The following is a 57,306-nucleotide window of genomic DNA, read 5'->3' on the forward strand; positions in this document are numbered from 1 at the left end:
CGAGCTATTTGAGGAATTATCTGGGCTGGCGAAGGATGTTGGAGCGTTATGGGCAGGCAGTGGATATCCCGCATTGCTTGCATGAGGCGCTGGGGCGCCCCATGCAACACGTAATTGGGACATAGCCATAAAAAAGAGGCCATCCCGCCGGGATGGCCCTGAATACCTGAACGTTGGGATAACAATCACACACATATCCTTATGCAGGACAGAGTTGCTTTTGCAGCTTGCGTGCCAGACTCCGCTTTTCCCCTAAAAATTCTCCACGCACCCCACTATTTTTTCTCGCCCATAAAAAAAGCCACCCTAAGGTGGCTGAAAAGATGACGGAACTTTCATAGAGCAAAGCATTCAGCGGGAACAGGTTGCTTCCCGTCACCCAAGGAGGAATACATGAATCGTGCCAACTTGGCAGAATCACCTTCCTCCGACCTGTGCCATGGGCAAACCACGACAGCACAGGCCCATGATGATAGACTCCCGCGGTTTCACATTTATGAAGAGTCGACCCCATGCCCTGGATACAAATTCGAATCAACGCCACCGCCAAGACCGCGGACAAGGTGAGCAACATGCTGCTGGGGCGTGGAGCCCAGGCCGTGACCTTTATGGATGCCCAGGATGTGCCCGTCTACGAGCCCCTGCCCGGTGAGACGCCGCTCTGGGGCGAGACCGAGGTGATGGGGCTGTTCGACGCCGAAACCGATCCGGCGCCCACCATCGCCTTCTTCCAGCAGATCTTCGGCGAAGACGTGGGCTACAAGGTCGAGCAGCTGGAAGACAAGGACTGGGTGCGCGAGTGGATGGATCACTTCCACCCCATGCAGTTCGGCGAACGGCTCTGGATCTGCCCGAGCTGGCGCGATGTGCCCAACCCGGACGCGGTCAACGTCATGCTGGATCCGGGCCTGGCGTTCGGCACCGGCACCCACCCCACCACGGCGCTCTGCCTGCAGTGGCTGGACGGGCTGGATCTGGCCGGCAAGACGGTGGTCGACTTCGGTTGCGGCTCCGGCATCCTCGGCATCGCCGCCCTGAAACTGGGCGCGGCCCGGGTCATCGGCATCGACATCGATCCCCAAGCCATCCAGGCCAGCCATGACAACGCCGAGCGCAACGGCGTCGCCGGCCAGATCGAGCTCTACCTGCCGGCGGATCAGCCTCAAGGAGTGGAGGCGGACGTCGTTGTGGCCAACATCCTGGCCGGCCCGCTGCGGGAGCTGGCGCCGCTCATCGCCGGCCACGGCAAGCCCGGCAGCCTGATGGCCCTGTCCGGCGTGCTGGAGAGCCAGGCCCCCGAGCTGGAGACCATCTATGGTCAGTGGTTCGACATGGACCCGACTGCCGTCAAAGAGGAGTGGTGCCGCCTGTCAGGTCGCAAACACGGCTGATCATCGGCACGGCAGTTGCCGGCACAGCGGTCGTAAACACGACTGGTCATCAGCGCGGCCAAGCGCCATATCGAACAACAAGGGCACCCCAGGGTGCCCTTGTTGTTTCTCACACTGTTTTTCACTCCTTTCCGAACCGTCCCCTATCTCCTTCACCGACATGCCAGCACTGGGCGCAGCTTCACTCTTCTTGCTGCCGTCTGGGGGTAAAATGGCTCTCCCCCCGATGGGCCTGCGAGGGCGCATCCACCAACCACCACGACCATAGAGATCACCATGAGCAACTATCAGAAGATGATCAGCAACCAGCCCTACAACTGCATGGCCCCCGAACTGGATGAGATACGCCGGGAGACGGCCCGCCTCTATCGCCGTTTCAACAAGGCCGATGAGGAGGAAGAACAGCAGATCCTGCTGCAAGCGCTGGTGGGCGAGCTGGCGGAAGGGGCCTTCATCTGCCCGCCGTTCTACTGCACCTATGGTCGCCATGTCAGCCTGGGCACCGGCACCTACGTCAACATGGGGGCGACCTTCCTGGATAACGCGCCGATCCGCATCGGGGCCAACGTCATGATAGGGCCGAACGTGCAGATCTATACCGCCGCCCACGCCCTGGAGGCCGACGCACGCATCCAAGGGGTGGAGACTGCGCTGCCGGTCACCATAGAGGACAGGGTCTGGATAGGGGGCGGCGCCATCCTGCTGCCCGGCGTCACCATAGGGCGGGACGCCATCGTCGGCGCAGGCTCGGTCGTGACCAAGGACGTACCGGCCGGCGCCCGGGTGGTGGGCAATCCGGCCCGCATCCTGCCCGCCAAGGCAACCATGCCAGTGACCTAGATGAACAGGCCAAAAACCGCCCATAAAAATAAAGCCCAATGTCATGAGCCACATTGGACTGTAAAAAGGGGCTGCCGGATGCCAGGGACACAGGTCAAAAAACGCCCATAAAAATAAAGCCCAATGTCATCAAGACGTTGGGCTGTAAAAAGGTGCTACGGAATTGCGACTCTCATCGCAGAATATTAGAAGGGGTCACCTTCTAAACTGGCAAAGGAATAATAACGGGGCGCAAACGTTTTACGTAGCGTAATCGACCAGGATTGAGAACAGCCTCTCACTATTCAAAAAATTCCCCACCAGCCCCTTTCTCCCCCTTGGCAAGTTCGCATTTTTCAGTACAGCCTGATGAGAATATCACCAAAGACAAAAAGCCCTGATAAATCAGGGCTTTTTGTCATAAATCGGGTATTTTAGAAGCGCCGGATAAATTCGTTCAGGGGCAATTCACGCAACTTGCGCGCCTCCAGCATGGGGGTGCCCAGGTAGAGGAAGCCCACCAGCTGATCCTCCTCGGCCAGCCCCAGCCCGGCGTTGATATGCTCGTCGAAGATAAACCAGCCGGAGCGCCAGATGCCGTTGAAGCCCTGGGCCTGGGCCGCCATCTGCATCGCCATCAGGGCGCAACCGGCGGAGAGCTCCTGCTCCAGCTTGGGCACCTTGAAGTGGGCCTGATAGCGGGTCGCCACGGCCACCAGCAGCGGAGCCCGCAGCGGGGCGCCGCGGCTCTTCTCGATGCTCTCCTCGTCTTCGCCACGGGCACGGGCCGCCTCGGCCAGCAAATCCCCAAGGCGCTCCCGTCCCTCCCCCTCAAACAGGATGAACTGCCAGGGTGTCAGGGTGCCGTGATCCGGTGCCCGCAGCCCCGCCTTGAGGATGTTGTCGAGCACCTCACCGCTGGGGGCCGGGGTGGTCAGGCGACCACAGGAGTGACGGTTCAGTAACAGGTTGAGGGCATCCATGGGCGACTCCGTGTGTCAGGCAAGAAAGCGGGGCTATGATGGCGCTACCCTAGCACAGCCAGGGGACGTCGCAAAGGCACCCCGAGAGGGCCGGTTAGAAAGAATAAACCCCTGACTGGCAGGGGTTTATCACCATATCCGTTGCATTTTTGGTCAAATGACAGCAGCCAGCTCTGCCCCCTGGCGGATGGCCCGCTTCGCGTCCAGCTCGGCGGCCACGTCGGCGCCGCCGATGATGTGCACCGGCTTGCCCGCCGCCTGCAGCCCGGCTTGCAGCTCCCGCAGGGGCTCCTGGCCGGCGCAGATGATCACCTGATCCACCGGCAAACATTGCTGGGTCTCTCCCACCATGATGTGCAGCCCTTCGTCGTCGATGCGCAGGTATTGCACACCGCTGAGCATCTGCACCTTGCGGTTCTTGAGCACGGTGCGGTGGATCCAGCCGGTGGTCTTGCCCAGCCCGTCCCCCACCTTGCTCTCCTTGCGTTGCAGCAGCCAGATCTGGCGCTCGGGGGCGTCTATCTCGGGCTTGATCAGGCCGCCGCGCTCGCCGAGGTGCTTGTCGATGCCCCACTCCTTGAGCCAGTGGTCACGGTGCTGATCGGCATCGCCCTCTACTGTCTTGTCCACCAGATACTCCGCCACGTCGAAACCGATGCCACCGGCACCGATCACCGCCACCTTCTGGCCCACCGGCTTGTGATCCCGCAGCACATCGAGGTAGTTCAACACCTTGGGATGCTCGATGCCCGGAATATTGGGGGTACGCGGGCGGATACCGGTGGCGAGGATCACCTCGTCGAAGCCGCCGCCGAGCAGGCTCTCGGCGCTCTGGCGCTGGCCGAGGTAGAGCTCGACGCCACACTTCTCCAGCCGTCTGGCGAAGTAGCGCAGGGTCTCGTGGAACTCCTCCTTGCCCGGGATCTGCTTGGCGAAGTTGAACTGGCCGCCTATGGTCGGTGCCTGATCGAACAGGCTCACCTGATGGCCGCGCTCGGCGGCGTAGCAGGCGAACGCCAGACCCGCCGGACCCGCCCCCACCACCGCCAGCTTCTTGGGCTGGGGCACCCGACCGAAATTGAGCTCGGTCTCGAAGCAGGCGCGGGGATTGACCAGGCAGGAGGCGCGTTTCTGCTTGAACACGTGATCGAGGCAGGCCTGGTTGCAGGCGATGCAGGTGTTGATCTCGTCCGCCCTGTCCTCGGCCGCCTTGATGACGAACTCGGGGTCGGCCAGGAAGGGCCGCGCCATGGAGACCATATCCGCTTCCCCCTGTGCCAATATGCGCTCGGCCACCTCGGGGGTATTGATGCGGTTGGTGGTGATGAGCGGCACGGTGAGGTGTTTTTTCAGCTCAGCCGTGACCCAGCTGAAGGCGCCGCGCGGCACGCTGGTGGCGATGGTGGGGATGCGCGCCTCGTGCCAGCCGATGCCGGTGTTGATGAGACTGACGCCGGCCAGCTCCAGCGCCTTGCCAAGAGCGATAACCTCCTCCAGAGAGGATCCCTTCTCCACCAGATCCAGCATGGAGAGACGGAAGATGATGATGAAATCGGTGCCGACCCGCTCACGGATGGCGCGCACTATCTCGAGCGGGAAGCGCATCCGATTGTCGGCACTGCCGCCCCAGCCATCGGTGCGCTGGTTGGTGCGCTCGCAGATGAACTGGTTGATGAGATAGCCTTCCGAGCCCATCACCTCGACCCCGTCATAGCCGGCGGCCTTGGCCAGCGCGGCCGTGGTGGCGAAGTCGCGGATGGTGCCGCGGATCTGGCGCTCGCTCATGGCGCGCGGCTTGAACGGGGAGATGGGAGCCTTGAGGGCGCTCGGCGCCAGGCTGAACGGATGATAGGCGTAGCGGCCGGCGTGAAGGATCTGCAGCGCTATCTTGCCCCCCTCCTGATGCACGGCACCAGTCACCTTCTTGTGCTTGGCGACCTGCCAGGGGAAGCTAAGCTGCGAGCCGTGAGGCACCAGACGCCCGCGCAGGTTGGGGGCTATGCCGCCGGTGACGATGAGGCCGACGCCGCCCCGGGCGCGCTCGGCATAGAAGGCGGCCAGCTTGTCGAAGCCCCCCTTCTCCTCTTCGAGACCGGTATGCATGGAGCCCATCAGCACGCGGTTGCGCAACTGGGTGAAACCGAGATCGAGGGGGGCCAGCAGGTTCGGGTAGCGGCTCATGATGCGGCTCCTTGCAAGACAGGGGCGCAGGGGATCGCGAGCACGCTGCGACGCGAGGGGGCACAAGCTGGCTCAAGGGGGATCGGCAACGTCGGGTAGCGGCTCACAGGGCCTCCAGTTAATTTTTTGTTATCAAACTGAGGCTAGAGTAAAGAATCGAAATTTCTTTTTCAAACAAATGTTTGGACATTTTTTCGGCGAACAGCCGTGTTCCGAAGAGAGGGTAGCGGATCGCACTGGCGATCGAACCCAGGCGGAAATGGCAATTGACACTCCATCTGGTTAATAATGGCGTTTCTCTACCCATTAACAGGGCGATAACGCGGCTATGTCTATTTTCAAAGGTCTGGGGTGGCTGTTTCGCAGCCTCTGGCGTCTGCTCAACTTCACCCGGCTGATGCTGGTCAATCTGCTGTTTCTCATCATAGTGCTGGCCATCGTCTTCACCTTCGGCCAGAAAGAGGCGCCAAGCACCCCCATCGAAGGGGCCCTCACCCTCAACCTCTCCGGCGTACTGGTGGAACAGCGCACCCAAACCGACCCGAGCGTGCAACTGCTGCGGCAGGTGGACAGCAGCGACGATCAGCCGAGCGAGATCCTGATGTCCGATCTGCTGTGGGCCATCAAGAGCGCCAAGGATGACGATCGCATCAAGGCGCTGGTGCTCAAGCCCCAGGGGCTGCAAGGCACCAGCCTCTCCAAGCTGCAGGAGGTGGCGGCCGCCATCGACCAGTTCAAGGAGAGCGGCAAGCCGGTCATCGCCATGGCCGACTATTACGCGCAAGGCCCATATCTGCTGGCCGCCCACGCCGATCACGTGCTGCTCAACCAGAGCGGCGCCGTGCTGATCGAGGGGCTCGGCGTCTACCAGACCTACTTCAAGTCGGCGCTGGAGAAGCTCAACGTCACCCCCCACGTGTTCAAGGTCGGCACCTACAAGTCCTTCGTCGAGCCCTATACCCGGGATGAGATGTCGCCGGAGAGCAAGGAGGCGAACCAGCGCTGGCTGGATCAGCTGTGGCAGTCCTATGTGAATGACGTGGCCGAAGAGCGGGAAATCGAGCCCGATGCCGTCGCACCGACCAAGGATCGCTTCCTCGAGCTGCTGCGCAAGGCCGGTGGCAATGCCGCCAGCTACGCCCTCGACAACGGCCTGGTGGACGAGCTGGCCACCCGCGACGAGATGACCCAGGCGGTCATCAAGGAGGTCGGAGAAGACAAGGATAACGGCTGGAAAGGGGTGGGCCTGAAGGAGTATCTGGCCGCCATTCCCGAGCAATATCCCCAGAACGGCAAGGATGAGGTGGGCCTCATCGTCGCCAGTGGTGCCATCATGGACGGCATCCAGCCGGCTGGCACCATAGGCGGTGACAGCCTCGCCGATCTGCTGGCCGAGGCTCGCCGCGACGACCAGGTCAAGGCCCTGGTGCTGCGGGTCGACAGCCCGGGTGGCAGCGCCTTCGCCGCCGAGCAGATCCGCGCCGAGTTGCTGGCCCTGAAACAGGCGGGCAAGCCGGTGGTCATCTCCATGGGCAGCTACGCCGCCTCCGGGGGTTACTGGATCTCCGCCGATGCGGACAAGATCTTCGCCTCCCCCACCACCCTCACCGGCTCCATCGGGGTGTTCGGCATGTTCGCCACCATCGACAAGGCGCTCTCCCAGTACGGGGTCCATACCGATGGGGTCGGCACCACCGACTTCGTCGGTGTCGGCCTGACCCGGGCCCTGCCGGAGCACGTCGGTCAGGCCATTCAGCTCAGCGTGGAAGACACTTATCAGCGCTTCGTCGGTCTGGTGAGCAAGGGCCGCGGCCTGAGCCCGGAAGAGGCGGAGAAAGCCGCCGAAGGCCGGGTCTGGACGGGCCAGGACGCCAAGGCGCTGGGACTGGTTGACGAGTTCGGCAATCTGGACGACGCCCTTCAGGCAGCCGCCGATCTCGCCAACCTCAAGAGCTGGCAGGTCACCCCCATCGAGCAGGAAGAGTCGGCAAGGGACAAGTTCCTGCGCGAGTTGTTCGACAGCAGCGCCCGCGCGCTGGCTCCCCATCTGCAGAGCTGGCTGCCCGCAGGCGTTGGCAAGGCGCTGGTCGAGGTGAACAAGGGGCTGGATCCGCTGATCCGCTTCAACGACCCGCAAGGCACCTACGCCTTCTGCCCGGTCTGCCTCCCTTGACAGGACACTGGAGAATAAAAAAACCGCCATCCGGCGGTTTTTTTATTGGGGCGGCTCCTGGCTCAGGCCAGCAACCCGGCATCAAACCAGTGTTGCAGCTCGGCCAGCACCCGGGTCTCGCGCACCGTCCACTGCGGGCAAGGACCGGCCAGCTGGGTCTTGTTGGTCTGCAGCGCCTCGTCCAGTGCAAACCAGCCGGGGGTAAAGCCGAGCCGTATCTCATAGGGCTGGGGGCGCGGCTCGCTCCAGGCCTCGCCCAGCTGGCAGAGGTAGTAGAAGGAGTGAATGCAGTAGGCGTCGTAGGCCGCCTCCCGGGCGGCGCGAAACTCCCGCGTCTCGCCAAGCAGGGCCCCCACCGCCAGCAGCTCGGCACCGCACTCCTCCCGCAGCTCCCGGGCCAGCGCCTTGCCGTGACACTCCCCCGCCTCTATGCCACCGCCCGGGAACATGAGATCCCCGTTGACGCGGGAATGCACCATCAGCAACTCGTCACCGCGCAGCACCACGGCCCTGACTGTGATGCGCTCGAGCACCCGCCCGTCGCACATCACCTGACCGTGGAGGAGGCGAATATCGAAGGGGTGGGCCCATTGGGTATCTGGCTGAACAGGGATCATCAGGATAGGTATGCCCCGCGCGTGGGTTGAATGATGAGGGTGGTCGCCGTGAAAGCCTGGTCATGGTGCCCGTCGGCCTGGTAACAAGCCTCGCCCGCCATGGCCACCATCAACTAGCAAATCGGCTACATATCCATTACAATGCGCGCTCCATATAAGGCCGCGATCGCAGAATAATATAACGAAATATACAGCCCTACACTGATCTGCTTTCGACGAATTTCTATTTTTCCAGCAATTTGCCCAACAACGTGAAATAAAGGATCTGGTTAATGACCCACGAGCACTACTTGCAGGCGTGGCAGGAGAGCCAGGCGCTCGCCGAAGCCATGCAACCCTTGATAGGCCGCCTCTACCGCCAGCAAGGGATAGAGATCACCCTCTTCGGACGCCCCCTGCAAAACGCCTCCACCATCGACATCCTCAAGGCCCATCGGGTCGTTCGCCGCCATCAGGGCAATGTGCTGCCCATCCAGCAAAGCTTCCCCCTGCTGTGCGCCATAGTCGCGCTGAACCCGACCGCCGCCGAGGTGGATCTCGGCAAGCTGACCGTCGGCTACTGGCAGGCCCATCAGGACGAGGCGGGCATCGAGGACTACCTGAGCGCCAAGCTGGCGCCTGCCCTGAACCAGGGCGCCGTGCCTGCTCCCACCGATGTGGTGCTGTACGGCTTCGGCCGCATCGGCCGCCTGCTGGCGCGCCTGCTGATCGAGCGCACCGGTGCCGCCAACTCCCTGCGCCTGCGTGCCATCGTCGTGCGCGGCGGCCGCGAGGGGGATCTGGAGAAGCGCGCCAGCCTGCTGCGCCGCGACTCGGTGCACGGTCCCTTCAACGGCTCCATCGAGGTGGATGTGGAACGCAGCGCCATCATCGCCAATGGCACCTTCATCCAGGTGATCTATGCAAACAGCCCGGCCGACATCGACTACACCGCCTATGGCATCGACAATGCGCTGATCGTCGATAACACCGGGGTCTGGCGCGACGAGGCGGGTCTCAGTGAGCACCTCAAGGCGCGCGGCGCCGCCCGGGTGCTGCTGACCGCCCCCGGCAAGGGGGAGATGAAGAACGTGGTGTTCGGGGTCAACCACGAGGTGATAGGTCCCGATGACAAGATCATCTCTGCCGCCTCCTGCACCACCAACGCCATCACCCCCGTGCTCAAGGTGATGCAGGACAGGTACGGCATCCGCCACGGTCACGTGGAGACGGTGCACTCCTACACCAACGATCAGAACCTGATCGACAACTATCACAAGGGTGAGCGCCGCGGTCGCAGCGCCGCCCTCAACATGGTGATGACCAGCACAGGCGCCGCCAAGGCGGTGGCCAAGGCGCTGCCCGAGCTCAAGGGCAAGCTGACCGGCAACGCCATCCGGGTGCCAACCCCCAATGTGTCCCTGGCCATCATCAACCTGAGCCTGGAGCAGGCCACCGACCGGGACAGTCTCAACGCCTATCTGCAGCAGATGTCGCTGAGCTCGGCCCTGCATCGCCAGATCGATTTCAGCGCCAGCACCGAGCTGGTCTCCTCCGACATGGTGGGTTCCCGCTTCGCGGGCATAGTGGACTCCCAGGCCACCATCGCCGAGGAAGATCACTGCGTGCTGTACGTGTGGTATGACAACGAATTCGGGTACAGTTGTCAGGTAGTGCGGGTGATGGAGCAGATGGCCGGCGTAGTCCGCCAGGATCTACCGGCATAGTCCGCCAGGATCTGCCCCCCTGATCCCCTCATGGCTCAATTTTCAAGGAGAGGCCGGATGTCATTTCAGCAAGTCATAGGGCAGATGCCCAAGGAAGTGTACGAGCGGCTCAAGACCGCGGTCGAGCTCGGCAAGTGGCCGGACGGCCAGCCCCTCACCGAGGAGCAGAAGGCCACCTCCCTGCAGGCCGTGATGGCCTGGCAGGCGATGCACCTTGCCGATCCCGAGCACATGAACATAGGCCGCGATGGCGAGATCGTGATGAAGAGCAAGAGCGAGCTCAAGCGTCAGTATCGCGACGAGGAAGAGATAGTCCGCATCGAGATCAGCCACTGAACCTTGCTGCGAGCCCAGGCTCGCACGCCATAGCAGAGAGGGGAGCCATGATGGCTCCCCTCTTTTTTCCTCTCCCCCTCATGGTGAGGAGGCCAGAAGCTGTTCACGACCTGTCGCGAGAAGCCGTCAGCAAGGTGAAGAGCAGCGCAGGAACCGGAGTGTATACGCATACATGAGGATTCCGAGCAGCACATGAGCCTTGATCACGGCTTCGCAGTAAGATCGTGGACAGTTTCTCAGGGCGTCAGCTCGCCGCGCAGGGATTGCTGCATCAGCTCGCGGATACGCGGCGCCGGCAAGTCCTGGCTCAGCAGGAAGTGCAGCTTGGTCAGCGCCGCCTCGGCGGTCATGTCGAAGCCCGAGATGACCCCGGCCCGGGAGAGCGCGTTGCCGGTGGCATAGCCCCCCATGTTGACCTTGCCGTGCAGGCACTGGCTCAGGTTGACGATGATGACGCCCCGGGCCGAGGCCTCGGACAAGAGCGCCAGCATGGCCGGGTTCTGCGGCGCATTGCCCACCCCGAAGGAGAGCAGGATCAGCGCCCGCACCGGTTGCTGCAAGATGTTGGCGATCACCTCCGCCGAGATGCCGGGATAGAGGGTCACCACGCCGATGGGCTGGGGGGTGATGTCGTGCAGCACCAGCGGACGCTCGGACGGCACGCCCAGCTCCCCCGCTTCCAGGGAGATGGCGATGCCGGCATTGAGCAGCGGCGGGTAGTTCGGCGAATCGAAGGCATGGAAGCCGTCCGCGTGCACCTTCTTGCTGCGGTTGCCGCGATAGAGCTGATTGTTGAAGAACAGCGTCACCTCGTGGATCGGGTAGTTGGCGGCGATATAGAGCGCATTGAGCAGATTCTGCTGACCGTCCGAGCGCAGCTCGGCGAGCGGGATCTGGGAGCCGGTGATGATGACCGGCTTGTGCAGATCTTCCAGCATGAAGGAGAGCGCCGAGGCGGTGAACGACATGGTGTCGGTGCCGTGCAGGATCACGAAGCCGTCGTATTTCTCGTAGTTGTCACGAATGTCCTCGGCGATGCGCTGCCAGTCCGCCGGGGTCATGTCGGAGGAGTCGATGAGGGGAGCATATTCGTGAATGTGGTAGGACGGCATCTCGGGCCGGTGGAATTCGGGCATCCGCGCCAGGCAATCTTCCATGAAGCCCGCCATCGGCACATAGCCGTGATCGGAACGCTGCATCCCTATGGTACCGCCTGTGTAGGCGATGTAGATCGACTTCTTCACACCCTCTCCTCTCTATGGGCTGGAAACCGGCAAATCATATAGGGATCACCCGATTTCTTCACTTCCTATTCCTCTCCCAGACGGGAAAGCGGCGAGTCGTCACCCGCTGGCAAAGCGGCCGTTTCGCATCATGTCGCTCGCCTCGCTATGAGCCGGCAACGGGCGAATGAGGCAGTGAGCAACCAACCTCGTCATCGCCCATTTGTCGATGGCATCTAAGCCGTCTGGCCATCAAAGTCGACGCCCAAAAAGGAGCGTCGCCGGCAGGTTTTTTAGGGCCGGATCCGGCTTTCTTAAAAAGTGATAAATATCACAACAATGTTAAAAAACAACCATTAATCTGACAAATATGGATGGAGTTGGTATTTTTTGCTACTATCCGGCGGATTTTGATTAAATCACCTCTGGATGCCTGATGGAATCAGGCTCGTATAAACCCCATATCCACATGGGGTGGGGCCTGTCGCCCCTCCTGAAATTGGCGTCTTAGCCACACTGTTTTTCATCCCGGCTGAATCTGTGCGTCTTCATCAGCGAAGACACAGCCAATCAACATGGGAGTACCGAATGATACAACTTGATTCCTACGCCACTCTGGTCGCCGCCACTCTGGTGCTGCTGCTCGGCCGATCCCTGGTCAACCGGATCAACGTACTGCGCACTTTCAGCATCCCCAAACCGGTGGCAGGGGGCCTGCTGGTCGCCCTGGTGCTGGTGCTGCTACGTGCCAGCATGGACGTGGAACTGCGCTTCGATACCGCATTCCAGACGCCGCTGATGCTGGCCTTCTTCGCCTCCATCGGTCTTTCTGCCGATCTGGGCAGCCTCAAACGGGGCGGCAAGGCGGTATTCACCTTCCTGCTGGTGGTGACCGGCCTGCTGCTGATGCAGAACGTGCTGGGGGTGGGTCTGGCCACCCTGCTCGGCCTGGATCCGCTGATGGGACTGCTGGCCGGCTCCATTACCCTCTCCGGCGGCCACGGCACAGGCGCGGCCTGGGGCGCCATCTTCAGTGAAAAGTACGGCCTGCAATCCGCCACCGAACTGGCCATGGCCTGTGCCACCTTCGGTCTGGTGCTGGGTGGCCTGATCGGCGGCCCCGTCGCGCGTCACCTGGTGAAGAAGGTGCAGGTGCCCGGCGCCGAGCACAACCAGGACGAAGCCCCCCAGGGCTTCGAGATGCCGGAGATGGAACGCCCCATCACCACCTACAGCCTGATCGAGACGGTGGCGCTGATCGCCATCTGCCTGAAGGGAGGCGAGCTGCTCTCCCTTTACCTCAAGGGCAGCGTCTTCGAGCTGCCGGCCTTCGTCTGCGTGCTGTTCACCGGCGTCTTGCTGCGCAACATGCTGGCCCTGCTCAAGTGGCACGAGGTGAGCGATCGGGAAGTCTCCTTGCTCGGCAACGTCAGCCTGTCGCTGTTCCTCGCCATGGCCCTGATGAGCCTGAAGCTGTGGGATCTGGCGAGCCTGGCCCTGCCCATCTTCATCCTGCTGGCCGTCCAGACCATAGCGATGGCGCTCTATGCCAGCTTCGTCACCTTCAAGGTCATGGGCAGCAACTACGATGCGGCCGTGCTGGCGGCGGGCCACTGCGGCTTCGGTCTCGGGGCTACCCCGACCGCCATTGCCAACATGCAGGCCATCACCCAGCGCTTCGGCCCGTCCCACATGGCGTTCCTGGTGGTGCCCATGGTCGGTGCCTTCTTCATCGACATCATCAACGCCATGGTGATCAAGCTGTTCCTGGCGATGCCCTTCCTGTAACGCGCCGCGCCAGACCCCATATGACAGAGCCCACCTTTTGGTGGGCTCTTTGCTTGCTGGCTCCCACCGGCACGGCCCCCATGATGCAGCCCACGCCAGCGACAGCCAGGGGGCGCCCGGGGCATTGGCCAGATGGTGGACAACAAAAAACCCCGCACTCTGGTACGGGGCTTTTGCATGAGGCGCCGGGGTGGCGCCGCTTCCTGAGCCTCCCTTACAGGATAAAGGTCGAGACCTGCTGGTTCAGATTGGTGGCACGGCCCTTGAGGCCCTGCGCCTGATCCAGGTCCCGCATGGCGGCGGCGGTGATCTCGTCACTCACATCCTTGATGGCGGTGGTGTTCTGGGTGATCTCGCCGGTCACCTGGGTCTGCTCCTCGGCGGCGGTGGCGATCTGACCCGCCATGTCGGAGATGAGCGAGACCGCCTGGGTGATCTCCTCCAGCGCGGCGGCGGCGGCATCGGCGTCCTTCACGCTGTTGTCCGCCAGCCCCTGGCTGGTCTGCATCAGGCTCACCGCACGGGCCGTGGTCTGCTGCAGCGTCTCTATGGTCGCCTGGATCTCCTGGGTGGAGTCCTGAGTACGACGGGACAGTACCCGCACCTCGTCCGCCACCACCGCGAAGCCACGACCCTGTTCACCGGCACGGGCCGCCTCGATGGCCGCGTTCAGCGCCAGCAGGTTGGTCTGCTCGGCGATGCCCTGGATGGTGGAGAGGATGCCGGAGATGGCCTGGGCATGGCGGCTCAGCTCGCCGATGACGCCGGTGGCCTGACCCACTTCCTCCGCCAGGCTGTTGATGGACTGACGGGTCTGGTTGACCAGCATCTTGCCCTGCTCGCTGCTCTGGGCGGATTGCTGGGCGGCGGCGGCGGTGTTCTCGGCGTTGCCGGCGATCTCCATGGTGGCGCTCGCCATCTCGGTGACCGCGGTGGCGACCATGGTCACCTCCTGTTGCTGGCGCTGCAACTCTTCGACCGCGGCCTGGTTGGTCACCAGACTGCGCTCCGCATCGGCGTTCAGCTCGTTCGCGAGCTGGCGGATGTTGCCGATCAGCTGATGCTGGCTGCCGACGAAGCGGTTGAAGCTGTTGGCCAGCTGACCCACCTCGTCGTTGGCGTCGATCTTGATGCGCTGGGTCAGATCGCCGTTACCGTCGGCGATGCGGGCCAGAGCCTGGGAAACCTTGCCGAGCGGGCCGAGCAGCAGGCTGACCAGCCAAGAGATGGCGAGGATGCTGCCCACCAGCACCAGCAGGGCCAGGCCAAGCTGGGTCATCAGCAGGGAGGAGAGCGGCGCCTCCAGGGTGGCCTTGTCCAGCACCAGCACCAGCTCCCAGTCGGTGTCCGGGATGTCCACCGCCCACAGCAGCTTGTCGCGGCCCTCGTTGTCGAAGTAGGCCGGCACCAGGCTCTGGCTCGCCTTGCTCTGCTCGATCAGGCCGTTGGTCAGATCGTTGTCGATCTCGGTGGCTGGCTTCATCGCCTTGGCCGCGTCCTTGTACGCGATGACGGTGCCATCCTTGTGCATCATGATGGCCATGCCGTCGGCGGGCAGTTTCATCCGGGTGACATCTTCCACCAGGGAGGCGATGGAGAGATCGCCGCCGACCACCCCGCCCTGCGCGGGCTGGGCCAGGGTCACCACCATGATGTTGTAGGCCACGTCCAGATAGGGCTTGGTCACTATCAGGCCGCCCTTGCCCATGGCCTCCTGATACCAGCCGCGGGAGCGGGGATCGTAACCGTCACGGTTGATGGAGGGATCGGAGTCGTTCATCTTGCCACTGCCCTCACCGAAATAGGTGAGCTGGAAGCGGCCGGACACCTGGGCCTGTTGCAGCGCGTTGAGGGGCTCGGGGCTGGCCTTGTTGCCCAGCGCCTGGATCACGTCACGACGGGCGGAGAGCCAGTCGCTGATCCGTTCCGCCTGCTGGCTGCCGAGGCGTTGCACCTGCTCCTGGCTGCCTTGCAGCAGCAGGGACTTCTGACTGCTGTAGCTCTGCCAGGAGAGCAGCAGGATCACCAGCGACAGGGCGATCACCACAGACAACAGTATCTTCTGCTTGAGTGATAGATTGTTCATCGTATGTTCTTCTTTTGGGTCAGGAACAGGATTGCTCGGAAAGTGCGTGGCACTGTGCGTTGTTAACGGCCGGGCGGTGCCAAACTGAAGCGGGGAGTGGGGCAATCGACGATATTTTCCTCGCAAAGGGGAAAATGACGGCAGAAATTGATCACAGTAGGCGACCCGAGCCAGCCAACCCTGTTTATTCCTTCCGCAATTGGCTAGAATATCCCGTTTTTAAATCACATCGACCCCGAGAGTTTTCACGATGTTTGAAGTCAATCCTGTATTAAACAAGCTTAAGGAGCTGTCTGAGAGGACCGAGCTGCTTAGGGGGTACCTTTGACTATGACGCCAAGAAAGAGCGTCTAGAAGAGGTCAATGCCGAGCTGGAACAGCCGGATGTCTGGAATGAGCCAGAGCGCGCACAGGCGCTGGGCAAAGAGCGCGTGTCGCTCGAAAACGTGGTCAGCACCATAGATACCCTGACCCAGGGTGTCGATGATGTGGAGATGCTGGTGAGCCTGGCTGTCGAAGGGGAAGATGAAGAGACCTTCAACGAAGCCGTGGTCGAGGCCGACGGTCTCGAAGCCAAGCTGGTGGATCTCGAATTCCGCCGCATGTTCTCCGGCCAGCACGACGGTTCCGACTGCTACATCGATATCCAGTCAGGTTCCGGCGGCACCGAGGCCCAGGACTGGGCCAACATGGTGCTGCGCATGTACCTGCGCTGGGGCGATGCCCACGGCTACAAGCCGGAGCTGATCGAGCTGTCTGACGGCGACGTGGCCGGCATCAAGTCCGCCACCGTCAAGTTCACCGGCGAGTATGCGTTCGGCTGGCTGCGCACCGAGACCGGCGTGCACCGCCTGGTCCGTAAATCACCGTTTGACTCGGGTGGCCGTCGTCATACCTCGTTCTGCTCGGTGTTCGTCTACCCCGAGATCGACGATGACATCGAGATCGACATCAACCCGGCCGATCTGCGCATCGACGTCTACCGTGCCTCCGGCGCCGGTGGTCAGCACGTCAACCGGACCGAGTCCGCGGTGCGTATCACCCACATCCCGACCGGGGTGGTGGTGCAGTGCCAGAACGACCGTTCCCAGCACAAGAACAAAGATCAGTGTATGAAGCAGCTGAAGGCCAAGCTCTACGAGCTGGAAATTCAGAAGCAGAACGCTGAGAAGCAAGCCCTCGAAGAGACCAAGTCCGATATCGGCTGGGGCAGTCAGATCCGCTCTTACGTGCTCGATGATGCCCGTATCAAGGATCTGCGCACCGGCGTCGAGACCCGTAATACCCAATCGGTACTCGACGGCGACTTGGACAAGTTTATCGAAGCCAGCCTGAAATCAGGCCTGTAAACAGAGCAGCAGGAATCACCATGTCTGAACAAACCACCACTCCGGCAGTCGAGAATCAGCTCGAGCTGAACAACGAAATGCAGGAGCGTCGCTCCAAGCTGGCCGCCCTGCGCGCCCAGGGCAATCCCTTCCCCAACGACTTCCGTCGTGACAGCCTGTCCGGCGATCTGCACGCCGAGTTTGGCGACAAGAGCGCCGACGAGCTGACGGCCTTGGGTAAACGGGTGAAGATTGCCGGTCGTATCATGACCCGCCGGATCATGGGTAAGGCTTCCTTTGCGACCCTGCAGGACATGGCTGGCAAGATCCAGATCTACGTGACCCGTGACGATCTGCCGGAAGGCTTCTACAACGAGCAGTTCAAGAAGTGGGATCTGGGCGACATCGTCGGCGTGGAAGGGACCCTGTTCCGCACCAACACCGGCGAGCTCTCCGTCCACGTCTCCACCATCCGTCTGCTGACCAAGGCGCTGCGTCCGCTGCCCGAGAAGCACAAGGGTCTGACCGATCAGGAAGCGCGCTGCCGCCAGCGTTACCTGGATCTGATCGCCAACGAAGAGTCCCGCAAGACCTTCATGATCCGCACCCAGGTGGTCTCCGGCATCCGCAAGTTCTTCAACGAGAAGCGCTTCATGGAAGTGGAAACTCCCATGATGCAGGTCATCCCGGGTGGTGCCTCCGCGCGTCCGTTCGTCACTCACCACAATGCGCTGGACATCGACATGTACCTGCGTATCGCCCCCGAGCTCTATCTGAAGCGGCTGGTGGTCGGTGGTTTCGAGCGCGTGTACGAGATCAACCGCAACTTCCGTAACGAAGGCATCTCGGTGCGTCACAACCCCGAGTTCACCATGATCGAGTTCTACATGGCCTATGCCGATTACATCGATCTGATGGACCTGACCGAGGAGCTGCTGCGCACCCTGGCCCAGGACATCCTGGGTGACACCAAGATCCATTACGCCAAAGAGGGCGAAGAGGGCCTGACCATCGACTTCGGTCAGCCGTTCCAGCGCCTCACCATGGTCGAGTCCATCCTCAAGTTCAACGCGGATGTGACCCTGGACGATCTGGCCACCCTGGAGAGCGCCAAGGCCGTCGCCAAGCGTCTGCACATCGATCTGATGAAGGGCTGGGAGCTGGGCCACGTGATCACCGCCATCTTCGAAGAGACCGTGGAGCACATGCTGCTGCAACCGACCTTCATTACAGAATATCCGGCTGCCGTTTCCCCACTGGCCCGTCGCAACGACCAGAACCCGGACGTGACCGACCGCTTCGAATTCTTCATCGGTGGCCGCGAGCTGGCCAACGGCTTCTCCGAGCTGAACGATGCGGAAGACCAGGCCAAGCGCTTCCAGGATCAGGTGAACCAGAAAGAAGCCGGTGACGACGAAGCCATGTTCTACGACGCGGACTTCGTGACCGCGCTGGAGCACGGCCTGCCGCCGACTGCCGGTCAGGGCATCGGTATCGACCGTCTGGTGATGCTGTTCACCAACAGCCACACCATCCGCGACGTCATCCTGTTCCCGGCCCTGCGTCCGCAACAGAAATAAGCCCGAGGCGCAGGCCTGGCCTGCCCCTCGATGGCAACGAAACGCCCCGCATCTGCGGGGCGTTTTTTATGGACAAGAGAAACTGCCGGCGAACCGGTACATCCGGCTGGCAGCTTATGGGGCGGGCGGCAGCAGCCACTCCCCCTGCCACAGGGTCAGCGCCTGACCCGACATCCACACCCTATCCCCCTGCAACTCGAGCACCAGCTCCCCGCCCCGCGCGGAGATCTGGCGCGCCCTCAGTTGCGTCTTGCCGAGGCGCTCGGCCCAGAAGGGCACCAGGGCGCAGTGGTTGGATCCGGTGACCGGATCCTCCTCCACCCCGACCCAGGGGGCGAAGTAGCGGGAGACGAAGTCATCGTCCGTGCGGCTGGAGGGCGCCGTCACCATCAGGCCGCGACCGGGCAGCGCGCGCAGGGCGTGGAAATCCGGCTTGAGCGCCCTCACCTCCTCCTCGCTCCCCAGCTCCAGCAGGAACTTGGCGCCGGCCGCCAGGGTTTGCAGCGGCCGGCAACCGAGCGCTGCGGCGTAGGCCGGATCCAGGGTCAAGGGAGCAAGCGAGAGACGGGGGAAATCGAGCCAGATCCAGTCGCCCTCCCGCGCCGCGGTCAAGACGCCGCTGCGAGTCTCGAAGCGCAGTACCTCGTCAACTGCCGCCAGCCCGGCCTCCCAGAGGGCGTGGGCCGCCGCCAGGGTGCCGTGGCCACAGAGATCCACCTCCAGCGCCGGGGTGAACCAGCGCAGTCCATAATGCGCTTTCCCTATCGGCATGAGGAAGGCGGTCTCCGACAGGTTGAACTCGGCCGCCATGGCCTGCAGCTCGGCATCGGACCGCTCGGGCCCCAGCACCACCACGGCCGGGTTGCCACCGAAGGGGCGCTGACTGAAGGCATTGACATGAAACAGTTTGGTCGTCGACATCGGCTTATCCTGTGAGGTGGCATGAGGGATTCATTACGGCTCTTTTATACCACCATGCCCCGGCACCGGGCAGTCTGATGACTTTCTAAATTCATAAATAGCATAAAGAATAAGTTTATATTCTTTGTTGCCATTCATCAGGCCCCTTACCCTGACTAAAAATCAGACCATGGAAGACCTGTGTGATGCAATTGACAGCCCCTTTACCCAACCTGAGCCCGCTCTCCGATGAGCAGCAGCGCCAACTGAACCAGGTCCTCTCGACCCTCAACACCCAGCAACTGGCCTGGGTGAGCGGTTATCTCTACGGCCTCTCCCAGTCCACTGGCCAGGTAGCCGGCCAGCCGGTAGCCACCGCAGGCGCGGCACCCGCCGGTAGCCTGACCATCATCTACGGCTCCCAGACCGGCAACGCCAAGGGCGCGGCGGCCGCTATCCAGAAACAGGCCGAGGCTCAGGGCCTGCCGGTGACCCTGGTCTCCATGGCCGATTACAAACCCAAGCAGCTCAAGAAAGAGAGCCACCTGCTGGTGGTAGTGAGCACTTACGGGGAGGGGGAGCCGCCGGAGAGCGCGGTGGATCTGTTCGAGCAGCTCAAGAAGGGCAAGATAGGCAAGCTGGAGGGGCTCAAGTTCGCCGTGCTGGGGCTGGGCGACAGCTCCTACGAATTCTTCTGCCAGACCGGCAAGGACTTCGACGACTTCCTGGCAAAGGCGGGCGCCGAGCGCCTTCATGAACTCGCCAGCCTGGATGTGGACTACCAGGCGGCCGCCAAGGCCTGGGGCGAGCAGGCGGTCAATGCCGCCGCCACGACCCTCTCTGCCGGCACGGCAACCGCCAGTGTGGCCGGTGCGGTACAAAGTGCCGTCGGTCACAGCCAGTATCACAAGGAGAATCCCTTCCCGGCGCGGTTGTCGGTCAATCAGAAGATCACCGGCCGCGATTCCACCAAGGACATCCGCCATATCGAGATCAACCTTGAGGAATCCGGCATCCAGTATCAACCCGGCGACGCCCTCGGCATCTGGTTCGACAACGATGCCAGTCTGGTGGGCGAGGTGCTGGCTCTGACCGAGCTGCGCGGTGATGAAGTCACCTCCAAGGGCCCCCTGCGCGAAGCCCTGACCCGTCACTTCGAGCTGACCCGACTGCACGGCGGCTTTATCACAGGCCTGGCCGACATCTCTGGCAACGCCGCCCTGAAGGACCTGGCGGGGGACAAGGCCCAGGTCAATGCCCTGGTCGCTGCGGCCCAGGTGGTGGATGTATTGAAACGCTTCCCGGCCAAGCTCAGCGCCGAGCAGCTGGTCAGCCTGCTGCGCCCGTTGACCCCCCGCCTCTACTCCATCGCCTCCGCCCAGAGCGAGGTGGAAGAGGAAGTTCACCTGACCGTGGGGGTGGTGCGCCATCCCCAGGCCGATGGCACCCTGCGCTCGGGCGGCGCCTCCTCCTATCTGGCGGACAGGTTGCCGGAAGAGGCCGAAGTGCGGGTGTTCGTGGAGCACAACGACAACTTCCGCCTGCCGACGAGCCCGGATACCCCCGTCATCATGGTGGGCCCCGGCACCGGCATAGCGCCGTTCCGCGCCTTCCTGCAGGAGCGGGAAACCACAGGGGCAGAGGGCAAGAACTGGCTGTTCTTCGGCAACCCCCACTTCACCCAGGACTTCCTCTATCAGGTGGAGTGGCAGCGCTATGTGAAATCCGGCCTGCTGTCGAAAATTTCCCTGGCCTTCAGCCGGGATCAGGGCCACAAGATCTATGTGCAGGACAGACTGCGCGAGGCGGGCCTCGAGCTCTACCAGTGGCTGGAGGCCGGCGCCCACTTCTACGTCTGTGGCGATGCCAACCACATGGCGAAAGATGTGCAGCAGGCCCTGCTGGAGGTGATTGCCGAACATGGTCACAAGAGCCATGAGGAAGCAGAAGAGTATCTGAGCGAATTGCGTCGTGCCAAACGTTATCAAAGGGATGTCTATTGATGAGCAAGCAAACAATCTCGAAGCAAGAAGCAGGACCGGTTGAAGGGCCATTGTCCGACAACGAGCGCCTCAAGCGTGAAAGCAACTTCCTGCGCGGCACCATAGAGAAGGATCTTCAGGACCCGCTCACCGGCGGCTTCAACGGTGACAACTTCCAGCTGATCCGCTTCCACGGCATGTATCAGCAGGATGACAGAGACATCCGCGCCGAGCGCACCGCCCAGAAGCTGGAGCCGCTGCACAACGTCATGCTGCGGGCTCGCCTGCCCGGCGGCATCATCACCCCGGCCCAGTGGCAGGTGATCGACAAGTTTGCCGAGGAGCACAGCCTGTACGGCAGCATCCGCCTCACCACCCGTCAGACCTTCCAGTTCCACGGTGTCTTGAAGCGCGACATCAAGCTGATGCACCAGACCCTGAACAGCACCGGTATCGATTCCATCGCCACCGCCGGCGACGTGAACCGCAACGTGCTCTGCACCAGCAACCCGGTGGAGTCCGAACTGCACCAGGAGGCCTACGAGTGGGCCAAGAAGATCTCCGAGCACCTGCTGCCCAAGACCCGCGCCTACGTGGAGATCTGGCTGGACGGTGAGAAGCTCGGCGAGGATGAGGAGCCCATCCTGGGATCCAACTACCTGCCGCGCAAGTTCAAGACGACCGTGGTGATCCCGCCCCACAACGACGTGGACATCCACGCCAACGATCTGAACTTCGTGGCCATCAGCGATCACGGCAAGCTGGTGGGCTTCAACGTGCTGGTGGGCGGGGGTCTTGCCATGACCCACGGCGACACCAGCACCTACCCGCGCAAGGCGAGTGACTTCGGTTTCATCCCGCTCTCCCACGTGCTGGAGGTGGCAGCCGCCGTGGTCAGTACCCAGCGCGACTGGGGCAACCGGGTCAGCCGCAAGAACGCCAAGACCAAATACACTCTGGAGCGGGTCGGCGTCGAGGCCTTCAAGGCCGAGGTGGAGAGCCGCGCCGGTATCGCTTTCGAACCGGTGCGTCCCTATGAGTTCACCAGCCGCGGCGATCGTTTCGGTTGGGTCGAGGGGATCGATGGCAAGCACCACCTGACCCTGTTCATCGAGAATGGTCGCCTGCTGGACTTCCCGGGCAAGCCCCTCAAGACCGGCATGCTGGAGATCGCCAAGATCCACCAGGGGGATTTTCGTCTCACCGCCAACCAGAACCTCATCATCGCCGGGGTGCCCGCCGGCGAGAAGGCGCGCATCGAAGCCCTGGCGCGCCAGTATGGTCTGCTGGATGACGGCGTGAGCGAGCAGCGCAAGCAATCCATGGCCTGCGTGGCCCTGCCCACCTGCCCGCTGGCGATGGCAGAAGCCGAGCGCATGCTGCCGGCCTTCGTCACCGACATCGAAGCCTTGCTGGCCAAACACGCCCTGGCCCAGGACGCCATCATCTTCCGGGTCACCGGCTGCCCCAACGGCTGTGGCCGCGCCATGCTGGCGGAGGTGGGGCTGGTGGGCAAGGCCCCCGGTCGCTACAACCTGCACCTGGGTGGCAACCTGGAGGGGACCCGGATCCCGCGCCTCTATCAGGAGAACATCACAGAGCCGCAGATCCTGGCCGAGCTCGACACCTTGATCGGCCGCTGGGCCAAGGAGCGCAACGGGGCCGAGTGCTTCGGTGACTTCGTGATCCGCGCAGGGGTGGTGGCCCCGGTCATCGACTCCGCGAGGGACTTCTATGCAGCCTGAACAGACCGATGGCGGGCTGCCTGAGCTGACCGTCGACGGGCGGCTCGATCTGCAGGCGCTCCTGGCCCTCGGCCGGGAGCAGCAGACCGAGGCGCTGGCCCCTATCAATCAGGCGCTGGAAGCCATGAGCGCCCCGGAGCGGGTGCGCTGGGCGCTGGCTAACCTGCCGGGAGAACACGTGCTGTCGTCCAGCTTTGGTATCCAGGCCGCGCTGATGCTGCACCTGGTGAGCCGCGAGCGGGCCGAGGTGCCCGTGGTGCTGACCGATACCGGTTATCTGTTCCCCGAGACCTATCACTTCATCGACGAGCTGACCGATCGCCTCGCACTGAACCTGCGGGTCTACCGGGCCGAGCACTCCCCCGCCTGGCAGGAGGCGCGCTTCGGCAAGCTGTGGGAGCAGGGAGTGGAGGGGATCACCCGCTACAACCAGCTCAACAAGGTGGAGCCCATGGACAGGGCCCTGCGGGAGCTCGGCGCCCGGACCTGGTTCTCCGGCCTGCGCCGGGAGCAGTCCGGCAGCCGGGGCCAGCTGCCGGTGCTGGCCATCGCCCGCGGCCGCTTCAAGTTCCTGCCGGTCATCGACTGGAGCAACAAGGACGTCTTCTACTACCTCAAGGAGTTCGACCTGCCCTACCACCCCCTGTGGGAGCAGGGCTATCTGTCGGTCGGCGACGTGCACACCACCGCCAAGTGGGAGCCGGGCATGAGCGAGGAGCAGACCCGCTTCTTCGGCCTCAAGCGCGAGTGCGGCCTGCACGAGGAGAGCGGCGAACAAGGCGGCTCCGATCGCTGATCCCGCCCGCCATCGCACGGCCCGAGAATAAGACAACGCCCGGCAACTGCCGGGCGTTTTGTTTGCTGTTTCGTTTGCTGAAGACCAGCGGGCCGAGGTGTACAGAGGGTACCCCTTGCCCGCCGGCTCGGCCTACTGCGCGGCGGCGCGGGCCTGGGTCAGCCAGTCTTCGACCTGGGCCTGGTGCCCCTTGAGCCAGGCATCCGCATGACGCTCCACATCCGCCGGCTTGTTCTGCCCCTTGTTCATCAGGCCGTTCTGGATGTTGATGTCGTTCAGCGGCAGCTTGACGATGCTGAACAGCTTGGCGGCCGCCGGGTTGGCATCGGTGAAGGCCTTGTTGGCGACTATGTGCATGGTGTTGACGGCAAAGCCGTAGTTCTTGCCATTCGGCAAGCGGGTCTGGTCCGCCCCCCTGGCATCGGCCGGCACCTCCAGCCACACCACGTCCCGCCCCGGCACCAGCTCGCTGCTGAGCCAGTAAGGGGTCCAGGTGTAATAGAGCACCGGCTTGCCGCTCTGGTAGCGGGCCAGGGTATCGGCGACCAGGGCCGCGTAGTTGCCCTGCTTGTGGCTGACGGTCGGGGTCAGGCCGAACTCGTCGAGATGCTGGTTGATCGCCCCTTCGCAGCCCCAGCCCGGGTTGCAGCCCACCAGATCGGCCTTGCCGTCGCCGTCGCCGTCAAACAGCGCCGCCAGCTTGGGATCCTTGAGCTGGCCCAGGTTGGTGATGCCGTATTGAGTCGCGGTCTGCTTGTCGATGAGATAACCCTGGGCGGCACCGGCCACATAGGTCCCCTGACGGAAGAACACCTTGTCGCCCCCCGCCTGTTCGTACTTGTCGTCCTGCAGCGGGATCCAGTTAAAGGCCAGGAAGGTGCCATCCCCCTGCGCCACCGAGGCGTAGGCCACGTTGTAATCCACCTCCTGCGCCGGCTGTACCTCATAACCCAGCCGCGTCATCAGCTTGCTGACCAGCAGGCTCTGGAACGCCTCCTCCGGCAAGGAGCTCTGCAGGGGCTGCACCTTGACCCCCTCCCCCGGCAACGCTGTGCTGGCCATAGCGAGGGAACTCAGCAGCAGGGCGCTCAGGGTCAATCCTTTGGTGATCTGTTTCATGCATTTACTCCTTTGTAATCGAGGGATTTGCCGCGGCCGCACAGGCGCAGCAGCAGAGCGACGGGGCCGCGCTGATACCAGCGGCCGACCCGGCTGCGGTCCGGCTGCCCCATCGCCTGGGTCAGTCGGTCGAGGACTATGGCCAGCAGCACTATGCCGAGGCCGCCGATGGAGGCGAGCCCCATGTCGAGGCGGCCTATGCCGCGCAGCACCATCTGCCCCAGACCCCCGACCGCTATCATGGAGGCGATCACCACCATGGAGAGCGCCAGCATCAGGGTCTGGTTGACCCCGGCCATGATGGTGGGCATGGCGAGCGGCAGCTGTACCTTGAACAGCAGCTGGGAGGGGCTGGCACCGAACGAGTGGGCCGCCTCCACCAGATCGGCGGGCACCTGGCGGATGCCCAGCATGGTGAGACGGATCATCGGCGGCAGGGCGAAGATGACGGTCACCACCACCCCGGGCACGTTGCCTATGCCAAACAGCATGACGATGGGGATGAGGTAGACGAAGGCCGGGGTGGTCTGCATGGCATCCAGCAGCGGCCGGGTCCAGGTGGAGAGCCGCTCGCTACGGGCCAGCAAAATGCCGACCGGCAAGCCTATCAACACGCAGAAGAAGAGGGAGGTCAGCACCAGGGACAGGGTCACCATGGCATCGGACCAGGCGCCGATAAGGCCAATCATCACCAGAGAAACGAGGGTGCCGAGCGCCATGCGGCCGCCCACCAGCTGCCAGGCGATCAGGGTCAAGAGCCCCATCATCAGGGTGGAAGGCACCGTCTGCAGCAGCTGGGTCATGGCCCCCAGGGCCAGCTCCACCGGCGCGCGGACCAGCTGGAACAAGGGCCGCAGGTTCTCCACCAGCCAGCCGATGCCCCCTTCTACCCAGGTATCCAGCGGCACCAGGGCCTGCTGGAAGGGATCCAGCCAGTCGACGGCGGCACTGTTATCGACGACTGCGATCTGGTTCTGCCAGTCTGCCGCCTCTGTGGCCGTACTGCCCCAGGGATCCTCGGCAGTGGTGGTGGTCGCAGTGCCCCAGGGATCGGCCTGCGCCTCGTCGGCCCGGGCGGGGCAGCTCGCCAATAACAACAGTGCCAGCAAGCCGGCCAGCAGACGGTGAGGGATCAAATTCATAGCGGGGTACTCCTGTCCAGGGTGTTCAGCAGGTTGGCCTTGGAGATAAGCCCAAGGTAGGTGCCATCCTGCTCGACCACGGGCACCTGACAGGGTGCGGCGGCCACCTGGCTGATGAGTTCGTTGAGGGAGGTGTCGGCCAGGATGGGCTGGATATCGGCCAGCAGCGCCTGCTCCAGGCTCCCCCTGTCACGCACCGCCTGACTCAGCGACTCGACCGAGACGACCCCAATGAAGTGGCGGCTGCGATCCACCACGTAGCCGTACTCCCGCTCCAGCTCCTTGAGCTGGCGCAGGGCGTTGCCCGGCCCGTCGGTGGTGTGTTTCTTGATGAGCGGCGTCTGCTTGCGACTGGCCACATCCCGGGCGCTGAACACGTTGGCGAGATCCACCCCGCGAAAGAAGGCGCGCACATAGTCGTTGGCGGGCTGGTTCAGGATCTCGTCCGGGGTGCCGACCTGCACCACCTGGCCATCCTGCATGATGGCGATGCGATCGCCGATGCGCATCGCCTCGTCCAGATCGTGGGAGATGAAGACGATGGTGCGCTGCTGGCTGGCCTGCAGCTTGAGCAGCTCGTCCTGCATCTCGGTGCGGATCAGCGGATCCAGCGCGGAGAAGGCCTCGTCCATCAGCAGGATGTCGGGGTCGTTGGCCAGCGCCCTGGCCAGGCCGACCCGCTGCTTCATGCCGCCGGAGAGGGCATCGGGGTAGGCGTCAATCCACTGCCCCAGGCCCACCTGATGCAGCGCCTGACGGGCACTCTGCTGGCGCTCCGCCAGCGGCACCCCGGCCAGCTCCAAGCCGAAGGCGGTATTTTCCAGCACGCTCAGGTGGGGCATCAGGGCGAAGGACTGAAACACCATGCTGATCTTCTTGCGCCGCACCTGGCGCAGCTCGCTGTCCGAGATGGCGGCGATGTCCTCACCGTCGATCAGCACCTGACCACGGGTCGGCTCGATGAGGCGGTTGAAGAGCCGCACCAGAGTGGACTTGCCCGAGCCTGACAGGCCCATCACCACAAAGATCTCCCCCTCGTGGATGGCCAGATCGACCCCCTGCACCCCCAGGGTCTGTCCTGTCCTGTGCAGGATGCTGGCGCGGTCGTGGCCTTTTGCCAGCAATTTGAAGGCCTTTTCCGGATGTTCTCCGAAGATTTTATAGAGTGATTTGACTTCGAGTTTGACTGTCATATTGTCCTTTTTTTATGGCCGGCATATTGCTGTTCCTGCTGCCGAACGCGAACCAATTACTTTCAACACTAAGTAATTTCAGGTCTAAACAAAAGAACCATAAGAGTCTCAATAAAATGCAATGTCTATAATGCATTGATTTTAAAGCATTCTTTTTTAGACAAAAAATTCAACAAAACACCGAAAATGACCGCATAAAGGTCAAATTATCGATTTTAAATTCAATTGATTAGCCATATATATGGAAGATTCTGGCGGCAAAAGTGCAGGAAATCACGATCTGGTGAGCCAGGGCATCTGGCGTTTGCACGCTCACAAAAATGATTACACAGCTAACCATTTTAATGCGATAAAAAGAGGGGGATTCGGGAAGGTGCTTGGCGAAGCCAAGGTCGCTGCCACCCGGCCTGGACATTGGCAAAAAAAAGCCCCTCGCAACGGGAGGGGCCTGCTTGGTGCGAGTGGACTAGCGTCGCTGCCAGGTCTCGAAACGGTAGGGGTGCGGGTTCTTCTCGTCCGCCGGGTGCGCCTCGCGCTCTAGGCACAGCCACTCCCCCTCGTCGAAGGCGGGGAAACGGGTGTCCCCCGGGACCGCCAGCTCGATCCGGGTCAGGTAGAGGCGATCCGCCCTCGGCAGCAGCTGGCCATAGAGATGGCCGCCGCCGATCACCATCAGCTCATCCACCGCCTCGCCGCTCGCCAGCAGCGCCAGCGCGGCCTCGACCGAATCGACCACCTCCACCCCCTCGACCCGGTAATCGGGGTTGCGGCTGATCACCAGGTTGCGGCGCCCGGGCAGCGGCCGACCGATGGACTCGAAGGTCTTGCGCCCCATCAGCACCGGCTTGCCGAGCGTGACCCGCTTGAAGTGGGCCAGATCGGCGGGCAGATGCCAGGGCATCTGGTTGTCCAGCCCGATTACGCGATCCTGCGCCATGGCGGCAATCATGGAAATTTGCATGGGTTCAGCCTCTTGCAGCCTGTCTCAGACAATGGGCCGGTTACGGTACACGACCAGGGAGGGGATCGCCAAACCGAAACTGAGCGCCCCCACGATAAACAGCACCTTGAGGCCATTGGTCACCGCATGATGGATAAGCTCGGTCGTCACCCCCGAGATGTTGAGCTCCACCACGGCGATCATGGTCTTGAACGCATAGACACCCGGGATCATGGGGATGATGGAGGCGACGCTGAACACCGGCCGGGGGGCCAGCAGACGCTGCGACCAGTAGACGCAGACAAAGCCGACCGTGGTGGACGCCGCCAGGGTGGCCCACTCGATGGGCATGCCGTAATGGATCAGCAGGGTGCGCAGGCTGTGGGCCAGGGCACCGCCCATGGCGCAATACTTCAGCATGCGCGGCGGCACGTTGAACAGCATGGCGAAACCCACCGCCGGAATGGCCGACCAGAACGCATCCCTAGCCAGCAGCAGGAGCAGATCCATCATGGTGTTTCCCCCAGCCGAACCGGCAACTGCTGGCGGCGGATAAGCGCTGCACCTAGGGGGAATGGCCCTGGCCCGCAGGCCCTTTCATTTCGCCTCATATCGAGTCCCACCACAGCTTCCAGCCCCAGATCCCGGTGACCGACATGGCCAGCACTATACCGATGACGGCGCTGACGGTGAGCAGGGTCGCCGTGCCCCAGCGGGCCAGCCCCAGATTGAAGTAGCCCTTCACCATGTCGGACACGGCGTTGATGAGCGGGAAGCCCGGCACCAGCAACAGCACGCTGGCCGCCATGGTGAGATAGGGTTGGTCTCCCCACTGGAAGTAGGTGGCGCTGGAGGCGATCAGGGTGGCGACAAACCCGGTCACGGCGAAGTTGATGAGCGGGCTGTGATGATGGCGGGCCATCAGCTGGCGCACCCGCATCGCCACCGCAGAGGCGACGAAGGTCACCAGGAAGATGGGCCAGTCGCCGCCGAACAGCAGGCTGAAGGCACCGCAGGAGAGCCCCACCATGGGCACCACCAGCCAGGGGTGATAGTGGAATGGCACTATGCCGTCGAGCCGCTGGCGTACCTCCCGCACCCCGACAAGCTCCTTCTCCGCCAGGATGCAGAGGCGCTGAACCTCGCACACCACCTGCATGTTGATGCCCTGATCCCGCACCCGGCGGGTGGTGGTGACGCAGTTGCCCTGATAGAGGCTGGTCAGCACTATGGCGCTGGCGGAGATCGCCATCTCGACGCTCTCCAGCCCCAGTGCCAACCCGAGCCGGACCGTGGTCTGCTCTATGATGCGCCCCTCGGCCCCATGTTGGGCCAGCAGTTGGCCCACCTTGACGATGATCCGGGTGATCTCTGTCTGTTGTTCCGGTGACAGCACCCTTCTTGGCGTGATACTTCTCATAATCCCTTAGAGTCGTAGCAAAATAAAAGGTATCGGTATATTACCCCAATCATTAATTACCTTCATCTGGAACGGACGCTCGGCCCAATTAAGGCATTAATAAATCAGCCAGCACGGATTATTTGCAGCAAATAAAAAACAAGCCACCACATTGATTAACAACATGATGACTTGCTCTGAAAAAAACGCTGAAAATAGTGAGTAAATATCAATAAATTATTTATCTCTACGATGTTCGGAGAGCCGAACAATATTATTTCCCGACAACATATTGCCGCCCCCAAATGGCGGCTCGTCATTAAGATGATTGAGCTGACTGCGCATGGTGAAGAAGGACTCGTGCATCATGTTGGCGATCCGGATGCAGCTGTCCAGATTGTTCTTGGCCAGCCGACGCTGACAGTCGATGCGAAATTGCAGGCCCCGCAGGCGCCGCTGCCGATCGGGCCCCACCTGCTCGATCAGGGCATCTATCTGCTGGTGCAGCAGCTCATCGAGCCGTTCCGGTTCGGCAAGGGCCCAGTGTTTCAGGGTATCGAAATCAGGCAGCTCCATATGCCCTCCTGGCCAGAGGCCTCATGTGTGACACTTCATGACTACGTTCAGCACATAATTTCACCGTCCGTAATGAAGGTTATATAAGATGGCGGCGGATCTGGTTCAGTCAGTACGCGTCACTGGAGTCCGGTTTTGAAGAAATGGCGGGATACTGCGGGGGAGTTAAAGATTTATTCTTTATGGATCATATGATTATCAACGGAGCATCGACGCTACTTTTTTTATAAATTTTATCGGCCCATATCATGGGCTTTATTCCCAAACCATCGACAAACGCAGGATTGTTTTCGTTCGAACCAGATTATCCTGTACACCTTGGCAAGGCTCGCCGTGGTTTAACATATCTCACTGATTATGTTATTTTATTTGCCACTTTCCCGAGCGATAAAGAGCACAGCATGAGCAAGGCAAGAATCGGCATCGTCACCGTCAGCGATCGCGCCAGTGCAGGCATCTATGAAGACCTGTCCGGCAAGGCCATCATCGACACCCTGAGCACCTACCTGACCTCGGAGTGGGAGCCCGTCTACCGGCTCATCCCGGATGAGCAGGCGCAGATCGAAGCCACCCTGATCCAGCTGGCCGATGAGGAAGGTTGCAGCCTCATCGTCACCACGGGCGGCACAGGCCCCGCCAAACGGGACGTGACGCCGGAAGCCACTGAGGTGGTCTGCGATCGCATGATGCCGGGCTTTGGCGAGCTGATGCGGGCGGAATCCCTCAAGTTCGTGCCCACCGCCATCCTCTCCCGCCAGACCGCTGGCCTGCGGGGCAGCAGCCTCATCGTCAACCTGCCGGGCAAGCCCAAGTCGATCCGCGAGTGCCTGGATGCGGTCTTCCCCGCCATTCCGTACTGCATCGATCTGATGGACGGCCCCTACCTCGAGTGCGACGAGAGCGTCATCAAGCCATTTCGTCCCAAGAAATAAGAAAATGGACGGGATGAACCCGTCCATTTTTTATTGACAACAACTCGCTTTGATCCCGGCCTTGTTCCTCGTGAATGGTCCTCTATTCCGATCCGCTTAATGGCGACCCGGATATCAAAACCCTGCCGGTCGGCTGTCACATCGCCTATTAGTTCCCGACTGAAATAGCTCCTCTTGCCAGCTGATTCTATGGTGCAGACACGAGATCAGGGCCTGGCACGCCGTGCCTAATTACCCCACATCGCCATCAATTGGGATTCCATGGCCTCCTCCTGCTCGTCCGGCAGGCTGGCGAAGAAGTCTAGCCCGGTCTGCTCCTCCACCGCATCCACCGTCACTATGTAATCCGCCAACTTGCTGGATGGAATATTTTGTTGCGGCAAGATGAAGGCGATGGCCTCCTGGTTCGCCACGTCCATCACCACCCGGTAATAAGCGTGGGGCACTGTCACACCGTTACCGATAGACGCGTCGGAGTTGGTGAAGATGGGGCCTGTGATCACATAGACATCCTGATAGGCGACGGCCCACTGGCGGGTCTTCTCCTCCAGGATGCGCCAGGCGCCCTGATTCAGAGCCGGCAGTTGCGGGGTCATGTTGGTCAGCAGGAAGCTCTGCTTCATGGTGGTGGCGCTGGTGCGCATGTCCGCCGCCGGCGCCTGATGACCGCGGTCATAGCCGGAGCCCTTGTAGTCCGCCAGGGTGGCACGGAACTGCACCGGCACCTCCTTGTCTTCGGCGAAGGCATCCTTGCGCGGTACCTGGCCCTGGGCGCTGGCCACCGTCATCCGGTAGGAGACCCAGTCAGAGACCTTGGTGTCATAGTTGTAGCCGGCTGCATAGCCTTCCCGGCACAGCAGCTGGCTGGATTGGCTGGGCACCCCGAGGGTGACGTGGTCCCTGCACTGAAAACCCGCAGCCAGGGTCGGGAACGTGGTGAGAGTGAATCCGATAGCCAGAACTAATTTATTGATATTGTTCATTATTATGCCACTCCTTGTGTTAGGCGGAGTGATTTGACACCAGGTCTGACGAGTTAGGCAATTGCGCGAATAAGGAGCTTTTTGGAAACGTGAAGGAGGCGACAATCTGGCCAAAATCCTGCGGCCAGGTGGGGGATTGTCATCGCGATGTCATTGTGCTGAACATGGCATTTTTTCCATTTAATCAAACAGATGTAGGCATAAAAAGCGGGGCGACTGCCCCGCTCTGCGGCCCCGCCGATCAGCTCTTGACCTGGGGTCTCGGGGTATCGGCCTGGGACGGTGGCAGTATGGGCAGCACTATCTGCGGCTGCTCGCCTGTCAAACTCTTGAGGAAGGCGGTCATGTCTTGTGCCTCCTGCTCGCTCAGGCGCTGCCCCAGCTGGATGTCTGCCATGATCTGCACCGCCTCCTTCAGATCCCAGACGGCCCCGTCGTGGAAGTAGGGAGAGGTCAGCTCGATGTTGCGCAGGGTCGGTACCTTGAACCAGCCGATGAGCTGCTTCTCGCCGGTCACCCCGCCCCGCCCCAGGGCCGGGTTGCTGGTCTCGTAATGCTTGACCAGCCCCATCTTCTGATAGGAGTTGCCGCCGATGGCGACCCCGTTGTGGCAGGCGGTGCAGCCCTTCTCCTTGAACAGCTGATAACCGGTCAGCTGCTGCGCCGTCAGTGCCTTGCCATCCCCCTTCAGCCAGCGATCGAAGGGGGCATTGGGGGTAACCAGCGTCTCCTCGAAGGCGGCAATGGCGTCGGTCACCTCGTCGATGCCAAAGTCCGGTTTGCCGTAGATAGCGTCGAAACGGGCGCGGTACTCGGGCAGGGTGTGCAGGGTCTCCACCGCCAGCTTGTGGGTGAAGGCCATCTCCAGCGGGTTGGCGATGGGGCCGGCCGCCTGCTCCTTCAGATCCTTGGCGCGACCGTCCCAGAACTGCACGAAGTTGAGGCTGGAGTTGAGCACGGTCGGTGAATTGATCGGCCCCTCCTGCCATTTGTGGCCGAGGGAGCTGACCTGATTGTCCACTCCGCCGGTCGCCAGGTTATGGCAGGAGTTGCACGAGATGGCGTTGGACTTGGAGAGCCTCGGCTCGAAGAACAGCATCTTGCCCAGCTCGACTTTTGCCGGCTCGCCCACCTTGACGGCTTCCACCGGTTGTACCGGCTCGCTTGCCCACCCCAGTCCGGGCAAGGATAACGCCAGCAGCAGATAATATTTATTCATTATTCTCTCTCCCTTGAGTCTGCAAATGATCGCAGTCCCAGCCTGACGGAGAAATACCGGGCATTATTTGTCCAGGATCAAGAGGGAAACTCAAAAAACATAATAAAAACAATGACTTTAATTTTCACGGACGGAATGGGGGCGGGGCCTTGCGGGGAAAAAACAACTGAATTCTGATGCGTGAATTATGAACAGACGGGACCAAAACAACAGCCAATTAACTAGATTGGGGCCATTGAATAAAGCGATTATTAAATATTCAATGCCCGCTCCTCATTATTAGCATGTATATAAAATATATCATTCAATAATGTGCAACGGGTTCACCGAATATCGCTATAAATAACGCAAAGAGTTGCGGCGTTATCAATGAAAAAGAGGGCCTGGTGGCCCTCTTTTATCGCTTAGCACGCCCTCACAGGCTGGCGGCGATACGCGCCCCCAGAGCGGCGTTGTTCAGCACCAGCTGAATGTTGGCCGCCAGGGAGTTGCCACCGGTCAGCTCGCACACCCGCGCCAGCAGGAAAGGCGTAGACTCCTTGCCCTTGACGCCCTGCTCTTCGGCTTCCTGCAGCGCCTGCTTGATGGCCGCGTCTATGTCGGCCTTGGGCATGGCAAACTCGGTCGGGATTGGGTTGGTGACCACGGCGCCACCGGCCAGTCCCAGCTCCCACTTGAGGCGCAGCGCCTCGGCAATGGCCGCCGGGGTGTCGAGGCGGTAATCCACCTTGAAGCCGCTCTCGCGGGTGTAGAAGGCGGGCAGCTCCTCGGTCTGGTAGCCGATGACCGGCACGCCCTGAGTCTCCAGATACTCCAGGGTCAGGCCGATATCGAGGATGGACTTGGCGCCGGCGCAGACCACGGCCACCGGGGTCTGGGCGAACTCCTGCAGATCCGCCGAGATGTCGAAGGTCTCCTGGGCGCCGCGATGCACGCCGCCGATGCCGCCGGTGGCGAACACCCGGATCCCGGCCATGGCGGCAATGATCATGGTGGATGCGACCGTGGTCGCCCCCAGCCCCTTGTTCGCCAGCACGAAGGGAATGTCACGTCGGCTGCACTTGGTGGCGGCATGGCCAGCCTTGCCCAGCGCCTCCAGCGCCCCCGCATCCAGACCCACCTTGAGGCGGCCATCCAAGATGGCGATGGTGGCCGGCACGGCGCCGTTGTCGCGCACCACCTGCTCCACCTGGCGCGCCGTCTCCACGTTCTGCGGATAGGGCATGCCGTGGGAGATGATGGTGGACTCCAGGGCAACGACAGGTTTGCCGGCGGCCAGGGCCGCGGCCACTTCTGGTTGGATATCGAGATAAGCGTTCAACATGGGTACTCCTCCAGCATGCGTTCAACGGCGGCCTTGGATAGGCCGGAAAAGACGGTATCGGAACAATTGACGGTGAGGGCGGCGCAGCCGAGCGCGAAACGGGTGGTCTCGGCCACGTCCTTCTCCTGTAACCAGGCATGGGCCAGCCCTGCCATGAAGGCATCGCCACCGCCGGTCACATTGATGACGGGGCTGCCGAGCACGGGAAGATGGCCCTGGCGCTCCCCGTCGCTATAGAAGATCCCCTGCTCCCCCAAGCTCAGGAACAACCGCTGCACCCCGGCGCGGTGGAACCAGGCCGCCGCCATGGTCCAGGTATCGGGACCGGCGATGCGGAAGCCGCACAGCTGCTCGGCCTCGCTGCGATTGGGTTTGAGGGTGTGGATCCGGTGCAACCAGGGGCGGATCTTCTCCACCTTGGCCACCGAGACGGTGTCGACGAAGATGATGTGCTCCCCCTGGCGCTCGAACAGCCAGTCGAGGGTGTGGGTCGCGAGGTTGGTGTCGAGCACCCAGAGGCTGGCCGCCCCGAGGAAGCCGCTGAGCGGGGTGAGCCTGGCCGGGGTGAGTTCGTCGATGATCCCCATGTCGTTGACGGCGCAGCTCATCTCGCCGCTGCCATCGTGCAGGCTGAGGTAACAGGAGGTCGCCTTGCCATCCAACATCAGCACCTGGCGCACATCGACGCCGGCGCGCTGGGTCACGTCCAGCAGGTGATGACCATATTGATCGTTGCCCACCGCGCTCAACAGCCGGGTATCGGTGCCGAGCCGTGCCAGGTTCTCGGCTATGTTGCGCCCCACCCCGCCGGCGGAGGTCCGCACCTGGCCCGGGTTGGAATCACCGATGCGCAGGTTATCGTGGCTGGCGCCGCAGATATCCATGTTGGCACCGCCGATCACCACGGCGTAGGGCCCTTCCCGCAGCACATAGCCCCGTCCCTGCACATAGCCCTGGCGCATCAGGCTGGAGATATGGCTCGCCAGCGCCGAGCGGCTGATCCCGAGGCGATCCGCCAGCTCCTGCTGGGCAATCATGGGATCCTGGCGCAGCAGGGCGAGGATCTCTTGTTCACGCTCCGTCATAGACAAACATCCAGTTGTAAACGTTTGTCTATTATTGTCCAAAAACGTTTTCCCGCCATCGCCACATACAAAAAATGTCGGATCGCGCACAAAAAATCACCGGACATTGCCCGGCAATAAAAATGGTTTTCAGACGATTCCATTCAGCCCAGTAATCCCCGGATCTCGTCATCGCTCGGCATCAGGGGCAGTGGGTCAGGTGATGGCGCTGCTGGCGACTGAGGGCGACCTGCTCGCACGATCGGCTCATGAGCAAGGGTAGCCATGGGCAAACTGTGCTGCGGGGGTATAATGCGGCCACCACAGAGGAGAGCGAGATGAAAGAGTCAGACCACGAATGCCTGCTGCAACACGAAGAAGGGTTGGAACGAAGCGATGACGCCAGCTATTGCGGCATCGGGCTGGTCAATCCCAAGTCCCCGGAGAACGTGGGGGCCGTGATGCGGGCCGCCGGCTGCTACGGGGCGGACGAGGTCTACTACACCGGCAGTCGCTTCGAGCTGGCGCGCCGCTTCGCCACCGACACCAAGCAGATGGTGGAGAAGATCCCCCTGCTCGGGGTGGACGATCTGCTGGCGTTCGTGCCCCCGGGTTGCACCCCTGTGCTGGTGGATCTCATCGAGGGGGCCACCTCGCTGCCGGACTATGTACACCCGGAGCGCGCCTTCTACATCTTCGGCCCCGAGGATGGCACCCTGGATCCCGCCCGCTTCGCGGCGGTGAAGGCGGTGATCTACGTGCCGACCAAGGGGTGCATGAATCTCGCCGCCTCGGTCAACGTGATCCTCTACGATCGGCTGGCCAAGCGGCTGCGAGGCTAATAGGAAGTGATCTACGTGTCCATACCCATGGGATGCATGAATCTCGCCGCCTCGGTCAACGTGATCCTCTACGATCGGCTGGCCAAGCGGCTGCGAGGCTAATAGGAAGTGATCTACGTATCCATACCCAAGGGGTGCATGAATCTCGCCGCCTCGGTCAACGTGATCCTCTACGATCGGCTGGCCAAGCGGCTGCGAGGCTAATAGGGAGTGATCTACGTATCCATACCCAAGGGGTGCATGAATCTCGCCGCCTCGGTCAATGTGATCCTCTACGATCGGCTGGCCAAGCGGCTGCGAGGCTAATAGGAAGTGATCTACGTATCCATACCCAAGAGGTGCATGAATCTCGCCGCCTCGGTCAATGTGATCCTCTACGATCGGCTGGCCAAGCGGCTGCGAGATGGGCGTAGCGAATAATAGATGTGAGACACCAGTGAGGGAGGCAGCCAGGCCACGGGACCTTATTTACCCGCCCGCTTCTCCTGCTGCCTGACGAAGTCGCGATAGTAGTCGTAGAGCTCGTTGCGCCTGTATATCTCGGCCAGGGTGCCGCGCCGCAGCAGCTTGATCATGCCGGGATCCCAGTGCTGGCGCAGCTGCTGCCCGCGCTCGGTGTCGGCGAAGATGGGATAGGTCGGCACCCAGCGCAGGAAGAGGCGGGTCATGTCGGAGGGGATCTCCCCCTTCGGGTAGAGCACCCCGGCCGTCAGGTAGTAGCGGTAGCGCTCCTTCGCCAGCAGTTGCAACGCCATGTCGTGACTGTCTATCTCATACCAGCGCATCGATACCGGTATGAACTTGTCGAAGGCCCAGCCCCGCAGCCAGAGCACGTCCTGATCCCGCAAGCTCTCTTCTCCCTGCCACTCTGACCGCCATTTCTGCAGCATCAGCACAGTCACATCATCGGCCGAGGCCGGATAGTCCGGCTGGTGAACTCCCGCCACCTCCCCCTGATAGACCCCCATCGCCATGTCGCCGCCTTTCTGCGCCACCACCGCCAACGCCCGCTTGTAGGGCACTATATGGGGATGGATGGCATAGCCCTGCGGCTCATAGATGGCGCGCACTATGTCCAGATAGACGCCATGGCCGTCGGCCTGACAGAAGCCGGGCCAGTCATCGCAGTAGACGTGTATCAGGTTGGCCCGGACGGGCCCGGCGAGCAGCAGACAGCACAGCAGGAGAAGCGGTCGAACCATGTACCAGTATTCCTCGGTGGCGGCGCCTTCTGCGAGGGATCGCAGGAGGCCGGCACGTTAAAGCCTTAACACATCATAGGAAGTTCTCGCACCGGCTCACATCTTTTCCCCGTTTTGCGAGCGGGTCGAGGGTATTTGTCGCCTCGATGGGTACCATGGAAGATAAGATTCATTAGTGACCCAATCAGCGAGGAGTCTCATCATGCCATCCATCAAGTCACTACTCTGCCCCGTCGATTTCTCCGAGATGTCCAGGGCCGTACTCGACTATGCCGTCTTCATGGCCAAGAGTCATCAGGCCGAGCTCAAGCTGGTCCACGTGGTGGATCAACTGCACGGTTTCGACAGCTACAAAATCCTCCACATGACCGCCATCGAGATCACCCACGAGATGGAGCGTCAGGCCAAGACCCAGCTCAAGGAGCTGGTCGCCATGCTGCCCATCCCCGCCACCTTCGAGGTGCGCTTCGGGCGCGCCGCCGACGAGATCGTCGTGCAGGCGAAGGAGGACAAGGTGGATCTGGTGGTCATGGGCAGCCACGGCCGCTCCGGCATCAGCCACCTGCTGGTGGGCAGCGTCGCGGAATCCGTGGTGCGCCACGCCCCCTGCCCGGTGCTGGTGGTACGCAAGTAACAGGTGACCCCCGACCGAAACAAGAAGGCCAGCGTTTGCTGGCCTTCTTGTTATTGATTGCCACGGGGCGTTCGCCTCAGAATCTGTTCACGAGCTGTGACGAGAGGTCGTCAGCAAGGTAAAGAGCAGCGCAGGAACCGGAGTTTATAGACATAAATGAGCCCTTGGTTTCACATAAGCGAGCAGCACATGAGCCTTGATCACGGCCTCGCAGTAAGATCGTGGACAGGTTCTCAGCCGTGGGCGTAGATGACGCTGCCCCCCTTGATGAGGTCGATGATGGCCCTCGACTGCTCCCTCGGCAGCGCGGGGCAACCCCAGCTGCGGCCCAGCTTGTCATATTTCTGCAAATGCCTTGGGCTGGCATAGTCAGCCCCGTGCACGACGATGGCGCGCTTGCGGGCATTGCTGTTCTGGCCCGGGCTCAGGCCATCGAGGCGCAGCGAATAGCCGTGCTTGCCCTGATAGGTCTCGGCGGTGCGATAGACCCCGAGGGAGCTCTGTCTGGAGTTGAGCTGATTGGAGAACTGGCGGGCGGCCAACTCTCCCGAATTGCGGCCGTGGCTGACCCAGGTGTGATAGAGCAGCTTGTGGCGCTTGACGTCGATCACGAACAACCGGCGCATGGTCGAGGGTTTGCTGTAGTCGATGATGGTCAGAATGGGTTTTCGCTTGTGTTGCACCCGTTGATAGCCCTGCAGGGCCTTGCGAAACACCTGTTTGTCGAGCTTGCCCGCCAGGCCGAGCTGACGGTAAAGATCCTGATCCCAGCTTGCGTGACTGGCGCCACTGAACCAGAGCGCCCCCAGCAGCAAGGGAAGGCTCAGCCAGAGCCTTCCCAGTCGCACCATCCAGTCTGTGTGCTTCATCCTTGAAGTCGCTCCCGTTTTTGCTGGTAGCCGAGTGTCCAGCATATCGCCACTGCTTGCTGGATAGTTATATGCAAGCCCCTGATAGGCCGCAATAAAAAAGCATAAAAATGCCGACATGAGTCGGCATTTTTGATGATGGCGAAACAGCCTGACTCAGGCACGGCTCAGATAGTCCGCCAGCCCAACCCATTTGTAGCTGGTGAGCTCGGTCAGTCCCATGGGACCGCGGGCGTGCAGCATCTGGGTCGACACCGCCACCTCGGCACCGAGGCCAAACTGGCCACCGTCGGTGAAACGGGTGGAGGCGTTGACATAGACGGCCGCCGAGCCGGCGCCGTTGACGAAACGCTCGGCGTTGGCAAGGTCGTTGGTCAGGATGGCGTCGGAGTGGCCGGCGTTGTGCTCGCGCATGTGGGCAAGCGCCTCGTTCACGTCGGCCACCAGCTTGACTCCCAGGGTCAGCCCCAACCATTCGGTGTCGAAATCTTCCGCACCTGCCTCGCACAGGTTGTCGGCCCCTGCCAGCAGTGGCATGGCGTTGGCGGCCCCCACCAGGGTCACCTTGCGCTCATTCATCAGGGAGACCAGCTGCGGCAGGAAGCGGGCGGCGATCTGCTTGTGGACCAGCAGGGTGTCGAGGGCGTTGCAGGCGGAGGGGCGCTGCACCTTGGCGTTGTCGATGACCGCCAGGGAGCGCGCCAGATCGGCGCTCTCGTCCACGAAGATGTGGCTGATGCCGAAGCCCCCGATGATGACGGGGATGGAGCTGTTCTCCTTGCACATCTTGTGCAGCCCGGCGCCGCCCCGGGGGATGATCATGTCAACATAGCGATCGAGGCGCAGCAGCTCCCCCACCAACGCCCGGTCCGGGTTGTCGATGTATTGCACCGCCTCGGCCGGCAGGCCGGAGGCGGCCAGCGCGCTCTGGATCACCCGTACCAGCTCCAGATTGGAGTGGAAGGTCTCGCGTCCGCCGCGCAAGATGCTGGCGTTGCCGGTCTTGAGGCAGAGGCTGGCGATGTCGATGGTGACGTTGGGGCGCGCCTCGTAGATGACGCCTATGACCCCGATGGGCACCCGGCGACGGGAGAGGCGCAGGCCGTTCTCCAGCACCCGGTTGTCGATCTCGGCACCGACCGGATCGTCGAGCACTATCACCTTGCGCACGTCCGCCACTATGCCGGCCAGCCGCTCGGGGTTGAGCAGCAGCCGATCCAGCATGGCCTCAGCCAGGCCAGCCTCGCGGCCCGCCGCGATGTCTTTCTCGTTGGCGGCCAGGATCTGCTCGCCGCGCGCCTCCAGCTCGTCGGCGATGGCGGCCAGCGCCCGGTTCTTCTGCGCCGTACTCATGCCGGTAAGCTGATAGGCCGCCTCACGGGCCGCCTGCCCCATTTTCTCCAGACTCATAAGTTGATCCTTATTGGACACCGCCTTATAGCAGCACCATATCATCTCTGTGGATGGCCCATGATCCCATAGCCGTAGGACCTATCGGAGCCGGCTGCTTTACAGCAGCACCATGTCGTCTCTGTGAATGGCTACGGCGCCGTAACCGTAACCCAGTACCTGCTCTATCTGATCCGAATGTACACCGCGCAAGCGATCCAGCTCGTTGTGATCGTAGCGGCAGATGCCGCGCGCCAGCTCGCAGCCCTTGGGATCCAGGATGCGCACCACGTCGCCGCGCACGAAGTCGCCCTTGACCGCGACGATGCCCTTGGGCAACAGGCTGGAACCTTTATCCTGCATGGCGGCGACGGCGCCCTGATCCACCTGGACCTCACCATGGGGGGGTGGGCCTGCCAGGATCCAGCTCTTGCGCCCTTCCAGCGGCGAGGCCAGCGCCGGGAACAGGGTCCCGACCCGCTCTCCCGCGGCGAGGCGGCCGATCACCTCGGGGATCTGGCCGGTGGCAATCACCACGTTGACCCCGGCCCGGCGCGCCACGTCGGCCGCCTGCAGCTTGGTCGCCATGCCGCCGGTGCCGAGCCCGCTGACGCTGTCACCGGCCAGGGAGCGCAGGCTGTCGTCTATGGTCTGCACCTCTTCGATCAGCTGGGCATCCGGGTTGCTGCGGGGATCGGCGGTAAAGAGCCCCTTCTGATCGGTGAGCAGGATCAGCAAGTCGGCATCGGCCAGGATGGCGGCGCGGGCGGAGAGGTTGTCGTTGTCACCCACCTTGATCTCGGCGGTGGCCACCGCATCGTTCTCGTTGATGACGGGGATGATGCGATGATCGAGCAGGGTACGCAGGGTGTCGCGGGCATTGAGGTAGCGCTCGCGGTCTTCCAGATCGGCGCGGGTCAGCAACATCTGACCGATGTGCAGCCCGTAGAGGTTGAACAAATCCTGCCACACCCGGATGAGCTGGGTCTGGCCGACCGCTGCCAGCATCTGCTTGTTCGGCAGGGTCGGCGCCAGCGGGGGATGGCCCAGATGTTCACGCCCGGCGGCGATGGCCCCCGAGGTCACCAGTACGACACGATGGCCGAGACGGTGCAAGGCGGCGCACTGCCTGACCAGCTCCACCATGTGGGCACGGTTGAGCCGGGCAGAGCCCCCGGTGAGCACGCTGGTGCCCAGTTTGACGACTATGGTTCTGTTTTCCATGGGAACAACGAGGTTAAAAAAGTAAGGAATCCCTTTATACCCACGGCCTTCTTGCCCTGCAAGGCAATTAAGCCTCGCAACTGTTGCTCGCAAGGAAGGCGGTCCTGCGCGTCCATGACACGCAGGACCGGTACGGGTTAAGCGGCGGTCACGCTCAGCTCGGCGGTCACCTGATCGGCGGGGGAGAGCTTGCACTCCAGCGCGGTGAGTTTGTCGCTGATGAGCTTGTAGAAGTGGTTCAGGGTCCGCTCGACTTCGACCTGATGCTTCTTGGGCAGCGGCTTGTTGATCCACTCCCCCTCGGCGTTGTAGAAGCCCGTCTGATAGTGATAGCTGAAGTGGTGATCGTCCTGCTCCAGCACCAGCCACCAGCCCCAGAACTCCCGTTTGTCCGGCGCCGGTTTGGCGCTGATGCACACGGAGAGGCAGTCGAAACGGTAGCGCCCCTCCTCGCACAGATCTTCGCGCAAATAGGGGCCGATCGCAGCGAATTGCCGCAGCAGTCGCTTGTAGGTCACTCTCTCTGACATGCTAACCTCCCTGTTGAACAAGCCATAGCATCACAAGGTGATGTTACATTTTTAGTGTTATATCAAGTGCATAAATGCTTTTTGAGCCAATCTACCGTCTCTTTCAGCGCCTCGTCGTACACCTCCAGCAGAGGCTGTTTGTCAAACACCACCGCCTTGCCGTTGCGGCTGGCGGAGGCCAATGCCCGGACATCCTGCTCGGGGCAAATAAAATCTCGCTTGTGCCCGATACTCAATATCGGCACAGAGGTACGGCTCCCCAGCAAGCCTTGGGTCTTGAGGGAGAAGACCTGGCACTTGGCGCGCATCAGATCCCACTGGGCCGCATCGGCCCCCAGCCGGTTCGCCAGGCCATCGCGCATCATGCGCGGGCAACGGGCAAACATCTCCTGATTGGTAAACACCTGATTGACGCCGGCGCCGATGCAGACCACGGTCCGCAGCTTGAACGGCTCGATGAAGGCGAGCCGCGCCGCCACGTTGCCGGCCAGGCGGAATCCCACCATGGCGATGCGCTGATGATCGACCCAGGCTACCTCGGAGAGATAGTGCAGGACCGCCTGATGCAGCCGGCTGGTGTCCTGCACCAGCGGCCAGTGCTCGGCGTAGCCGATGCCCGGCATGTCCAGCGACAGCATGCCGATGCCGTGGGGTTCGAGACACTTGAAATAGAAGTTGAGAAAATCGACCTGCAACGAATCGATGCCACCGCTGACGATGACCAGGGGCACCGGCTTGTCGGTGGTGGGCAGGTGCAGATAACCCTGGATGGTCTTGCCCCGGAACGGCACCTGCAGCTCCTTGAGCGGCACCTTGAACAGCCGGCCCGCCTCGCGGTACGCCATGTTGCCAAGCAACTGGGCCTGATCCGCCAGCTCGTCATTCTTCAGATGGGGATAGCTGGCGATGGAGTAGTAACGCACCGACTTGAGCAGGTTTTTCAGCGCACCGGCCGAGTCGCCTTGCGCGACCTGCTCGCGGCCCTGATTGAAATAGCGGCCGCCCAGCTGGCTCCATTCATAGACCCAGTTGCCTGGCACATAGCCCTTGATGGTATCCAGGTAGCGCTCGTGTGTGCGTTCCCCCTGCCCCATGGCGATGCGGGCCAGGATCTGCTCTACCTCGACCGGATCGGCCCCTTGCCAGGCCCAGGTCGGCCTGCGCAGCAAGCGGTACCAGTGGGGGGACAAAGCACCGTCGATGAAGCTCTCGGTCAGGCTGCTGTCATGCTCATCCACCGGACTGGAGTTGGATATTTCGGAGGTCTCCAATACCTTTTTGATCCGGGTAAACAGCTTTTCCGTCAGGTTGGTATCGTCGTTTGGTTCCAAGATGGTGACTCTTCTGTCTCAAGCGATGGTCCATCTTAACCACTTTTCACGCCGGGCAGCCACATGAGAAAAAAGAAAGGGCCCCAAACAGGGGCCCCTTGAAACCATGTTCATCCTGGCGGCAACGGATATGACCCATGCCCGGCTCAGAAGGCCCGCGCCGTGCCCCTGCAGCGCTATTACTCTTCGTCGCAGATCGGGTTGGCAAATTCCAGCGCCATGTCCCAGGGCTGTTCAATCCAGGTGTCCTGCGGGATGGCCACTTCGAAATCATCCAACAGCTCCTGACCCATGGGCTTGGCAAAGATGGCGATGAACTTGGCCTTGGGATAGAGCTCACGGATCGCCTTGGCGGTAGTACCGGTATCCACCAGATCTTCCACGACCAGCCAGCCTTCCCCATCACCGGCGGTGGTCGCCGCTTTGACGACCACCAGCTCGCGCTGGCTGTTGTGGTCATAGCTGGAGATGCAGAGGGTTTCGACATTGCGAATGCCAAGTTCACGAGCCATCAGCGCGGCAGGCACCAGACCGCCACGGCTGACCGCGATGATCCCTTTCCACTGGCTGACCGGCAGCTGACGACGGGCCAGGCGGCGCGCTTCACGTTGCAGGTTGTCCCACGATACGTAGAATTTCTTTGGCATAATATCGATCTCGAAGAGTTATATAAAACAATCACTTAAAAATCAGCACGAACCAAAAATGGGTCGGCGTCTGTCAATTCTGGCCCCCTGCTCGCCAAATTTGGCTTGCACTTCGGCCGCCTCGGGAGGAGACCCTCGGCAGCAAACGCTGGTGCAATGATGAAGCAGGATGGGCATCGCCGGCGGTCATGTCGATCGGAAGCAAGATCGCAGACCGGCTGTTGGGGCGGCATAATAGCATCGTTTGTACAGAAAATGCCTGACAAACGTATGCGAAAGCGGGAAAAATCAGTTTCATCCATAGCAGTCGAGCCATCTGGCACACCTTATTTTCCCACCCGGGCGACGGATGCCACCGGATAAAAAAATAGCAGGGGGAGGATGAAGACCTCGCACACCTGCTTATTTACGTTGCCTGTCAGCCGGGCTGACTGACCGTCTTAGCGACGGCTGGCGTAGGGGTTCGGGTAGCTGAAGCCCTGGGTATAGAGAGACTGGGCAAACCAATAGGTTGAATTGCTGCCTGACATAATAAAACTCCTGATTGCTTAACAAGTTACGTACCTTTATGCGGGCTCAGATCCTTGAACAAACACTCGGTTCCGTGGAGGCGCACTTGCTTTGCTTCGGTTCCCTGGAGGCATTCATTGTCATCCTGACAAGTGGTGTGACCCACGGCGGCTAATTTACCATCCGGCTCCGAAAAAACAATATTTTTGTGATGCATGTCACACATTATCTTTGTGCTGGCCCGGGTCTATGCGGTAGCTATCTGTACCGTTTTTGCTCTCTTTATCAGCATAAGCAGACCGCAATTTGCACTGCTCGCTCACATTTTTGTGTTTTTGGCTGTATTATCGTTAGCCTCTTCCTCGGCCCCCTGGGCCCGGTCCATTCCCGTGCTGGTAAGGAGTCCCAACGTGGCACAGCTTAGCTCTCTCTCCCCCCAACTGATTTGGCAATTCTTCGAACAGATCTGCTCCATTCCCCACCCCTCCAAGCACGAAGCCCAGCTGAGTGCCTGGATAGTGCAGTGGGCTCAGGGAGAAGGTCTGGCGGTCAAGCAGGACGCCGTGGGCAACATCATCATCAAGAAGCCGGCCACACCGGGGATGGAAAATCGCAAGGCCGTGGTGCTGCAGGCTCACATCGACATGGTGCCCCAGGCCAATGCCGATACCCAGCATGACTTCACCAAGGATCCCATCGATGCCTACATCGACGGCGACTGGGTCACCGCCCGTGGCACCACCCTGGGCGCCGACAACGGCATGGGCATGGCCGGCTGTCTGGCCGTGCTGGCCGACAAGACCATCAAGCACGGTCCGCTGGAAGTGCTGCTGACCACGGACGAAGAGACCGGCATGACCGGCGCCTTCGGCCTGGAAGCGGGCTGGCTGGAGGGCGAGATCCTGCTCAACACCGACTCCGAAGAAGATGGCGAGGTCTACATGGGCTGCGCCGGCGGGGTGGATGCCAATATTCGCTTCCCGCTCGAGCTGGTTGCCGCCACCGAGGGTGAAGGCTTCGAGCTGCAGGTGAAGGGGCTGCGTGGCGGTCACTCCGGGGTCGACATCCACCGCGGTCGTGGCAACGCCAACAAGCTGCTGGTGCGCCTGCTCAAGGCCGCCGAGCCGCTGGGGGTTCGCCTGGCTGAAATTCATGGCGGCACCCTGCGCAATGCCATCCCCCGCGAGGCGCGCGCCAAGCTGCTGGTGCCCGCGGCCAGCGTCAACGAATTCAAGGCCCTGGTCGACCGCTATGCCGGCATCTACCAGAGCGAGCTGGCGGCCACCGAAGCAAACCTGACCGTGCTGCTCAATGCCCAGGACAAACCGGCCAAGCTGATGAGCGAAGCCCTGCAGGCGCGCCTGCTTGACTCCCTGATGGCCTGCCCGAACGGCGTCATCCGCATGAGCGACGCCATCCCCGGCGTGACCGAGACCTCCACCAACCTGGGTGTCATCAAGACGCTGGATGGCGAAGTCTATGTGCAGTGCCTGATCCGCTCCCTGATCGACTCCGGTCGCGAGAGCGTCGAGCAGATGACCCGCTCCCTGTTCAACCTGGCCGGCGCCAGCTGCGAATTCACCGGCGCCTACCCGGGCTGGGCACCGAACGTGGACTCGCCCGTGATGGCGCTGGTACGCAACAGCTACCAGACCCTGTTTGGCGAGATGCCGAACGTCATGGTGATCCACGCCGGCCTCGAGTGCGGTCTGTTCAAGAACGCCTACCCGGATTGGGACATGGTCTCCTTCGGCCCGACCATCCGCGGTGCCCACTCGCCGGACGAGAAGGTACACATCCCGGCGGTCGAGCGCTTCTGGCAGCTGCTGGTTCACGTGCTGGAACAGATCCCGGCCAAATAAGCCCGGCCTGACCGTCAGCATCCATGCCCCGCCAAAGTGCGGGGCATTTTATTGCGCCCTCCCCTCGAACCTGCCCCCTGGCCCTGCTCCCTTTATCCCCTTCCAGCGCGATGCATTCCGCCATCAGCCGGACAGCCATGCGCTGGCACCTGGCATTGCTTTTTCTGAAAACGTATCCATAAGAAACTCTTTATTTGAAAACCCTTTCCATGATTTATGTAAATTTACAACACAAAAAGTTGATCCAGCTCACAAAAGACCATAGGATAAAACCGTGACCCAGGTCACAGATAACAATCAGTAACAGAGCGATGAGGTGAGACTATGTTTGAGAACCTGGCAGTACTGTTCCACCTTAAGGGTGCAACCAGCAAGAAAGGCGTGGTAGAGAAAGACACTTATGCGCCTGCAACCCGTCACTACTACTTCCGCTATGGTGCCTGAACTTTTTTGGCTGAAAGTGAAACGTAGTAAAATTACACAAATAACGATCCACACAGCAGCCATCCCCTCAGAGGGGTGCTGTCCTGCCCAGGCCAGATGTTCCACGGCCGAACCTGAACTCCAACCATGAAGATGGGGCCCACAGGCCCCATTTTTTTATTGCTCGTTTTTCCATGACCCATCCCCGATGCCCCTGGCATGACAGGTAGCAACTAGCCTGACTGCACCCGCCTTATCTCGTCTCGCCTTTGGCATCCACCGGCAAGGGGAAGTGGCAGGCCACCTGATGGGCGGGCCCGCAAGTCTCCAGCAAAGGCGAGCGGTTATGACACAGGTCGGTAGCATAGGGGCAGCGCTGGTGAAAATGGCAGCCGCTGGGAGGCGCAATGGGGGACGGCACGTCCCCGCCGAGCGGGATACGCTGGCGGCGCCTGCGCGGATCCGGCACCGGAATGGCCGAGATCAGCGCCTGGGTATAGGGATGGCGCGGGTTGTGGTAGAGCTGCTGTGCCTCCGCCAGCTCGATGATCCTGCCTAAATACATCACAGCTATCCTGTCCGAGATGTGCTTCACCACCGACAGATCGTGGGCGATGAACAGGATGGCGAGGTTCATCTCCCGCTGCAGGCTGAGCAGCAGGTTGAGGATCTGGGACTGCACCGACACGTCCAGCGCCGAGACGGCCTCGTCGCACACCAGCAGCTTGGGCTTGAGCGCGATGGCCCTGGCAATGCCGATGCGCTGACGCTGACCACCGGAGAACTCGTGGGGATAGCGATCCAGCGCCGTGTGCGGCAGCCCCACCTTGTCCAGCAGCTCGCTCACCCACTGCCGCCGCAGCGCCGGGCTGCCCTTGCCGTGGATGATGAAGGGCTCCTCCAGGATCTGGCCGACCGTGTGACGGCCGTTGAGGGATTCCGCGGGATCCTGGAACACGATCTGCATCTCCTGGCGCAGGGAACGCATCTCGCGGGGGGAGAGATGGGTGATGTCGCGCCCCTCGAAGCTGATCTGCCCCGCCGTCGGCTCAAACAGCTTGAGCAGGGATCGCCCCAGGGTGGATTTGCCACAACCGGACTCCCCCACCAGCCCCAGCGTCTCCCCTTGCTTCAGCTCGAAGCTGATGCCGTCTACCGCATAGACGGTGTAGCGCTTGCGCAGGAAGCCACCCCCCATCCGAAAATGCTGCTTGAGATCCCGTACCGACAACAATGTGGTCATAGGCTCAGCTCCTTCCAGTGATGACAGGCCACATGGTGGTGTTCGGCCAGCTGTTCGCTCATGGGCACAGTCCCCACGCAGAGCTCGGTGGCGTGGGGGCAACGGTTCGCGAAGCGGCAACCCGCCGGCATCTCGCCGAAGGCGGGCACCTGACCCCTGATGGTCTTGAGCGGGCTCTTGGGTACGTCGTCGAGACGCGGGATCGAACTCATCAGGCCCTGGGTATAGGGATGGCGCGGATGGTCGAACAGCTCGAAGATGTCGGCCCGCTCCACCGCCCGGCCCGCATACATCACCACCACCTCGTCGCACAGCTCCGCCACCACCCCGAGATCATGGGTGATGAAGATGATGGCCATGCCGGTCTGGGCCTGCAACGCCTTCATCAGCGCCAGGATCTGGGCCTGGATGGTCACATCCAGCGCCGTGGTCGGCTCGTCGCAGATCAGCAAGTCCGGCTCACAGGCGAGCGCCATGGCGATCATCACCCGCTGACGCATGCCGCCAGAGAGGTTGTGGGGATAGGCATCGAAGCGCCGCACCGGCTCCGGGATCCCCACCTTCTGCAACATGGCGATGGCGGCGTCCTTGCGCTCGCGCTTGCCATAGTCGGGTCTGTGCAGGCTGAACACTTCCATCAGCTGGGCCCCCACCGTCTGCACCGGATTCAGGGCCGTCATCGGCTCCTGGAAGATCATGGAGATGCGGTTGCCACGCACCCTGTACATCTGATCCGCCGGCAGCGACAGCAGCTCCTCCCCCTGAAAACGGATGGAGCCCGCCACCACCTGGCCATGAGGTCTTGGCAGCAGCCCCATGATGGCGAGCGCGGTGACGCTCTTGCCACAGCCGGACTCGCCGACCAGGCCGAGGGTCTGCCCCGGCGCCACGGCGAAGCTGACGCCGTCCAGCACCCGGATCTTGCCGTCATCGGCGGCGAACTCCACCTCGAGATCCCGCACCTCGAGGATGGGGGCCTTGTTCTGGCCACCCTCGACGGTCAACACCACCCCATTCTCCCGACCACCCTGGATGGGAACCCCGCTATTGGTCATGATCTTCGCCCCCTCGGTGCCGTGCATAGGTCTTGTCGAGCAGGTTGATGGGCGCCAGCGCCTCGCCCGCTTCCTTGGCCTTCTGGGTCTCTTCCTTCAACTTGGGGTCGAGCCAGAGCAGGCCGCCGCTGCTGTGGGGGTAGCCATCCATGGGCCAGTAGAGCAGATCCGGGGTATTTCGGGTGGCGGGCACCTCCGGCAGCCTCACGTAGCGCCAGCTGCTGGCCCGCACATAGTTGAGCTGCACGCCGGGCACGAAGATGGCGAGATCATAGATACGCTGCTGGATCTGGCGGGAGAGCGCGGCCCGCTTGGCGGTGTCGAACTCGACGTCATAGGCGTCGATCAGGGTGTCTAGCTGCTGGTCAGCCACGTTGAACAGGTTGTTGGTCTGGGGCTTGTTGGCGTTATCCGAGTGGAACGACTCCCAGTACTGCGGATAGAGGCCGCCCCCACCCCAGCCGAGCCAGGCTGCCTCGTGCTTCTTCTCCAGCATCACCTTGAAGCCAGTGGCGCCATCCACCAGGTTGAGCTCCAGATCCAGGCCCGCCTTCTTGGCCTCTTCTTTCAGCAGCGTCAGCCGCTTGGAGTGCTCCTGGGTGGTGTAGGTGACGGCCAGGGTGAGCCGCTCCCCTTGGTCGTTTTGCAAGATGCCGTCCGGCCCCGACTTGCCGTAGCCCCCCTTGGCAAAATATTCCCGCGCCTTGGTCACGTCATAGGCCCGCTCGGGCAGCACCATGTCGGTAAAGTCGCCAAAACCCGAGCCGAAGGTGGCGGCTCTGTCGTAGTCCCCCCGCAACACGGTGGCGATCATCTTGTCGAGGTTCATGGCGTGCTGGATGCCGAGCCGCAGGTTGAGATCCGCCAGCTTGGGGTTGCTGACGTTGAGGTGCAGCCCCTGCCCCCCTTGCTTGGTGTCGGTCATGGCCATCACCTTCTGCACATAGCCCTTCTTGTATTCCGGGGTCACGGCTTTTTCATGCCACCAGTTCGGCAGGAGCATCTCGAAGCTGTCCAGCTCCCCCTTCAGGAAGTGGCGAAACGCGATGTTGTGATCCCGGATGACCTGCACCCTGATGGTATCGACGTTGAACCTGTGCTGGTTGTAGCGATCCCCCTGGGCCCACCAGTTCTGCTGCTTGCTGAAGGTGATGGACTTGCCCTTCTTCACCTCCGTCATCACATAGGGACCCGTGGTGGGCACCAGGGCCCAGTTGTACTGCTTCACCCAGTCGGGCGTGAGCTTGTAGTAGTGCCTGGGCTGGGGCCAGAGCTCTGTGGTGTTGAGCAGGTCCAGCCTGGCCTTGCGATGGCCCAACTTGACCAGGAGGGTATGCTCATCAATCTTCTCCACCGCCACTATCTCGATGCTGTAGTAGTTGTTGTACCAGGGGGCCCGGATCTCTTTTGAGCGCATCATCTCGTAGCCAAAGGTGTAGTCATCGGCGGTGACCGGCTTGCCGTCCGACCATCTGGCGCGGGGATCCAGCTTGAAGTAGACGGTCTGGCTGTCCGGCGCGATGCTCCAGTGGGTCGCGAGCGAGGGGATGGGGTTGCCGGTGTTGGGGTGAAAGCTGATGAGCCTCAGCTGGTTGTCCTGAATGAAGGAGCGAAACGAGCCGTTGGAATCGGGCCCCACGGTGCGAAAGGTCAGCGGGAAGCTGTCGATGAAGAGATTGAGGGTGCCACCGGGGATCGCCTGTGGTGAGGCAAACACAGGGTCTGTGTCGTTGGTCTCCCACTTGAGATCCGCGGGCAGAGCGACGGCCCAGGCCATGGCCCCCTGCACCAGCAGCAGGGCCGCCCCTATCCATTTGATCTTGTTGTTCATCTTTGACCTCCTGGTCATCAATTCCTGCGCTTATCCCTGCACTCAGGAACGCCATAAATAAGGACAATATTCGCTCGGTGCGCCCATGGCGCCGACCGCCCTCCCGTCACTGGTAGCGGGTGAACTGGCGCGGATCGAACGCCTCGCGGATCGCCTCGCCGATGAAGGAGACCATGATCAGCACCAGGCTCACCGCCACCACCACTGAGCTCACTATCCAGATGGCATCCAGGTTGTTGATGCCCTGGGAGAGCAGCTCCCCCCAGCTCGGGGTGGGCGGCGCCAGGCCGAAGCCCAGGTAATCCAGCGCCGTCAGGGTGGAGATGTTGCCCACCACGGCGAAGGGCGCCAGGGTAACGATCATCATCAGGGTGTTCGGCAAGATGTGGTGGAAGATGATGCGGCGGGTGCTCGCCCCCTGGGCCCGCGCCGCCATCACATAGTCCCGCGCCCGCTCCTTGTAGGTGAGGGTGCGCATGTACCAGGTGATCCCCATCCAGCCGAACAGCACGTTGATGCCGACGAAGAGGCCGAAGTTCGGCTTGGTGAGGGACACCAGGATCATGATGACGTAGAGGAAGGGCACCTGGGACCAGATCTCGATAAAGCGCTGCAAGATGAGGTCGAAGCGCCCGCCGAGGAAGCCCATCATGCAACCGAGGCTGACACCGATGACGTAGCTCGCCACCAGGGTGATGAAGGCGAAGCCGATGGCGATGCGAAAGCCGTACACCAGCCGCGCCAGCACGTCACGACCGCTGGTGTCGGTGCCGAGGAAGTGGCGATCGGCCAGGCTCGGGGCATAGGGCGGATAGACATCCTGCTTGAAGTCCTGCTCGTAGGGATTCCAGGGCACCGGCGGCAGCAGCACCCAGTCGCCCTTGCCCTCCTGGGCAAACTTGGCCTGCAACTGGCGATAGTTGGTCTCGTATTCGTAGTCCAGCCCGAAGTGCTGGCCCGGGATCACGTCGCCGTAGGTAGGGAAGTAGAGCTCCCCCTGATAGCTCAGCGCCAGTGCCCGGCTGTTGACCAGCAGCTCCGCCAGCAGGGAGAGGATCACCAGCAGCGAGAAGAGGATGAAGGAGTAGTAGCCGCGCTTGATGGACTTGAAGCGCTTGAGCTTTTTCAGGGTGACCGGATTTAGCTGAAAAGTCATGTTCAGTCTCCAAACCTGACACGGGGATCCACCGAGACTGCAGCGCAGATATCGGCGACGACACTGAGCGCTATCGGCATAACGAACGACATCGGCTTCATGTTCAGTCTCCAAATCTGACGCGAGGATCCACCAGCGCAACGCAGATATCGGAGACGATGTTGCCCACCAGCATCAGCATGGAGGTGATGGCCAGGATCCCCATGACGGTGGGGTAATCCCGCTCAACGATGGCCTCGTAGCCAAGCAGGCCTATGCCGTCGATGTTGAAGATGGTCTCGATGAGAAAAGACCCGCCGAAGAAGACGGTGAGCACGGACCCTAAATGGCTGGCGATGGGGATCAGGCTGTTGCGCATGGCGTGATGGGTGACCGCCTTGCGAAACGGCAGCCCCTTGGCCACGGCGGTGCGCACGTAATCCGCCGACAGGTTCTCCATCAGGCTGTTCTTCATGGTCATGGTGAGGATGGCGAAGTCGCCGATGGCGTAGGCGATCAGCGGTAGCAGGGCGTGGCTGAACAACACGCGGATCTGTTCCCAGGCCCCTTGCGTCGAATCGAATTCGTCCCCCGGGAAGCCCCCCATGGGCAGCCACTCCAGGTGGAAGGCAAACACCGTGATGAGGAAGATCCCCACCACGTAGGCGGGCAGCGCATAGGCCATGTAGATGAGCATGGAGCTTAAGGAGTCGAAGCGGCTGTTATGCCTGAGCGCCTTGGCCACCCCGAGGGGGATGGAGACGGCGTAGCTCAGCAGGAAGGTCGCCAGCCCGAAGAAGGCCGTGACCGGCAGCCTGTCCTTGATGAGGCCCCACACCGGCTCGTAGTAGCGGGTCGACTCCCCCAGATCCAGCACCGCCAGCTTCTGCAGCCACTCCCAGTAGGCGATCAGCATGGGCTTGTCCAGACCGTAGAAGGCCTTGAGCTCCTCGATCTGCTCGTCGGAGAGCGCCTGGGCCCCCTTGCTGCCACTGGAGCGCCCGGTCTCGTTCTGGGAGACCTGCGCCTGCAGCATCATGCGCTCCACCGGGCCGCCCGGCACGAAACGGGTGATGCTGAAGACGAGCAGGGTGATTCCGAGAAAGGTCGGGATGATGAGCAGCATCCGACGCAGAAAATACGACAGCATGGGGAAACCTCGTCCTTGTTGCGCTTGCATGGCCGCGTCATTCCGCGCAGCGGCCTCTCCTTGCCGGCATGGGTCCTTGAATTGGCGGCAACACCAACCCCGTGCCTGTTACCGCTACTTTAGAACGAACATCTTGAATAGCCACACCTTTTTGAAGCGCTTACCGCGAAGCTTGAGAGTCTCCGTGCCGATCTGATGACCATCGGGCCCGGGTGCCTTGAAAAGGCCACGCCATCGAGCGGGGCTGCACCAGCCACATCTCATAAAAAATCCGGAGCCTGAGCTCCGGATTGGTCGTCTCTACATGGCATCAGAAAGATGCCGCTTCGCCACATCAGTAGTTGCATACCAGCTTCCAGCTGCCGTCACCCGCCTTGGGTTCGCTGCTGGTCCACCAGTTTGCCTGCCAGACGGCCTTGCCATTGGTCATACGATCGTTGCCGTTGGCGTGATCCCCGCGCGGCCAAGCCGGGTAGGCATTGTACTCCGCCGGATTGACGCTCTGGCTGCTGCAGCTCGTGCCACCGGTGCCGCCATCACCGCTGCCCAGCACCGCCTCGGCCAAGGCCGGGAAGTCGGACTTCAGGCCTATGGTCTGGCTGCCGCTGACGAGGCGTATGCCGCTCGGCACCCCCGCCGCCGGCAGGTAGTAGGTCATGGCCACTTCGACGTCAGAGCCCGGTGTCCAGGCCTTCCAGGTCGGCAGCGTCATGGCCACCTTGTGGAAGTCCTTCTCGCTCGCGATGCCGTCGGAGTTCTGGTTGCCGCCGCTCTCCACCACCTTGAGCCCCATGCCGCTCTGATCCGTGATGGTGTCAGAGGTGGAAGTGGGCATCAGGAACTCGATGCGGGTGCCGCCCGGTATGGTCTGGGTCGACTTGTTGATGAGCTTGAGGGTCGGGTTGATCGGGTAGTTGGAATCCCCCTCCTTGAAGCCCGAGAGGCTGACGCCAATGTCGAGCTGAGCGGCCGGGACCGGCAGATCGTTCTGCTTCAGGCTGGCCTTGCTCGCCTTGCTGAACTTGTCGTAGGCCAGGCTGGTGAGGGTGCTGCCCATGACATATTCGTTCTTGGCAGCGTCGAAGTCGTAGTCCCCCGCCATCTCCCAGAACATGACGCCCCCCAGGCCGCGCTTGACGATGTAGTCCAGCTTCTTGCCCATGGACTCTTCATCTTCGGTGGAGAGGAACACCTTCTTCTCTTCGTTCCACAGCCAGGGCGCCTGCGCCTTGTCGTCGTAGTAACGCACGTACTTGCCCTGGATCACGTCCGCCGGGTTGTTGGGATCCAGACCCCAGGCGGTGCCATAGCTCGGCAGTGTGGTGATGCCGAGGCTGGCCGCGTGCTCCAGGTTCTTGGCATGCCACATGGGCACGGCGCCGGCGCCGACCTCGTTGCCGTTCTTGTCCAGATCGTGCCAGATGTTGTCGATGCCGACAGCGCCGTTGCCGCAGGGGATGGTGCTGCCCCCCGTGCCCGGCTGGCAATTGCTCTGGCTCGGCAGGGCCGCCTTGCCGTTGAGACCATGGGTACCGCCGGTGACCCCTTGCCAGCCACGGGTGTAGTAAGGCACCCCTATGTTGATCTTGCCGGCCGCCAGGGCGCCACGGAAGTAGTGGGCCGACCAGGCCGCGTTCAGATAGCCGATGGCGCCGTACTGGGCCTGACTGTAGACGCCCCACTGGGCCAGTTCGGGATCTGCCTTGTTGTCGAACAGCGCGGCGTTGTGGGCCACGAAGTTGTTCCAGGCGCCGTGGAAGTCATAGGTCATCAGGTTGACGTAATCCAGATACCGGGTGACCTGGAAGTTCTCCATGCCGCGCAGCAGATAGGCCGACGCCGGCGAAGCGATGGTCAGCATGTACTTGCGGCCATCCTCGGTGCCGGCGCTGTCCAGCCGCGTACGCAGGGTCTTCATCAGCACCTCGTAGTTGGCAAACAGCTTGGCCCGGCACTGGTTGGAGAGCGGGAAGTCGTTGGGGTTGCCCGCATCCTTCATGGAGGTGGGGTACTCATAGTCCACGTCCACCCCGTCGAAGCCGTAGTGGCGGATGAAGCCCACCGCCGAGTCGGCGAAGGCGTTGATGCCGGCGGTGTTCACCGAGCAGTCACCCTTGGTGGTGGCGGTGTAGAAGCCACGGGTATCGGCCCAGCCCCCCACGGAGATCAGCGTCTTCACGTCCGGATACTGCTTCTTGTACTTCGACAGCAGGTTGAAATGACCCTGGTAGGCGAACTCGGGATCCATCTCGGCGCCCGGAATGCCCTGCCAGGTCATCTTGGTGGCGGCATCGTCCACCTTGATCAGGTGGCTCTGCTCGTCCACCCCGGCGAACGCATAGTTGATGTGGGTGATCTTGTCCCAGGGAATGTCGCTGACCAGGTAGGCGGGCAGGCCGTTCTTGCCGGTGCGCCAGGAGGTGAAGTAGCCGATGACGCGGCGGGCATGGTCATCCCCCATACACTCGCTGCCATCGGCGCGGTAGACCTGGCGCACGTCGCAGGAGAGGTTGCCACCGGTAGGCGGCAGCGCAGCCTCTTCCACCTGCACATCTACCTGGCTCGATTCACCGACCAGATTGGCCTTGTCGGTGGCCACCAGCTTGAGGCCGGTGAGGCCCTTGTTCTGCGGCGTCCAGCTCAGTTGCCAGGGGGCGCTGCTGTCTTCACCCACCTTCTGGCCATTCACAAAGAGCTCTACCTTGGCCACGTCGTTGTTGGCGTCAGTCACATTTGCCGTCACGGTGGCGGCGCGGCCCAGGGTCAGCTTGGCGCCAGCGGCCGGGCTGCTGATGCTCACCTTGGGCGCCTCTGGCGCCACCACGGCGCTGACATTGAAGCTGACGCTGGCCTCGCTCAAGACCTTGCCATCCTTGTCCAGCCCACGGGACTTGAGCTGATGGGGACCGACGCCGCTCGCCACCCAGCTGGCCGACCAGGGGGCCGCGCTGCTCAGCGCCACCTGGGTGCCATCGATCAGATACTCGACCTTGACCAGGCCGCTGCTGTTGCCACTCAGGCTCACCGCCAGGGCCACCGGGGTGCCTTCGTTGAAAGCGCTACCAACGGCGGGCGAGCTGATGGCGAGCCCAAGGGCCGGCGCGGTGCCACCGTCGCTGAAGGGTTTCCAGGCATCGGCCCAGACGGCGCCAACGCCGGGGGCATAGTGGTAGGGCGAGGCGCCGCACCAACCGGAGTAGGGGAATTCTTTGCATTCGTAGAGGTTGCCGACGTTGCTGACGACATCGCCAGCCTTGTAAGCAGTGCCAGCCTGATAGACGGGATAAGCGGCGTGCGCCCAGGCGGGCATGGCCGCGAGGGCAACCAGCATGGCAAGCCTGCTGGGCCTGAAGGTCTGTTGCATTGTTTTATCTTCCTTGTTTTGTCTTGGCTTTTAAGACCGGGCAAAGCGCAATAGCAACAGGGGAGAAGGGTCGACGACAGGCCATGGACGGGCCACATACCCTCATGTCACCCGGGGAAACCCCGCTATCTGGCCCGAAGGGGCAGATCGGAGGCTTTGCGTCCCGGCATCGCTGCCGGTTTGCCCTTTACCTGGGTTCCGTGAGGAACAGGGCGAGTATAGGAAGCAAGTTGCAGATGCTCAATCTTTGTTCTCGAAGAGAAATATGTAAACGCCAGCGGGATCACAGTATTTCCACTTTCACCAAGTGACACATTTGTCAGTTATTTCAACTTGTTAGCCAGATCAAATAAATGAAATCGGCCTCTTTTGTCTCCCAGTAATGTGCGTTGGCTCACTGGTATGAACTGCCAGAAATGTGACAATGCGCGCCCTTGGTCAACGAGCCAAGGCTATGGAAACACTGGCAAAAATAAAAAAGGAATACCCATGAAAGGAACACCTACCCTGCTGTCGCTGGCCGTGGGGCTCGCCCTTGCG

At 61.8% G+C, this 57,306-nt stretch carries 50 protein-coding genes, 1 pseudogene and 1 riboswitch (1 of these 52 only partly in view); of the genes and pseudogenes, 21 read left to right on the plus strand and 30 right to left on the minus strand.

Annotated elements, in window-relative coordinates; translation table 11 throughout:
* The 3 genes and pseudogenes from MM194_RS15950 to MM194_RS15960 all read left to right on the plus strand — a co-directional run.
* Positions 1-125 (plus strand): annotated as a pseudogene (locus tag MM194_RS15950) (IS1595 family transposase); the annotation flags it as partial.
* A 387-nt stretch (positions 126-512) separates the two neighbouring features.
* Positions 513-1,391 (plus strand): 50S ribosomal protein L11 methyltransferase, encoded by an 879-nt coding sequence (prmA, locus tag MM194_RS15955; RefSeq protein WP_033132409.1) that lies wholly within the window; start codon positions 513-515, stop codon positions 1,389-1,391.
* Between the two features lie 276 nt (positions 1,392-1,667).
* Positions 1,668-2,231: a sugar O-acetyltransferase gene (locus MM194_RS15960; RefSeq protein WP_241344102.1), complete on the plus strand. Its 564-nt coding sequence runs from the start codon at positions 1,668-1,670 to the stop codon at positions 2,229-2,231.
* Positions 2,232-2,644: 413 nt separating this feature from the next.
* Here MM194_RS15960 and MM194_RS15965 read toward each other — a convergent pair whose 3' ends face one another.
* Both MM194_RS15965 and MM194_RS15970 read right to left on the minus strand, forming a co-directional pair.
* Positions 2,645-3,193, minus strand: coding sequence for an NAD(P)H nitroreductase (locus tag MM194_RS15965; RefSeq protein WP_241344103.1), 549 nt, complete (start codon positions 3,191-3,193; stop codon positions 2,645-2,647).
* Positions 3,194-3,346: 153 nt separating this feature from the next.
* On the minus strand, positions 3,347-5,374 hold the full coding sequence (locus MM194_RS15970) for an NADPH-dependent 2,4-dienoyl-CoA reductase (RefSeq protein WP_241344104.1): 2,028 nt from the start codon (positions 5,372-5,374) through the stop codon (positions 3,347-3,349).
* A gap of 328 nt (positions 5,375-5,702) precedes the next feature.
* Between MM194_RS15970 and sppA the strand changes: the two genes are divergently transcribed.
* The gene (gene sppA, locus MM194_RS15975) at positions 5,703-7,547 is read left to right on the plus strand and encodes a signal peptide peptidase SppA (RefSeq protein ID WP_241344105.1); all 1,845 of its coding nucleotides are present in this window, start codon (positions 5,703-5,705) and stop codon (positions 7,545-7,547) included.
* A gap of 62 nt (positions 7,548-7,609) precedes the next feature.
* Here sppA and MM194_RS15980 read toward each other — a convergent pair whose 3' ends face one another.
* Positions 7,610-8,164, minus strand: coding sequence for an NUDIX domain-containing protein (locus MM194_RS15980; protein WP_033132414.1), 555 nt, complete (start codon positions 8,162-8,164; stop codon positions 7,610-7,612).
* A gap of 272 nt (positions 8,165-8,436) precedes the next feature.
* On the opposite strand from MM194_RS15980, the gene MM194_RS15985 reads away from it, so the two are divergent.
* A complete protein-coding gene (locus MM194_RS15985) occupies positions 8,437-9,870 on the plus strand; it encodes a glyceraldehyde-3-phosphate dehydrogenase (RefSeq protein WP_241344106.1) in 1,434 nt (477 codons plus the stop codon).
* Between the two features lie 57 nt (positions 9,871-9,927).
* Positions 9,928-10,206, plus strand: a complete 279-nt coding sequence (locus tag MM194_RS15990; RefSeq protein WP_218329586.1) for a DUF1315 family protein — start codon at positions 9,928-9,930, stop codon at positions 10,204-10,206.
* 236 nt (positions 10,207-10,442) lie between these two features.
* Here the strand turns inward: MM194_RS15990 and ansA are convergent, their stop codons facing one another.
* A complete protein-coding gene (gene ansA, locus MM194_RS15995) occupies positions 10,443-11,450 on the minus strand; it encodes an asparaginase (RefSeq protein WP_241344107.1) in 1,008 nt (335 codons plus the stop codon).
* A gap of 567 nt (positions 11,451-12,017) precedes the next feature.
* Here ansA and gltS point away from each other — a divergent pair.
* Positions 12,018-13,217 carry a sodium/glutamate symporter gene (gene gltS / locus MM194_RS16000; RefSeq protein WP_241344108.1) on the plus strand — a complete coding sequence of 400 codons (1,200 nt, stop codon included), beginning with the start codon at positions 12,018-12,020 and terminating at the stop codon, positions 13,215-13,217.
* Positions 13,218-13,431: 214 nt separating this feature from the next.
* Here gltS and MM194_RS16005 read toward each other — a convergent pair whose 3' ends face one another.
* Positions 13,432-15,303 carry a methyl-accepting chemotaxis protein gene (locus MM194_RS16005; RefSeq protein WP_241344109.1) on the minus strand — a complete coding sequence of 624 codons (1,872 nt, stop codon included), beginning with the start codon at positions 15,301-15,303 and terminating at the stop codon, positions 13,432-13,434.
* Between the two features lie 250 nt (positions 15,304-15,553).
* Here MM194_RS16005 and prfB point away from each other — a divergent pair.
* Both prfB and lysS read left to right on the plus strand, forming a co-directional pair.
* A protein-coding gene (gene prfB / locus MM194_RS16010; RefSeq protein ID WP_152599390.1) for a peptide chain release factor 2 occupies positions 15,554-16,652 on the plus strand; the annotation gives its coding sequence in 2 pieces (ribosomal slippage) (positions 15,554-15,628 and positions 15,630-16,652; 1,098 coding nt in all).
* A 20-nt stretch (positions 16,653-16,672) separates the two neighbouring features.
* A complete protein-coding gene (gene lysS / locus MM194_RS16015; RefSeq protein ID WP_241344110.1) occupies positions 16,673-18,211 on the plus strand; it encodes a lysine--tRNA ligase in 1,539 nt (512 codons plus the stop codon).
* A gap of 114 nt (positions 18,212-18,325) precedes the next feature.
* Here the strand turns inward: lysS and MM194_RS16020 are convergent, their stop codons facing one another.
* A complete protein-coding gene (locus tag MM194_RS16020; RefSeq protein ID WP_241344111.1) occupies positions 18,326-19,132 on the minus strand; it encodes a PhzF family phenazine biosynthesis protein in 807 nt (268 codons plus the stop codon).
* Positions 19,133-19,317: 185 nt separating this feature from the next.
* Here MM194_RS16020 and MM194_RS16025 point away from each other — a divergent pair, with 185 nt between their 5' ends.
* From MM194_RS16025 to MM194_RS16035, 3 genes are read left to right on the plus strand one after another with little or no spacing between them, the layout of a single operon-like run.
* Positions 19,318-21,114, plus strand: a complete 1,797-nt coding sequence (locus MM194_RS16025; protein WP_241344138.1) for an assimilatory sulfite reductase (NADPH) flavoprotein subunit — start codon at positions 19,318-19,320, stop codon at positions 21,112-21,114.
* Positions 21,114-22,838, plus strand: coding sequence for an assimilatory sulfite reductase (NADPH) hemoprotein subunit (cysI, locus tag MM194_RS16030; RefSeq protein WP_241344112.1), 1,725 nt, complete (start codon positions 21,114-21,116; stop codon positions 22,836-22,838). The genes MM194_RS16025 and cysI overlap by 1 nt, the downstream gene beginning before the upstream one ends.
* Positions 22,828-23,634, plus strand: coding sequence for a phosphoadenylyl-sulfate reductase (locus tag MM194_RS16035; RefSeq protein ID WP_241344113.1), 807 nt, complete (start codon positions 22,828-22,830; stop codon positions 23,632-23,634). The genes cysI and MM194_RS16035 overlap by 11 nt, the downstream gene beginning before the upstream one ends.
* Positions 23,635-23,766: 132 nt before the next feature.
* Here the strand turns inward: MM194_RS16035 and proX are convergent, their stop codons facing one another.
* The 7 genes from proX to MM194_RS16070 form a co-directional block, all read right to left on the minus strand.
* The gene (gene proX, locus MM194_RS16040; protein WP_241344114.1) at positions 23,767-24,753 is read right to left on the minus strand and encodes a glycine betaine/L-proline ABC transporter substrate-binding protein ProX; all 987 of its coding nucleotides are present in this window, start codon (positions 24,751-24,753) and stop codon (positions 23,767-23,769) included.
* Positions 24,750-25,895 (minus strand): glycine betaine/L-proline ABC transporter permease ProW, encoded by a 1,146-nt coding sequence (proW, locus tag MM194_RS16045; RefSeq protein ID WP_241344115.1) that lies wholly within the window; start codon positions 25,893-25,895, stop codon positions 24,750-24,752. Before proW ends, proX begins: the two co-directional genes overlap by 4 nt.
* Positions 25,892-27,088, minus strand: a complete 1,197-nt coding sequence (gene proV / locus MM194_RS16050) for a glycine betaine/L-proline ABC transporter ATP-binding protein ProV (RefSeq protein WP_241344116.1) — start codon at positions 27,086-27,088, stop codon at positions 25,892-25,894. Before proV ends, proW begins: the two co-directional genes overlap by 4 nt.
* A gap of 466 nt (positions 27,089-27,554) precedes the next feature.
* On the minus strand, positions 27,555-28,049 hold the full coding sequence (gene folA, locus MM194_RS16055; protein WP_241344117.1) for a type 3 dihydrofolate reductase: 495 nt from the start codon (positions 28,047-28,049) through the stop codon (positions 27,555-27,557).
* Positions 28,050-28,073: 24 nt separating this feature from the next.
* On the minus strand, positions 28,074-28,541 hold the full coding sequence (locus MM194_RS16060; RefSeq protein WP_033129977.1) for a threonine/serine exporter family protein: 468 nt from the start codon (positions 28,539-28,541) through the stop codon (positions 28,074-28,076).
* A gap of 94 nt (positions 28,542-28,635) precedes the next feature.
* Positions 28,636-29,448, minus strand: coding sequence for a threonine/serine exporter family protein (locus tag MM194_RS16065; protein WP_042644225.1), 813 nt, complete (start codon positions 29,446-29,448; stop codon positions 28,636-28,638).
* Between the two features lie 216 nt (positions 29,449-29,664).
* Positions 29,665-30,003, minus strand: coding sequence for a DUF3135 domain-containing protein (locus MM194_RS16070; protein ID WP_241344118.1), 339 nt, complete (start codon positions 30,001-30,003; stop codon positions 29,665-29,667).
* Positions 30,004-30,404: 401 nt separating this feature from the next.
* On the opposite strand from MM194_RS16070, the gene mog reads away from it, so the two are divergent.
* Positions 30,405-30,935, plus strand: coding sequence for a molybdopterin adenylyltransferase (gene mog / locus MM194_RS16075; protein ID WP_241344119.1), 531 nt, complete (start codon positions 30,405-30,407; stop codon positions 30,933-30,935).
* A gap of 227 nt (positions 30,936-31,162) precedes the next feature.
* On the opposite strand, the gene MM194_RS16080 is transcribed toward mog, so the two are convergent.
* From MM194_RS16080 to MM194_RS16095, 4 genes are all read right to left on the minus strand, one after another.
* Entirely contained in the window at positions 31,163-31,918 is a 756-nt protein-coding gene (locus MM194_RS16080) for a DNA/RNA non-specific endonuclease (RefSeq protein WP_241344120.1), read from the minus strand.
* Positions 31,919-32,159: 241 nt separating this feature from the next.
* The gene (locus MM194_RS16085) at positions 32,160-33,137 is read right to left on the minus strand and encodes a cytochrome-c peroxidase (RefSeq protein WP_241344121.1); all 978 of its coding nucleotides are present in this window, start codon (positions 33,135-33,137) and stop codon (positions 32,160-32,162) included.
* 415 nt (positions 33,138-33,552) lie between these two features.
* Complete coding sequence (locus MM194_RS16090; protein ID WP_241344122.1) at positions 33,553-34,461, minus strand: pseudouridine-5'-phosphate glycosidase; 909 nt, start codon at positions 34,459-34,461, stop codon at positions 33,553-33,555.
* A complete protein-coding gene (locus MM194_RS16095; protein ID WP_241344123.1) occupies positions 34,455-35,546 on the minus strand; it encodes a PfkB family carbohydrate kinase in 1,092 nt (363 codons plus the stop codon). The genes MM194_RS16090 and MM194_RS16095 overlap by 7 nt, the downstream gene beginning before the upstream one ends.
* 317 nt (positions 35,547-35,863) lie before the next feature.
* Between MM194_RS16095 and MM194_RS16100 the strand changes: the two genes are divergently transcribed.
* Genes MM194_RS16100 through MM194_RS22045 form a run of 5 tightly spaced genes read left to right on the plus strand, consistent with a single transcriptional unit; the run spans position 35,864 to position 36,787 of the window.
* On the plus strand, positions 35,864-36,367 hold the full coding sequence (locus tag MM194_RS16100) for an RNA methyltransferase (RefSeq protein WP_241344124.1): 504 nt from the start codon (positions 35,864-35,866) through the stop codon (positions 36,365-36,367).
* A gap of 6 nt (positions 36,368-36,373) precedes the next feature.
* Positions 36,374-36,469 carry an RNA methyltransferase gene (locus MM194_RS16105; protein WP_241344125.1) on the plus strand — a complete coding sequence of 32 codons (96 nt, stop codon included), beginning with the start codon at positions 36,374-36,376 and terminating at the stop codon, positions 36,467-36,469.
* Between the two features lie 6 nt (positions 36,470-36,475).
* The gene (locus tag MM194_RS16110) at positions 36,476-36,571 is read left to right on the plus strand and encodes an RNA methyltransferase (RefSeq protein ID WP_081966037.1); all 96 of its coding nucleotides are present in this window, start codon (positions 36,476-36,478) and stop codon (positions 36,569-36,571) included.
* Between the two features lie 6 nt (positions 36,572-36,577).
* The gene (locus tag MM194_RS16115; protein WP_081966037.1) at positions 36,578-36,673 is read left to right on the plus strand and encodes an RNA methyltransferase; all 96 of its coding nucleotides are present in this window, start codon (positions 36,578-36,580) and stop codon (positions 36,671-36,673) included.
* Between the two features lie 6 nt (positions 36,674-36,679).
* Positions 36,680-36,787: an RNA methyltransferase gene (locus tag MM194_RS22045; protein WP_081966039.1), complete on the plus strand. Its 108-nt coding sequence runs from the start codon at positions 36,680-36,682 to the stop codon at positions 36,785-36,787.
* A 44-nt stretch (positions 36,788-36,831) separates the two neighbouring features.
* Here the strand turns inward: MM194_RS22045 and MM194_RS16125 are convergent, their stop codons facing one another.
* Positions 36,832-37,569, minus strand: a complete 738-nt coding sequence (locus tag MM194_RS16125; protein ID WP_241344126.1) for a hypothetical protein — start codon at positions 37,567-37,569, stop codon at positions 36,832-36,834.
* Positions 37,570-37,771: 202 nt separating this feature from the next.
* Between MM194_RS16125 and MM194_RS16130 the strand changes: the two genes are divergently transcribed.
* On the plus strand, positions 37,772-38,203 hold the full coding sequence (locus tag MM194_RS16130) for a universal stress protein (RefSeq protein WP_241344127.1): 432 nt from the start codon (positions 37,772-37,774) through the stop codon (positions 38,201-38,203).
* A gap of 233 nt (positions 38,204-38,436) precedes the next feature.
* Here the strand turns inward: MM194_RS16130 and MM194_RS16135 are convergent, their stop codons facing one another.
* From MM194_RS16135 to gpt, 6 genes are all read right to left on the minus strand, one after another.
* Positions 38,437-39,072, minus strand: coding sequence for a murein L,D-transpeptidase catalytic domain family protein (locus MM194_RS16135; protein ID WP_241344128.1), 636 nt, complete (start codon positions 39,070-39,072; stop codon positions 38,437-38,439).
* 156 nt (positions 39,073-39,228) lie between these two features.
* On the minus strand, positions 39,229-40,482 hold the full coding sequence (locus tag MM194_RS16140; RefSeq protein ID WP_033129989.1) for a glutamate-5-semialdehyde dehydrogenase: 1,254 nt from the start codon (positions 40,480-40,482) through the stop codon (positions 39,229-39,231).
* A gap of 99 nt (positions 40,483-40,581) precedes the next feature.
* Complete coding sequence (proB, locus tag MM194_RS16145; RefSeq protein ID WP_033129990.1) at positions 40,582-41,685, minus strand: glutamate 5-kinase; 1,104 nt, start codon at positions 41,683-41,685, stop codon at positions 40,582-40,584.
* 137 nt (positions 41,686-41,822) lie between these two features.
* Entirely contained in the window at positions 41,823-42,215 is a 393-nt protein-coding gene (crl, locus tag MM194_RS16150) for a sigma factor-binding protein Crl (protein ID WP_033129991.1), read from the minus strand.
* A gap of 62 nt (positions 42,216-42,277) precedes the next feature.
* Positions 42,278-43,546 carry an esterase FrsA gene (gene frsA, locus MM194_RS16155; protein WP_033129992.1) on the minus strand — a complete coding sequence of 423 codons (1,269 nt, stop codon included), beginning with the start codon at positions 43,544-43,546 and terminating at the stop codon, positions 42,278-42,280.
* A 179-nt stretch (positions 43,547-43,725) separates the two neighbouring features.
* Positions 43,726-44,193, minus strand: coding sequence for a xanthine phosphoribosyltransferase (gene gpt / locus MM194_RS16160; RefSeq protein ID WP_241344129.1), 468 nt, complete (start codon positions 44,191-44,193; stop codon positions 43,726-43,728).
* 920 nt (positions 44,194-45,113) lie between these two features.
* Here gpt and MM194_RS16165 point away from each other — a divergent pair.
* Positions 45,114-46,565, plus strand: coding sequence for an aminoacyl-histidine dipeptidase (locus MM194_RS16165; protein WP_241344130.1), 1,452 nt, complete (start codon positions 45,114-45,116; stop codon positions 46,563-46,565).
* A 676-nt stretch (positions 46,566-47,241) separates the two neighbouring features.
* Here the strand turns inward: MM194_RS16165 and MM194_RS16170 are convergent.
* The 6 genes from MM194_RS16170 to MM194_RS16195 form a co-directional block, all read right to left on the minus strand.
* Positions 47,242-48,231 (minus strand): dipeptide ABC transporter ATP-binding protein, encoded by a 990-nt coding sequence (locus MM194_RS16170; protein ID WP_241344131.1) that lies wholly within the window; start codon positions 48,229-48,231, stop codon positions 47,242-47,244.
* Entirely contained in the window at positions 48,228-49,286 is a 1,059-nt protein-coding gene (locus MM194_RS16175) for an ABC transporter ATP-binding protein (protein ID WP_241344132.1), read from the minus strand. Before MM194_RS16175 ends, MM194_RS16170 begins: the two co-directional genes overlap by 4 nt.
* A complete protein-coding gene (locus MM194_RS16180) occupies positions 49,276-51,117 on the minus strand; it encodes an extracellular solute-binding protein (protein ID WP_241344133.1) in 1,842 nt (613 codons plus the stop codon). The genes MM194_RS16175 and MM194_RS16180 overlap by 11 nt, the downstream gene beginning before the upstream one ends.
* 106 nt (positions 51,118-51,223) lie before the next feature.
* On the minus strand, positions 51,224-52,273 hold the full coding sequence (locus MM194_RS16185) for an ABC transporter permease subunit (RefSeq protein ID WP_033132219.1): 1,050 nt from the start codon (positions 52,271-52,273) through the stop codon (positions 51,224-51,226).
* A 103-nt stretch (positions 52,274-52,376) separates the two neighbouring features.
* Positions 52,377-53,402, minus strand: a complete 1,026-nt coding sequence (locus MM194_RS16190; RefSeq protein WP_033132218.1) for an ABC transporter permease subunit — start codon at positions 53,400-53,402, stop codon at positions 52,377-52,379.
* Positions 53,403-53,736: 334 nt separating this feature from the next.
* A complete protein-coding gene (locus MM194_RS16195) occupies positions 53,737-56,733 on the minus strand; it encodes a glycosyl hydrolase family 18 protein (RefSeq protein WP_241344139.1) in 2,997 nt (998 codons plus the stop codon).
* A 145-nt stretch (positions 56,734-56,878) separates the two neighbouring features.
* Positions 56,879-56,961: riboswitch (cyclic di-GMP riboswitch) on the minus strand.
* A 294-nt stretch (positions 56,962-57,255) separates the two neighbouring features.
* Between MM194_RS16195 and MM194_RS16200 the strand changes: the two genes are divergently transcribed.
* Positions 57,256-57,306, plus strand: the 5' end (the start) of a protein-coding gene (locus tag MM194_RS16200; RefSeq protein WP_241344134.1) for an ExeM/NucH family extracellular endonuclease. It continues 2,100 nt past the right edge of the window; the window shows 51 of its 2,151 coding nt (coding positions 1-51); its start codon is at positions 57,256-57,258; its stop codon lies off the right edge, out of view.

Origin of the sequence: Aeromonas sp. MR16 (assembly GCF_022549315.1) — a bacterium.
In the GTDB taxonomy this organism is placed as follows: Bacteria; Pseudomonadota; Gammaproteobacteria; order Enterobacterales; family Aeromonadaceae; genus Aeromonas; species Aeromonas aquatica.

What these genes read in the sequence shown, in the direction of transcription:
- MM194_RS16060 (WP_033129977.1), bottom strand. Translation starts at nt 28,541, where the DNA reads ATGATGGATCTGCTCCTGCTGCTGGCTAGGGATGCGTTCTGGTCGGCC.
- proV (WP_241344116.1), bottom strand. Translation starts at nt 27,088, where the DNA reads ATGACAGTCAAACTCGAAGTCAAATCACTCTATAAAATCTTCGGAGAA.
- MM194_RS15990 (WP_218329586.1), top strand. Translation starts at nt 9,928, where the DNA reads ATGTCATTTCAGCAAGTCATAGGGCAGATGCCCAAGGAAGTGTACGAG.
- MM194_RS15965 (WP_241344103.1), bottom strand. Translation starts at nt 3,193, where the DNA reads ATGGATGCCCTCAACCTGTTACTGAACCGTCACTCCTGTGGTCGCCTG.
- MM194_RS16065 (WP_042644225.1), bottom strand. Translation starts at nt 29,448, where the DNA reads ATGAGAAGTATCACGCCAAGAAGGGTGCTGTCACCGGAACAACAGACA.
- MM194_RS16100 (WP_241344124.1), top strand. Translation starts at nt 35,864, where the DNA reads ATGAAAGAGTCAGACCACGAATGCCTGCTGCAACACGAAGAAGGGTTG.
- MM194_RS16185 (WP_033132219.1), bottom strand. Translation starts at nt 52,273, where the DNA reads ATGACTTTTCAGCTAAATCCGGTCACCCTGAAAAAGCTCAAGCGCTTC.
- crl (WP_033129991.1), bottom strand. Translation starts at nt 42,215, where the DNA reads ATGTCAGAGAGAGTGACCTACAAGCGACTGCTGCGGCAATTCGCTGCG.
- MM194_RS16175 (WP_241344132.1), bottom strand. Translation starts at nt 49,286, where the DNA reads ATGACCAATAGCGGGGTTCCCATCCAGGGTGGTCGGGAGAATGGGGTG.
- MM194_RS16095 (WP_241344123.1), bottom strand. Translation starts at nt 35,546, where the DNA reads ATGACGGAGCGTGAACAAGAGATCCTCGCCCTGCTGCGCCAGGATCCC.
- proX (WP_241344114.1), bottom strand. Translation starts at nt 24,753, where the DNA reads ATGAAACAGATCACCAAAGGATTGACCCTGAGCGCCCTGCTGCTGAGT.
- MM194_RS16085 (WP_241344121.1), bottom strand. Translation starts at nt 33,137, where the DNA reads ATGAATAAATATTATCTGCTGCTGGCGTTATCCTTGCCCGGACTGGGG.
- MM194_RS16135 (WP_241344128.1), bottom strand. Translation starts at nt 39,072, where the DNA reads ATGAAGCACACAGACTGGATGGTGCGACTGGGAAGGCTCTGGCTGAGC.
- MM194_RS16130 (WP_241344127.1), top strand. Translation starts at nt 37,772, where the DNA reads ATGCCATCCATCAAGTCACTACTCTGCCCCGTCGATTTCTCCGAGATG.
- MM194_RS16195 (WP_241344139.1), bottom strand. Translation starts at nt 56,733, where the DNA reads ATGCTGGTTGCCCTCGCGGCCATGCCCGCCTGGGCGCACGCCGCTTAT.
- MM194_RS16005 (WP_241344109.1), bottom strand. Translation starts at nt 15,303, where the DNA reads ATGAACAATCTATCACTCAAGCAGAAGATACTGTTGTCTGTGGTGATC.
- cysI (WP_241344112.1), top strand. Translation starts at nt 21,114, where the DNA reads ATGAGCAAGCAAACAATCTCGAAGCAAGAAGCAGGACCGGTTGAAGGG.
- folA (WP_241344117.1), bottom strand. Translation starts at nt 28,049, where the DNA reads ATGCAAATTTCCATGATTGCCGCCATGGCGCAGGATCGCGTAATCGGG.
- MM194_RS15970 (WP_241344104.1), bottom strand. Translation starts at nt 5,374, where the DNA reads ATGAGCCGCTACCCGAACCTGCTGGCCCCCCTCGATCTCGGTTTCACC.
- prmA (WP_033132409.1), top strand. Translation starts at nt 513, where the DNA reads ATGCCCTGGATACAAATTCGAATCAACGCCACCGCCAAGACCGCGGAC.
- MM194_RS16140 (WP_033129989.1), bottom strand. Translation starts at nt 40,482, where the DNA reads ATGAGTCTGGAGAAAATGGGGCAGGCGGCCCGTGAGGCGGCCTATCAG.
- MM194_RS16025 (WP_241344138.1), top strand. Translation starts at nt 19,318, where the DNA reads ATGCAATTGACAGCCCCTTTACCCAACCTGAGCCCGCTCTCCGATGAG.
- MM194_RS16125 (WP_241344126.1), bottom strand. Translation starts at nt 37,569, where the DNA reads ATGGTTCGACCGCTTCTCCTGCTGTGCTGTCTGCTGCTCGCCGGGCCC.
- MM194_RS16170 (WP_241344131.1), bottom strand. Translation starts at nt 48,231, where the DNA reads ATGACCACATTGTTGTCGGTACGGGATCTCAAGCAGCATTTTCGGATG.
- gpt (WP_241344129.1), bottom strand. Translation starts at nt 44,193, where the DNA reads ATGCCAAAGAAATTCTACGTATCGTGGGACAACCTGCAACGTGAAGCG.
- sppA (WP_241344105.1), top strand. Translation starts at nt 5,703, where the DNA reads ATGTCTATTTTCAAAGGTCTGGGGTGGCTGTTTCGCAGCCTCTGGCGT.
- MM194_RS15960 (WP_241344102.1), top strand. Translation starts at nt 1,668, where the DNA reads ATGAGCAACTATCAGAAGATGATCAGCAACCAGCCCTACAACTGCATG.
- MM194_RS16035 (WP_241344113.1), top strand. Translation starts at nt 22,828, where the DNA reads ATGCAGCCTGAACAGACCGATGGCGGGCTGCCTGAGCTGACCGTCGAC.
- MM194_RS16080 (WP_241344120.1), bottom strand. Translation starts at nt 31,918, where the DNA reads ATGAACAATATCAATAAATTAGTTCTGGCTATCGGATTCACTCTCACC.
- mog (WP_241344119.1), top strand. Translation starts at nt 30,405, where the DNA reads ATGAGCAAGGCAAGAATCGGCATCGTCACCGTCAGCGATCGCGCCAGT.
- MM194_RS16180 (WP_241344133.1), bottom strand. Translation starts at nt 51,117, where the DNA reads ATGAACAACAAGATCAAATGGATAGGGGCGGCCCTGCTGCTGGTGCAG.
- lysS (WP_241344110.1), top strand. Translation starts at nt 16,673, where the DNA reads ATGTCTGAACAAACCACCACTCCGGCAGTCGAGAATCAGCTCGAGCTG.
- gltS (WP_241344108.1), top strand. Translation starts at nt 12,018, where the DNA reads ATGATACAACTTGATTCCTACGCCACTCTGGTCGCCGCCACTCTGGTG.
- MM194_RS15985 (WP_241344106.1), top strand. Translation starts at nt 8,437, where the DNA reads ATGACCCACGAGCACTACTTGCAGGCGTGGCAGGAGAGCCAGGCGCTC.
- MM194_RS16020 (WP_241344111.1), bottom strand. Translation starts at nt 19,132, where the DNA reads ATGTCGACGACCAAACTGTTTCATGTCAATGCCTTCAGTCAGCGCCCC.
- MM194_RS16070 (WP_241344118.1), bottom strand. Translation starts at nt 30,003, where the DNA reads ATGGAGCTGCCTGATTTCGATACCCTGAAACACTGGGCCCTTGCCGAA.
- proW (WP_241344115.1), bottom strand. Translation starts at nt 25,895, where the DNA reads ATGAATTTGATCCCTCACCGTCTGCTGGCCGGCTTGCTGGCACTGTTG.
- MM194_RS15980 (WP_033132414.1), bottom strand. Translation starts at nt 8,164, where the DNA reads ATGATCCCTGTTCAGCCAGATACCCAATGGGCCCACCCCTTCGATATT.
- MM194_RS16090 (WP_241344122.1), bottom strand. Translation starts at nt 34,461, where the DNA reads ATGTTGAACGCTTATCTCGATATCCAACCAGAAGTGGCCGCGGCCCTG.
- MM194_RS16190 (WP_033132218.1), bottom strand. Translation starts at nt 53,402, where the DNA reads ATGCTGTCGTATTTTCTGCGTCGGATGCTGCTCATCATCCCGACCTTT.
- proB (WP_033129990.1), bottom strand. Translation starts at nt 41,685, where the DNA reads ATGGAAAACAGAACCATAGTCGTCAAACTGGGCACCAGCGTGCTCACC.